The organism is Spirillospora sp. NPDC047279 (assembly GCF_040643285.1).
GTDB lineage: Bacteria > Actinomycetota > Actinomycetes > Streptosporangiales > Streptosporangiaceae > Spirillospora.
In genome coordinates this window covers 56,232-111,841 of sequence record NZ_JBEYUA010000006.1, presented here as the reverse complement: position 1 = coordinate 111,841, position 55,610 = coordinate 56,232, and the positions used below count along the sequence as shown (strand labels likewise).

Sequence of the window (55,610 nt, the reverse complement as noted above, 5' to 3'; positions counted from 1 at the left end):
GAGCCGGGCGCCACCCAGGAGGGGGCCAAGGCCTACACCGACGCGGTCAAGTCCAAGATCAAGGATCCCACCACCCTGATGGGCCTCAACGACGGTGAGGCGGTCATGGGGTACCTGAGCGCGCGGGCGTTCGGCGAGGCGATGAAGGCCTGCGGCCACCCCTGCTCCGGCGAGAAGCTCAAGGGGCAGCTGGAGAAGCTGCAGACCTCGATCCCGGGCATCGTCGACGCCTTCGGCTACACCGCCGGGGACCACTACCCGTTCAAGAACTGGTACCTCTACAACGTGGTCGGCTCCAAGGCCACGCTGACGCAGACCCTGGACGCCGGCTCCTCCTGAGCCGACGCCGCCTGAGGCCGCTTCGCCTGAGGCTGCGCCGCCTGAGGCCGCGCCGCCTGAGGCCGCGTTCCCCGGAGAACCCATCGGCCCGCGCATCCGCTCGACGCGGACGCGCGGGCCGATCCATGCCCGGAAGGGCTCAGCGGTAGTCGCCGCCCGCGAGGTAGCGCTCGAGCCTGGGAGCGCTCGCGGCCCGTGACACCAATTCGACTCTGATGTCAACATCAGGCAAAAGGTGGTAGCAGCCGCCGGCCCGCCGGCCGGCGCCGTCGAGGAGGGCCGCCTGCCACGCGCACCCGCGCTCCTCCAGGGCCGCCGACTCTCCCGGCACGTCGTCGCTCCACATGCCCAGGTGGTGGAGACCGGTCTTCTCCCACACGCTGTCGTCGACCCGTACCAGCAGCTCGATATAGGGCGGACCCTCGATGGACAGGACGAACGACTGGTCGAACGTCCGCGTTCCGGCGGGCGTGGCGAACTCGACCGGGAAGTGCTGAACGCGGCCCCACGTCACGCCCGCCGCCGCGCCGAACTGCTCCATCGCCGGCTCCAGGGCCGGGACGACGATGCCCACGTGGTAGATCCTCGGCGCGTTCATGGAGTTCTCCCCAAGTATTGACCTCGACGTCGAAACATACTTTGATGATAACGGCCAGCCCCGGGGGCGTGAAGCCGCCGGCCCGATTCCGATCACTGAAGGCATACGGTGACCCGAAGCTCTGCTCTCGAAGGCTGGGGCGTCCGGACGGTTCCCGCCGGTCTGGCCCAGCGCTACCGCGACGAAGGCTGGTGGACCGGAGCGTCCCTCGGCTCGATGGTGGCCGAAGGACTGGGCCACGCCCCGCACCTGCCCTTCCAGGTGCGTTCCAGAACGCGCCCCTACACCGGGACCCTCGCCGACGTGGACCGGGCTGCGCGCTCGCTCGCGTGGGCCCTGCGCGTCCGGGACATCGGCCCCGGCTCGGTCGTCGTGCTCCAGCTGCCCAACTGGGTCGAGGCCGCCATCACCTTCTGGGCCGCCACCTACGTCGGTGCCATCGTCGTCCCGGTGGTGCACTTCTACGGGCCCAAGGAGGTCGGCTACATCCTGGACGACACCCGGCCCGCGGTGATCGTCACGCCCGACGCCTTCGGCCGCACCGACCATCTGCGGCAGTACGAGCACCTCCTGGCGGCGCGGGACGACGACCCGCTGTGGCTGGTGGTGAGCGACCGCCCGGAGCGCGAGCTGCCGCGGGCCGCCACGTCCTTCCACCGGATGTTGTCGGCCGACCCCCTGCCGGAGCCGGAGGCCGTCGACCCGGACCAGCCGGCGGTCGTGGGCTTCACCTCCGGGACGACGCTCAACCCCAAGGGGGTCGTGCACAGCCACCGGACGATCGGCTGGGAGGCGCGCCAGGCCAACGGCTTCTACGGCAGGGGAGGGCCGCCGCAGATCGTCGGCACCCCGGTCGGCCACTTCATGGGGATGATCAACGCGTTCCTGGTGCCGCTGCTGCGATCCGAGCCGGTGCACCTGATCGACGTGTGGGACCCGGCCGAGGTGCTGCGGACGATGGGCGAGCAGGGGCTCGGCATCGCCGGCGGCCCGCCCTACTTCCTGACCAGCCTGCTCGACCACCCCGACTTCACCCCCGAGCACCTGGCCCTGATCCCGTACATGGGACTGGGCGGCGCGATGGTGCCGGAGGCGTTCACCGAACGGGCCACCAAGGAGGGCATCGCGGTCTACCGGTCGTACGGCAGCACCGAGCACCCCTCCATCACCGCCAGCCTGCTGGACGACGCGGCGGACAAGCGGCTGCGCACCGACGGCCGCCCTCTGCCGGGAGCCGAGATCCGCCTGGACGAGGCCGGGGAGATCCTCACCCGCGGCGCCGACTGCTTCATCGGCTACACCGACCCCGCGCTGACCGCCCGCGCGTTCGACGCCGACGGCTGGTACCGCACCGGCGACATGGGCGCGCTGGACGCCGACGGCTACCTCACCATCACCGACCGGGTGGCCGACGTCATCATCCGCGGCGGCGAGAACATCAGCGCCCAGGAGATCGAGGCGCTGCTGATCCGGATGGAGCGGGTCGCCGAGGTCAGCGTGGTGGCCGAGCCGGACACGCGCCTGGGCGAGCACGCCACCGCGGTCATCCGGCCGCACGATCCGGCGAGCCCGGTCTCGCTCGACGACGTGCGCTCCCATCTCGCCGACGCCGGCCTCGCCCGGCAGAAGTGGCCCGAGTCGGTGTACCTGGTCGCGGACTTCCCGCGGACGGCCACCGGCAAGATCCAGAAGTTCCGCCTGCGCGAGCAGGTGCGCGACGGCTCGCTGAACGGCACACGGTGACGTGCCCGCAGAAAGAGGAGAAGGCATGGAACCGTCGGGATACCTCGACCGGCCGGACTACCGCGTGGACGTGCTCCGTCAGCGCAACCTCGTCCGCGTGACGCACGAGGGCGTCGTGCTCGCCGAGACGAGGGCCGCGCTCCTGGTCGCCGAGCAGGACCACGGGCTCGTCCTCTACGTCCCCCGGGCGGACGTGCGGTCCGAGCGGCTCGCCCCCTCCGACCACACGTCGCGCTGCCCCTTCAAGGGGCGGGCGAGGTACTGGCGGCCGCGGGACGGCGCCGAGCCCGTCGCCTGGGAGTACCCGGAGCCGTACCCCGAGGTCGCGATCCTCCGCGACCACGTCGCCTTCTACCAGGACCGGACCGTCGTCCAGATCGGCACCGCCGACCCGGTCACCTCAGCACCCGCCCCCCGCCCCTGAAACAGGGAGATCCCATGCGCCGAGTCCTCAGCATCGCCGCCCTGGCCGCCGTCACGGTGGCCGCCGTCACCTCCTGCTCCGAGTCCGGCTCGGACGACGAGTACGGCGCGGACCTCAAGGGCGAGCCCATCAACCTGTCGGTGATCGCCTCTGGGCCCGGCCCCATCTACCAGCCGGAGTTGCTGAAGGCCGCCAAGGCCGCGGTCAACGCGGTCAACGACGCCGGCGGTGTGAAGCCCGGCGGCGGGGGAGAGGCCCGGCCGCTCAAGCTGGTCGACTGCGAGGCCTCCACCGTCACCGACCCCAACGCCGCCACCAAGTGCGCGCGCGAGGCCATCGACAAGAAGGTGGTCGCCGGCATCGGCAAGTACGTGTCGTCGGACGCGGTCGTCCAGGCCTTCCAGGGCGCGAAGATCCCGCTCGTCGGCACGATGGTGCAGACCGGGCAGGACTTCACCAACGCCGCGTCCTTCCCGATCGTGGGCGGCTCGCCGATGCTCTCCGCCGCCACCGGCGCCGCGCTGCAGCAGGCCGGGGCCAAGACGGTGGCCGTCGTCACCGGTGACAGCCCGTCCGGGCGGCTGGTGCCCCAGTACGTGAAGGCCCTGCTCGCCTCGCCGGGCGACCTCAAGGGCGCCTACTACCTGCCGTTCGACGCCTCGGCCGACCTGACCTCGCACTTCAGCCAGATCGCCGGGGCACGTCCGGACGGGGTCGCGCTGCTGGCGTCGACCGACGTCACCACCAAGACGATCGTGGGGCTGCGGCAGGCCGGCTACCAGGGCAAGATCGCCGTCGTGGCGACGGCGGTGTCCGAGGCGTCCCTGGCCAAGATGGGCGACGCGGGCGAGGGCACCGTCGTCATCAGCGACTACGACGCGGTGACCAGCACCGGCAACCCGAAGATCAAGCAGTTCCTGGACGAGATGGCCAAGTACGCCGACGGCGACGTCGAGGGCACCGAGTTCGCGCTGAACGCCTGGGCGTCGGTCCACCTGGTCGCCCAGCGGCTCACCGGGAGCGCGGAGATCAGTGGCGCCGCGCTGACGAAGTCGCTGGAGGGCAGCAAGGTCTCCCTCGGCATCGCGCCCGACTTCACCTACGGCACGCCGAACTTCCTCAAGCTCCCGCGGATCCCGCGGGCCACCGTGCAGTTCCAGACGGTCAAGGACGGCAAGGTCATGGCGCCGGCCGGCGGCACGTTCACCGACCTCAACACCCTCGCGAAGCAGTAACCGGACCGGCCGGGAGCACTGCCCATGAACGACCTGTTCACCTTCCTCATCCTCGGCCTGTCGGTGGGGGCGGTCTACGCCCTCACCGCGCAGGGCCTGGTACTGATCTACCGCGGCAGCGGCGTGGTGAACTTCGCGCAGGGCGCCTACAGCATGATCGGCGCCTTCCTCTTCTACCGTGTCGCCGCAGACCTGGACCTGCCGCAGCCGGTCGCCTGGCTGCTCGCCCTGGGCGTGCCCGCGGTGCTGGGGGCCGCCACGCACCTGCTGCTGATGAAGTACCTGCGCCGGGCGTCGGCGCTGGTGCGGCTGGTCGCGACCCTGGGAGTGTTCGCCCTCCTGGTCGGGATCGGCTACCAGCTGTGGGGACGCGGGCAGGACCTCGTGGTCTCCCCGCTCCCGCACGACACGCACCATCTGTTCGGCGCGGACGCGGGGATCGGCGAGGACCGGTTCTGGGTCATCGCCATCGCGGCGGTGCTCACCCTGGGCCTGGTCGCGCTGTTCCGCTGGACGCCGTTCGGGCGCACGACCGAGGCGATCGCGGAGAACCCGGTCGCCGCGGCGGCGCTCGGCAAGTCGCCCGACAGGGTCGCCACGGCGAACTGGGTGCTCGGCGCCCTGCTGGCCTCGCTGGCCGGCATCCTGGTCGCGCCGATCCTGTTCCTCAGCGTCGAGGCGCTCGCCCTGATCGTGCTGCGCTCGCTGGCGGCGGCCCTGGTCGGCCGGTTCGTCTCGTTCTGGCGCACGCTGGCGGCGGCACTGGTCATCGGCGTGGTCGAGACCCTGCTGGGACGCTACATCGTGGACGAGGGCCCGCTGGCGCCCTTCGTCTCCGACGACCGGCTGCTGCTGGGCACCTTCACCGCCCAGTCGGTGTCGCACTCGGCGGCGTTCCTCATGATCGTCGTCGTGCTGTTCGTCGCGGGCCGCAACCTGCCGGTCCGGGGGGAACTGCTGGACCGGTTGCCGGTGCTGGGCTCGGGCCGGATCTCCTGGCCGGGCCTGCTGGTCGCGCTGGCGGTGACCATCGTGGTGATCTCCGTCGTGCCCGCCGCGTGGGCGGCCTCGATCCAGGTCAGCCTGGCGGCCGCGATGATCTGCCTGTCGCTGGTGGTGGTCACCGGGCTCACCGGGCAGATCTCGCTGGCGCAGATGGGGCTGGCGGGCACCGGCGCGTGGATCGCCGGCAAGCTGATGCAGGCGCAGTCATGGCCGTTCGTGCCGGCCCTGATCGCCGCCGTGGTCATCACGACCGTGGTCGGGGTGCTCGTCGCGGTGCCCGCGCTGCGCACCCGGGGCGTCAACCTGGCGCTGCTGACCTTCGGCCTGTCGGTCGTGCTGTCCCAGCTGATCCTTCAGAACCCGGCGCTCACCGGGGGGCTGGAAGGCATCGACATCGGCGGGCTGAACGTCTTCGGCTGGCCCATGGACGGCTTCGAGCATCCACGGCGGCTCGCCTTCGTCACGCTCGCGGTGCTCGTCGCGGTGTGCGTCGCCGTGGCGAACGTCCGGCGCGGCGGGAGCGGCCTGCGGCTGATCGCGCTGCGCAGCAACGAGCGGGCGGCCGCCGCGCTCGGGATCAACAGCGCGGCGATCAAGGTGTACGCGTTCGGGCTCGGCGCCGCGCTGGCCGCCCTCGGCGGCGTCTTCCTGGCGTTCCGGCAGCAGAACCTGGTGCTGACCGAGTTCTCGCCGTTCTCGTCGGTGCAGCTGGTCGTCTACACCGTCATCGGCGGGATCGGCTACGTGATCGGCGCGCTGGGCGGCGGCTCGTTCGCGCCCGGCGGCCTGGGCGGCCAGATCCTGCACTCCTTCGGGCTCGGCACCAACGTGCTGGAGATCGTCTCCGGTGCGATGTTGCTGCTGATCATCCTCGCCAACCCCAGCGGGATGGCCTTCGAGCAGGTCAGGGCCGTCACGATGGTCCGCGAACGCTGGGGGAGCGGACGGCGCGGCACGACCCCGCCCGCCCCCGCCGCCGAGGCCGCTCCCGAATCCGCTCCCGAGGCCGTCCGCGCCCCGGTCCCCGCGCCCCTTCCCGGGGACGGTGGCAACGGGTCGCGGCCGAAACGTCCGCCGAACGGCCGCGCCCTGGAGGTCACCGGGCTGAGCGTGCGCTTCGGACGGGTCCGCGCCGTCGACGAGGTGAACCTGCGCGTGGAGCCGGGCGAGGTGGTGGCGCTGATCGGGCCCAACGGCGCAGGGAAGACGACCGTCATCGACGCCCTGACCGGCTTCGTGAAGCCGGAACGCGGCGGCCGGATCCGGCTCGGCGACCAGGCCCTGGAGGACTGGGGTGCCGCGCGCCGGGCCCGTGCCGGGCTGGTCCGTTCGTTCCAGTCCCTGGAGCTCTTCGAGGACCTGACGGTGCTCGAGAACCTCCTGGTCACCTCGGCCGCCCCGCCGCTGCGGTACGTCACCGACCTGGTCCGCCCGCGCATGCCCGGCCTGACCGCCGCCGGTGAGGCCGCCGTCCAGGAGTTCGGGCTCGCGGGCGACCTGGAGCGGCTCCCCGACGAGCTGCCGCACGGGCGGCGCCGCCTGCTGGCCATCGCGCGGGCCGTGGCGTCCGATCCGGCCGTGCTGCTCCTGGACGAGCCCGCGGCGGGCCTGGGCGAGGAGGAGACCGCCGAATTGGCCCGCCTGGTCCGGCGGCTCGCCGGCACCCTGGGCATCGCCGTCCTGGTCGTCGAGCACGACATGGCGTTCGTGCAGACCTGCGCGGACCGCATCGCCGTCCTCAACTTCGGACGGCTGATCGCCGAAGGCGAGCCGGGCGCGATCCTGCGGGATCCCGCGGTGGTCGAGGCCTATCTCGGCTCCGGCCACGAGACGAGCGGCTCGGGGGTGCCGGGCGAGCTCGCGCGGCCGGAGCCGGGGAGGGCGTGAGACCCATGCTGCTGACAGTCGAAGGAGTGTCCGCCGGTTACTCCGGCGTCGACGTCATCCGCGATCTCGACCTGCACATCGACAAGGGCGAGGTCGTGGCCCTGCTGGGCCCCAACGGGGCCGGCAAGACCACCACGCTGCTCGCCCTCGCCGGGGTGCTGGCGCCGACGTCCGGGCGGATCCTCTTCCGGGACGCGCCGCTGCGCGGCGCCCTGCACCAGCGGGCGCGGCAGGGCATCTCCTACATCAGCGAGCAGGGGGCGGTCTTCAGCCGGCTGAGCACGCTGGCCAACCTGAAGCTCGGGTCCGGCAGCGTCGCGGACGCGCTCGCGCTCTTCCCGGAGCTGGAACCGCTCCTCAAGCGCCCCGGCGGCCTGCTCTCGGGGGGCGAGCAGCGGATGCTCGCCCTGGCCCGCAGCCTGGCGGCCAAGCCCGACCTGCTGCTGGTCGACGAGCTGTCGCTGGGGCTCGCCCCGCTCATCGTGACGCGGCTGCTCGAACGGCTCCGCGCGGCGGCCGACGCGGGCACGGCGGTGCTCATCGTCGAGCAGCACGCCACGCAGGTGTTGTCGGTCAGCGACCGCGGATACGTGCTGGGACGGGGTCGGCTGTCGATGTCGGGCACCGGAGACGAACTGCTCGCGTCGTCCGGCGTGCTGCGGTCGGCCTACCTGGGGACCGGCGCCGGCGAACCGGCCGGCTGAGACCAGGCACCGGCGGCCACCCCCCGAGGGCGGCCGCCGGTGTTCGCGGTGGGCGCCGCGTCGTGCGTGCTAGCGGGGGAGTCCGAGCCCCCGGCGGGCGATGATGCTCCGCTGGATCTCGCTCGTCCCGCCGTAGATCGTCGTGCCGAGGGAGAACCGCATCGCGTGCTCGACCCGCCCGCCCTCGGGCGCGGCGGGCGACAGGCGGCTGCGCAGGGCGTCCGGGCCGAGGAGGTCGAACAGGTCCTCCGCCGCGCGGGTGAGCGCCTCGGAGCTGAAGAGCTTGGACATCGGTCCCTCCGCCGGCGGGGCGACGCCCTGGCGCGCCATCGCCGCGGCTCGCCGCTGGAGCAGCAGGGAGACCTCGGCCTCGGTGGCGCACCGGCCGAGACGTTCCCGCACGTCCGGGTCGTCGATGCGCGGGCGGACCGCGCCTCCCGGCGCCGGGCGTCCGGGCGCCGAGCGCGCCCAGCCCTCCGCGGCTTCCAGCAGGCGCACCATCGAGGCGCCGAAGCCGGTCGAGTGCTCCTCCTGGAGCGCCTCGCCCAGCACGCGCCAGCCGCCGCCCACCTCGCCGATCCGCCAGTCGTCATGGACGCGCGCGTCGCGGTAGTAGGTGATGTTCGTCCGTTCGCCGGAGACGGTGCGCACCTCCTGGACCTCGATGCCGGGCTGGCCGAGGGGCATCAGGAACGTGGTCAGGCCCTCGTGCTTGGACGAGGTATCGGTACGCGCCAGCAGGAGGACATGGTCGCCGACGTGCGCGTTGGTCGTGAACATCTTCGAGCCGTTGACCACCCAGTGGTCGCCGTCGCGCACGGCGCGGGTCCGCGCGGCGGCCAGATCGGAACCGCACTCGGGCTCGGTGAACCCCAGCACGATGACGATCTCCCCGCGCACCGCCGGCGGGATGATCTCGGCACGCTGCCGGTCGTTCCCGCACCGCAGGACGGTCCGCGCCACCATGTGCGTCGTGCTGACCCCGTAGTACGGGGCCTCCGCCCTGCTCAGCTCCTCCTCCAGGACGCAGAAGCCGAGCGCGTCGCACGGCCGCCCGCCCCACTCCTCGGGCCAGCCCAGCGCGAGCAGCCCCGCCTCGTGCATGGCGCGGACGAAGCCGGCGTCGTGGGCGACACCGGTGCGATGGCACCGTTCGACCAGTTCGTCGGTCAGGTGCTGGTCGAGGAACGCCCTGACCTCCGCGCGCAGCGACTCGGCCTGTTTCCCTAGACGGAAGTCCACTGCCCCTCCAACGGTGCGGTGCCGTAGCGCCGGTCGGCCGCCCTGCGGTAGGCGGCGCGCGGCTCCAGGCAGACGGCGGCCCACGCGCGGGCGCGCCGGTAGTAGAGCTGGACGTCGTACTCGTCGGTGAAGCCGTAGCCCCCGTGGAAGTGCAGGCTCCGGTACGTGGCGTCGCGCGCCGTCTCGGTCGCGAACGCGAAGGCCATGGCCGCCAGCTCGGCGCGACGTTCCGGCTCCTCGTCGCACGCCCAGGCGGCCTCGTAGACGAGCAGGCGGGCGCCGTCCACGGCGGTGGCCGAGTCGGCGAGCGAATGGGCGACGGCCTGGAAGGAACCGATCGGAACGCCGAACGCCCGGCGTTCCTTGACGTAGGCGACGCCGATCTCGACCGCGCGGGCCGCGATGCCGACCTGGGCGGCGGCCGTGAGCAGGAGGAACTCGTCCAGGGCCGTCTCGAACGCGGCCTCGGCGTCCGGGCCCGCGGCGAGGATCTCGCCGTCCGGGGCCGGCGCCAGGTCGGCGAGGGGGAGCGAGCCGAGGTTCTCGATCGGGTCGCGGTCGCCGGCGGACCGGAGGAGCAGCAGCCGATCCCCGTCCATCACCAGCGCGTCATCGGCCACCGCACCGGCCGGGACCAGCGTGGCCACACCGTCGCGGACCCGGTGGAAAGCGACGGTCACGGTCCGTTCACCCGCCAGCGCCGCGGCGAGCGCCGACCGGGCGCGCGGCGTGCCGAGCCGGGCGAGCAGCCGCGCGGCGACCTGCGCCTCGACGATCGGCACGGGAGCGACGAAACGTCCCTGCACCTCGGCGACCAGTGCCAGATCGAGGGGCGTGCCGCCCCAGCCGCCGGCCGCCTCGGCGACGGCCATGGTCACGATCCCGGCGGACCGCACCGCGTCCCACAGGCCGGGGTCGAATCCGAGAGGCTCGGCCGCCCGGACCCTGGACGGAGGGGAGGCGTCGCCGAACAGGGCGGTGAAGGAGCCGACGAGCTGGCGTTGCTCGTCGTTCAGGCCGACATCCAAGCTGCACCCATCCTCGTCGTGTCATGCGGGGACGACGCCGCGCCGCGTGGCGCGCACGCCGTTCAGTTCCGCGTCCCACGCGTCGGCCGGGACGCCCGCCGCGCGCAGCGGCCCTTTCGTGATCTTGTTGGACGCCGACCTCGGCAGTTCGGGGACGAAGGCGATGAAGCGGGGGACGGCGAAGTAGGGCAGGCGTTCCGCCAGGTACCGGAACAGGTCCTCGGGATGGGGCGGCCCCTCGGGGTGGGGGACCGCCAGCAGCAGGACCTCCTCCTCGCTGTGCTCGCTGGGCACCCCGACCGCCGCGGTCTCGGTGACCTGCCCGTGGGTGTTCGCCGCGGCCTCGACCTCCAGCGAGGAGATGTTCTCGCCGCGGCGGCGGATGTTGTCACGGATGCGGTCGACGAGGAAGAACTCGCCGTCCGGCGTCCTGCGGACGGCGTCCCCGGTGTGGAAGTAGGAGTTCCGCCACGCCGCCGCCGTGGCCTCCGGCCGTCCGACGTAGCCCTGGAACATCGTCCACGGCTCGTGCGGGCGGATGACCAGCTCGCCGATCCGCCCGTCCGGCACCGGCCGGTCGTGCTCGTCCACGACCAGCGCGTCGAACCCGGGGCGCACCCATCCCAGCCCGCCGGCGCCCGACACGCCCTGCGGGGCGGCGAGCGGCGTGCCGGCCTCGGTGCTGCCGTACCCGGCGCAGTAGGCGACCCCGAACCGCGAGCAGAACGCGTCGACGTCCGCCGGCACCGGCGCCAGGCACACCTTGCGCAGGCCGCTCGCCCGCTCCTGCGGACCGGGCGGCCGAGCCTCCAGGAAACGTGCCATGGCGCCGGTCAGCACGGCGAACGTCGAGCCGCTCCGGGCGATGTCCTCCCAGAACCCCGACGCCGAGAACCGCGGCGAGACGTACGCGCGCGCACCCACGATCAGCGCGTTGTAGACGCCCCACAGCTGACCGCCCACATGGAACAACGGCATCGCGACGTAGCTGGTGTCGTCCGGCTCGACCGCTCCGATGTACACCGGGCTCGCGTAGCCGTAGGCCTGGGCGTGCGGGACGAGCACGCCCTTGCTGGCCCCGGTCGTCCCGGAGGTGTAGAAGACCGCCGCGATGTCCCAGGGGCGGGCGTCCGCGACCACGGGCTCGCCCTCGGGGACCTCGAACCGGCCGAGGCCCGACGCCGCCGGGTGGCGCGTGATGACGCGGCCGCGCAGCCGCCCGCCGTCGGCGGCGGCGAGGCGGTCGAGGTAGTGGGGTTCGGTGATCGCCGCGACGACCCCGCTGTCGTGCACGACGTGGTCGAGGAAACCGCCGTCGAACGCGGTGTTGACCGGGACCTCGACCGCGCCCGCGCAGGTGACGGCCAGCCACGCGAGGACGGCGTCCACGTGGTTGTCGAGCATCAGCAGGACACGGTCGCCTGGATCGATGCCGTAGGCGCGCAGGCCTCCGGCGAGACCCGCCGCCTCGGACAGCAGCGGGCCGTAGGCCAGTTCGACCCCGGGCCCCGCGAGCGCGGGCCGGTCGGGGTGCCGCTCGGCCTGCTCCCGGAGCACATGCACGACGGTGCGCTCGGCCAAGGGCGGAAGCGAACCTTCGAAGCGCGGTTTCACGACGCCTCCCCGTCATCGGAGGGCGTGCCGCCGGTCTGGAAGCGCAGCGTTCCACGTACCGCGACACGGCCCTTCTCGTTGGTGACCCGCGCGCGCACCGAACCGTCCCGGGCTGCGTCGAACTCGATGAGAAGCCGGTCCCGGTCGGACACCGGGCTCAGATACGACATCTCGGCCTCGACGAGAGCGCGGATTCCGGCGCCGTGGTGGAGACTGGCCGCGGCCCGCCTGGCGACGATGCCCAAGGTGACCTCGCCGGGAAGGGCGGGCGCGGACAACCCGAGTTCGCGTGCGCTGACCGGGTCGATGTGCATGGCGTCCTGGACGCGGCCGTCGGCGGTCAGTCCCAGGAGGGTGCGGAAGACCGCGGCCTGGTAGGGGCGGACGTTCTCGCTCACCGTGACCGTCCGGCCGCCGCCGCGCCCGCCGCTCTCCGTGCCGGTGGCCGCCGCCGGTGGTCGTCGCTCCGCTCCCTTCTCCCCGGCGATCCCCCCGGCGATCCGGAAGTGCACGTCGAGCGATGAGCGCGCGATCGGCTCGCCGGCCACGCGCGTCTCGACGTCGAGCGTGAGCACGAGCCGTCCGGGGGACCGCTCCTTGACGCCGAGGGTGGCCGACGCCCGCGCGTCATCGCACTCGGGGAGGAGCGGCCGGAGGAGGCGAACGCGGGTCGCGCGGGCGAAGGAGGGGAGGCCCGCCGGGAACGTTCCGGCGGCGAGATCGGTGAGGGCGTCATGCGCGAAGCGCGTCGCGAACGTGGGCAGCGCCGCGAAGCCGGGCGCCGCCTCCCACACGAGCGCGCGGTCGTTGCGGGCGTCGGCCCCGGTGGCGAGGGCATAGGTGATCGTGTCCCTGAGCGACCACCGCACCCGGTACACGCGCCGGCCCCAGCCGTCGACGAAGCGCAGGATCTCCGCAACACGGTCCGGCACGGCGCCTCCTCTCGTTCGCCGAGCAAACCCAATTTCGACGTCGTTGTCAATATAATCATCACGATGTGAAGCACGGGCGCCGCCACCGGAGGGGGGCGGGTCCGTGGAGACCGAGTCGGCTGGGAGTGGGAACGATGGGGACTGGCGAGCACCGGACGGCCGCGGACACACCGGCCAGGCCGTGGGATCAGGACGAACTGCTCCGGCTGATGGACGTCCAGCCGGACGGGCCGGGCCGGTACACGGCCCCCGCCCACGGAACCGCCGATCGGGCGGTGGTGGAGGCGGGGCAGCTTCTCGCGGACGCCGTCGTGGCGGCGTCCAAGGAGATCCCCGACCAGCGGGTCGCGTCGGCGTCGATGGTCTTCTCGCGGGCCGCCCGCCACGACGCGGGGATCACCATTGACCTGGACGTGCCGCACCGGGGCCGCACCTACTCCACCGTCCAGGCCCGGGTGACGCAGGACGGCAAGGTCCGCTGCGCGGGACTGATCCTCATGGGCGCCGACGCCGACGGCCTGATCGGCCACACCGCGCCGATGCCCGACGTTCCCGCGCCGGAGGAGGTGCCTCCCTTCGAGCAGCCCGGCATGCGGGTGGGGGGCCGGGAGCTTCGTGTCGTCGGCGACGCCTACGACTGGGATCCGGCGCACGTCGGCCCGCCGGAGATGTTCGTGTGGATCCGCTTCGCCGAGGCGCCACCGGCCGCCCGCCTGCACGCCGCGCTGATGACGCAGTCGGTCACGCACTGGACGATCGCGGCCGCGCTGCGCCCGCACGCCGGCTACAGCGAGGCGATGGCGCACAAGACGATCTCCACGGGCATCTCCAAGGCCACGATCGCCTTCCACGACGAGGTCGACGTCACCGAGTGGCTGCTCTACGCCACCCAGGTCGTCTACACCGGGCGCGGGTCCGCCCAGAGCGAGGGGCGCGTCTACAGCCGGTCGGGACGGCTGGTCGCGTCCACCGGCGTGCACGGCATGATCCGGCCCCTCGTCCACCGGCCCGGGGCCGCGGACATGCTTCTCTGACCTACATTGATTTTGACATCGACATCGATATACGCTGCCGGGCGAGCCGCCCGGCGCCGGGCGGGCGGCGGCCGCGGGCCCGAGGCCGCCCGCGGCCGGGGCGAACACTCCGATCCGAAAGGGTGACTCTCATGCCGTCACGCGAGCTGCCGTTTCCGCTGTTCGACGCGGACAACCACCTGTACGAGACCGCGGACGCCTTCACCCGGCACCTGCCGAAGGAATACCAGGGCGCCATCGAGTACGTGCAGGTGCGGGGCCGGACGAAGATCGCGATCCAGGGGCAGATCAGCGACTACATCCCCAATCCGACGTTCGACCGGGTGGCCCGCCCCGGCGCGCAGGAGGACTACTTCAAGAACGGGAACCCCGAGGGCAAGTCGTACCGGGAGATCGTCGGGAAGGCGATCGAGTCGGTCCCCGCGTTCCGGGAGCCCGGCCCGAGGCTGGAACTCATGAACGAGCAGGGCATCGCGCGCGCCCTGATGTTCCCGACGCTGGCCAGCCTTCTCGAAGAGCGCATGCGGGACGACCCGGAACTCGCCCACGCCGCGGTCCACGCGCTCAACCAGTGGCTGGACGAGGTCTGGTCGTTCAACTACCGGGACCGCATCTTCACCGCGCCGGTGATCACGCTCCCGATCGTCGAGGAGGCGGTCAGGGAACTGGAGTGGTGCCTCGAACGCGGCGCCCGCGTCGTCCTGGTCCGCCCGGCGCCCGCGTTCGGCCCGCGCGGGCCCCGGTCGTTCGCGCTGCCGGAGTTCGACCCGTTCTGGAGGCTGGTCGAGGAGAGCGGCACGCTGGTGGCCTTCCACTCCTCCGACAGCGGCTACCAGCGCCACACCGCGGACTGGGAGGGCAAGCAGCGCGAGTACCTGCCGTTCACGCTGCAGCCGTTCCGCGAGATCGGGCAGTGGCGGGCCATCGAGGACACGGTGGCGTCGCTGATCTGCCACGGCTGCCTGTCCCGCTTCCCCGACCTGAAGATCGCGACCATCGAGACGGGGTCGTCCTGGGTGGGACCGCTGCTGGAGAAGCTGGCGGTCACCTACAAGAAGATGCCGCACGGCTTCCAGGAGGACCCGGTGGAGCAGATGCGCCGGCTCATCCACGTGAGCCCGTTCATCGAGGACGACATGGCCGCGCTGGCCGACCTGCTCGGGATCGACCGGGTGCTGTTCGGCTCGGACTTCCCGCACCCCGAGGGCAAGGCCGACCCGATCACCTACGTCGACGACCTCGCCGGCCTCACCGGCGAGGACAAGGCCAAGATCATGGGCGGTAACCTCGGCCGCCTGATCCCCGGGTGACCCGGCCGCACGCAGGGCCCGCCGCCGCGCGGCGACGGGCCTCCGCGGGGCTCTACCTGCCGCAGGTCCGGATGGACTTCGCCACCATCGAACGGCGCGTCCGGGTCGCCGAGGAGGCCGGGTTCCACAGCGCCTGGTTCATCGACCATCTCGCGCCTCCCGCCGACCGCGGTCTCGACATCCTCGACGCGTGGACGGTCGCCACGGCGGTGGCCATGCGCACCGAACGCCTGCGCGTCGGGCATCTCGTGCTCGCCGCCGAGTTCCGCCATCCGGCGCTGCTGGCCAAGATGGCCGCCAGCCTCGACGTGCTCTCCGGCGGGCGGCTGGAGCTCGGCCTGGGCTGGGGGTCGGTCGCCAGGGAGCTCACCGACTACGGGCTCACCGATCCCGGCCCCCGGAAACGCGCCGGGCGGCTCGCCGAGACCATCGACGTGCTGCGCCGGCTCTGGACCGGCGAGCCGGTCGACTTCGACGGCGACCACTGGACGCTCAGGGACGCGATCTGCCGTCCCCGGCCCGTCGCCGGCCGGGTGCCGATCCACATCGGCGGCGCGGGTCCCCGGCTGACGATGCCCCTGGTCGCCGAGCTGGCCGACTGGTGGAACTGCCCCTCGGGCGCCGCGGACCGGCTCGCCGAGCTTCGCCCGCGGGCCGGGGCGGCGCGGATCTCGGTCCAGCACCCGATCGGCCTGGCCGCCTCCTCGTCCGTGCGCGACGAGGTCGTCGCGACCGCCCACCGCCGGTTCGGAGCGTGGGGCGGCGTCATCGCCGGCACCCCCGACGAGGTCGCCGAGGCGCTGTCGCGCGAACGCGAGGCAGGGGCCGAGCTGTTCGTGTGCCAGTTCCACGACTTCGGCACGCCCGAGACGATCCGGCTCTTCGCCGAGCAGGTCCTCCCGGCGATCGCATGACCTCACGACGAAGGGACGCGGGATGGTGACCGATCGCGGCGAACCGCCGGCATCGTTGATCGAAGAGCTCGGCTTCGCCACCAGAAGGGCCGGTGAAGGCCTGCACGGCACGGCCGAGGTCCTCCCCGCGATGCACGTGCCCGGCGCTCCGCACCTGCGCACGTCCATCCTGGCCACCTGGGCCGACATCCTGACCGGTCTGCTGGCCACCCAGGTCATGGCGCCCCGGGTGCCGGTCACGCTGGAACTCGACGTGCAGCTGTACCGTCCGGCTCCCGCGGACGGAACCGTGGAGGGGATCGCCGAGGTCGTCAAGGTCGGCCGCTCGGTCTTCGTCGCGGGCGTCGCGTTCACCTCGGCCGGGGGCCGCCCGCTGGCGATCGCGAACGCGTCCTTCATGACGGCGCCCGACCCCGGCCTCACGCTCCCGCCCGCCCTCGGCGTCGAACTCCCGGCGCGGAAGGAAAGGCTGGCCGAGCCCTTCGCCGAGCGGGCTGGCTGCCGGCGCCGCCGCTGCGGTGTGGCCGTCCTGCCCCGGTCCGAGAACGGGCTGAACGCCTCGGGCACCGTCAACGGCGGGCTCATCGCCCTCGTCGCCGAGGAGGCCGTGCTGTCACTCGCCCCTGGAGACAGCCTGTGCTCGCTCGGCCTGCGCTACCTCCAGCCGGCACGGGTGGGGCCCGTCGTCGCCACCGCCCGCCTGCGCGACGGTCTCGCCCAGGTGGAGCTCCGCGACTCCGGCACCGACCGCCTCACCGGCATCGCCACCGCGAGGACCTTCTCCGGAGCTCACCGCACATAGCGCGGCGGCCGCCCGCGGGACGGCCGCGCTGGAGCCCTTCACTGTGTCCTGAGCTTGTCCTTCATTCCCTCGAGCCGCATGAGCACCGGGAAGCCGCCGTCGCTGAGGGCGTTGCCGTGGCCGGTCTGGTGGACGTCGAACACCGACTGGACGGCCGCGTAGAAGCCCTGCACGTCCAGGGTCTGGTTGACGGCGCGCTTGGCCTGCCGCAGCGCGAACGGGTGCATCCGCGAGATCTGCTCGGCCAGCTCCATCGTGGCGGTGTCCAGGTTCTCCAGGGGCACGACGTGGTTGACCATGCCGACCTTCTCCGCCTCGTCGGCGGTGACGGGCCGGCCGGTGAACAGGATCTCCTTGGCCTTGCGCGGGCCGAGCTCCCAGGTGTGCCCGTGGTACTCGACCCCGCCGATGCCCATGTGCACGACGGGGTCGGAGAACTGCGCGTTCTCGGCCGCCACGATCAGGTCGCAGGGCCAGCAGAGCATGAGCCCGCCGGCGATGCACTTGCCCTGGACGGCGGCGATCGACGGCTTGGGCACGTTCCGCCAGCGCAGCGAGTAGTCCAGGTACTTGCGGGTCTCGATGCCGTAGATGAACTCCAGGGTGAGCTTCTCCGGAGCCGGTCCGCCGGCCTTGAGGTCGTGCCCGGCGGAGAAGTGCCTGCCGTTGGCCTTCAGCACGATGACCCGCACCTCGTCGTCGGCGGCGGCACGGCTCCAGGCGGCGTCGAGGTCGTCCAGCAGGTCCATGGTCTGGGCGTTGGCGGCCTCCGGGCGGTTCAGCGTGATGACCGCGACCCGCTCCTTGACCTCGTACAGAATCTGGTCCATCGGGTTCTCCTTGTCTGCGGGCGCAGGAGCCGTGCGGGCCGGACCGGCGATGACCCAATTATGACGTCGAAATCAAATATCGGCCATCGCTCGAACCCCTGTCAAGGCAGGGCGCCGCCGACAGGACGGAACCGACGCCGGCCCTTCCGCTGAGGGTCAGCAGGATCCTCCATTGCGTGCACAATCGGGGGCATGGCCAATGAGGGGAAATCTCCCGCAGCGGATGTTTCGGCCCGTGAAGCTGAGGTCCTGGCCGCGCTCGGCGAGCATCTCACCAACGCCGAGATCGGTGCTCGCCTCTTCATCTCCATCCGCACCGTCGAGAGCCACGTCTCGTCGTTGCTGCGCAAGCTACAGGTGGAGGACCGCCGCGCCCTGGCCGCGATCTCGGCGATCCTGGACGCCGGTCCGGTCGCGGCGTTGCCTTCGCCGTTGACGCCGTTCGTGGGCCGGGTGGCCGAGCGGGCGGCGCTCGGCCGGGCTCTGGACGAACATCGCCTGGTCACGGCCGTCGGGCCGGGCGGGGTCGGCAAGACCCGCCTGGCCTTGTGCGTCGCCGCCGAGGTGGGCGACCGGTTCGCCCACGGCGTCTGGTACGTCAACCTGGTGCCGGTGACCGACCCGGCGATGATCGCACCGGCGATCGCGGACGCGCTCGGCCTGGGAGAGGGGCAGGGCCGCTCGGCGACCGACAACGTCCTCGGCTGGCTGGCCGCCCGGGAAACGCTGCTCGTCCTGGACAACTGCGAGCACCTGCTGGACGGCGTGGTCGTCCTGCTGGAACGGCTCCTCGCCGGCAGCCCCCGGCTGACGGTGCTCGCCACCAGCCGGTCCAGGCTGCTGGTGCCGTTCGAAGGGGTGTTCCCGGTGCCCGGGCTGTCGATCGAAGCCGACGACGGCGGCCCCGGCGACGCGGTCGAGCTGTTCCTCGGACGGGTCACGGCCGGCGGTAGCCGGCTCAGGCCCGGCGACGAGAAGCGCGTCGCCGCCGTCTGCCGAGGCCTGGACGGCATGGCGCTCGCGATCGAACTGGCCGCCGCCCGCTACGCGTCGCTCGGCCTCGGCGGGGTCGAGGCCGGGTTGGCCGACCGGCTGCGGTTGCTGACCGGCGGGCCACGGATCGATGACCGGCACCGGTCTCTGCGTTCGACGCTCGACTGGAGTCACGAGCTGCTGCCCGAATCCGACCGGGCGGTGCTGCGGCGGATCTCGGTGTTCGCCGGCCCGTTCACCGCCCGCGCCGCCGCGACGGTGCTGGGTGACCGGCCGCCGGTCCAGGCCCGCGCCGTCGCGACCATGCTGGCAGGTCTCGCCGACCAGAGCCTGCTGGTGGCGATCCCCGATCGGAGCGGGACGGGCTACCGTGCCCTGGAGACCATCCGCCAGTACGGCATGGACCGGCTCGAAGACGCCGGCGAGTCGGCCGAGGCGCACTGGCGCCACTTCGCTTGGTGCTTGGCGGAGAGCACCGAGCTCCAGGCCGCCTCAGGCGAACCCACCGGTGCCTGGCGGGCCGCGTTCGACCGGGTCGCCGACGAACTGCGGGCCGCCCTGGCCTGGGCCGCCGGCGCCGTCGAACACCGCCACGACGCCTACCGGCTGGCGATGGGACTCGCCGGTCTGACCTTCGCCCGGGGCATGCCCGGCGAGTCGCAGCGGCGTTACCAGCAGGCGGCCGAGCTGGCTCCGCACGACGCGGCCGCCGCCGGCGCCCTGCGCTCCGCGGCGGGCGCCGCGGAATCACGGCAGTTCGGCAGCGAGGCGCTGCGGCTGCGCAGGGCCGCGGCCGGAGCGGCGCTGCGGGCGGGCGACCGGGCCGCGGCGGCGGCCGACCTCGCCAGGAACGCCGAGCTGATCACCCGTGGCCCGGGGCTCATGGCCACCGGGCAGGTGGACGGGCAGGTGGAGGCGTTGATCGCCGAGGGGTGGAAGCTGGCCGGCGACGACATGGCCGCGCGGGCACGGCTGCTCACCGCCGAGGCGTTCAACGGCGCGACCGCCGACCCGGCCACCGCCGAACTCGTCGAGCGTGCGCTCGCACTGGCCCGCCGCATCGGCGACCCGCTGATCGAGAGCGCCGCGCTCGACCAGCTCACCGCGATACAGCTGGTTCGCGGCGAGGTCGGCGCCGCGGCGGCCAGTGCCTCGCGGCGCACCGAACTGCTGGCCCCGATGCCGGTGACGGCCCTGACCGGGCTCGAGTTCTTCGACGGGTTCACCATGGCCTCCGACTGCGCCGTCGCCGCCGGCGACCTGCGGGCCGCGAGAAGGCACGCCGAGGGACTGCGGGACCTGTCCTTCCACCGGGAGGAGGGCCACCTGGCGACCGTGCGGCTGCTCGTCGTCACGGCGCTCGCGGGTGACTGGAACGAGACGATCATGCTGGCGGAGCGGTTCCGCGAGGGCTGGGAGCGGGCCGGGCGACCCCGTGCGGGCAACCTCGGCCGCGGTGCGTACGCGGTCGCCGCGGTCCACGGGCTGCGCGGGGACGACGAGGCCCGTGCGGCGTGGCTGGACATCGTCGACGCCGTGCGCACGCCGGGCCGCTCTCTGGCGGAGCTCGGGTACTGCGAGTTCTTCGACGCCCTGCTCCTGTTGCACCGCGGTTCGCCCGAGCACGCGATGGAGATGCTGGCCAGGGCACCCGAGCAGATGAAGGAGTGGTACAACAGCGCATGGCGGCCCTGGTACGGCGCGTTGTGGGCTGAAGCGGCCGTTCTGTCCGGTCATGAGGACGCCCCCGGACGTCTCCGGCGCGCACGCGTTGTGGCGGCGAGCAACCCGATCGCCACCGCGATCGTCGATCGCGCGGCGGCCATGATCGCACCAGGCGGCGACCGCGACGGACTGAACGTCGCGGCCGCTGTCCTCGCGGACGCCGGGTGCCGTTATCAGCGGGCCCGCACGCTCGTGTTCCTCGGAGGCGAGCAGCGGGCTCAGGGTGAGTCCGAGCTGGCGAGGATGGGCGCGACGGTTATGGCCTGGCCTCCAGGATGATGTTGAACGGAGTCTCGGCCGCCCGCCGTACGTGGCCGAACCCGGCATCGCGCAGCACCTCGGTCAGCCGGCGTTCACCAGCCTGCGCGCCCAGCCCCAGCCCGACCTCCTGTGCCAGCGAGCCCGGCGTGCAGATCACGGTGGACAGGCCGTAGTAGGCCCGTCCGACCGGGTTCAGGTTCTGCTCCAGCGCGTCGCCCGCGTACGGCTCGACCAGCAACAGCGTGCCGTCCGAAGCCAGCGACTCCCGGATGCGGCGAGCCGCCCCGACCGGGTCGCCCATGTCGTGCAGCGCGTCGAACAGGCACACCAGGTCGTAGCCCTGGCCGGGGAAGTCCTTCCCCGACGCGACGTCGAACCGCACCCGCTGGTGGAGACCGGCCTCCCGCGCGGTCCTGCGGGCGGCCTCGATGGAGACGTCGTGGAGGTCGAAGCCCGCGAACGTCGACCGTTCGAACGCCCGAGCCATGATGATCGTCGACGCGCCGAGGCCGCAGCCCACGTCGGCCACGCTGGCGCCCGACCGCAGTTTCTCGGCCACGCCGTCGAGCGACGGCAGCCAGTCCTCGACGAGATGGGCGGCGTAGCTGGGACGGAAGAGCCGCACGATGCCGGAGAACAGCCGGTGGTCGTGGTCGGCCCAGCCGACGCCCGCGCCGGTACGGAACGCCTCGGCGAACACGTCGTGATCGGCGTAGCAGGAGGCGATGGCCTCGAAGGCGCCGCCGAGGAAGACCGGGCTGTCCTCGTTCGCGACGACCATGGCCTGCTCCGCCGGCAGCTCGTAGGCGCCGTCCGCGGGGTCGTAGACGACGTAACCGCCGGCTGCCTGGTTGCCAAGCCATTCACGGACATAGCGCTCGGTGGTGCCGGTGCGTCGCGCCAGCTCGACTGAGGTGATCGGGCCGGCGCCGGCCATCGCCTTGTAGAGGCCCAGCCGGTCGCCGAGGTGGAGCAGCAGCCCGGAGATGGCGGCTGCCATGTCGACGACCGCCTGTCCGACGAAGGCGTGGAGTCTGGCCTCGTCGATCGGCGAGGCGCCGGTCGCCGGAGTACCGGTTGTGGTGGTCATGAGCTTCTCCGCTCTTCGGTGCGGGTCCCGATGGACCCAGGGGAAGAGCGTGCGCACCGGTGCGGGCCGGAGGCATCCGTGGCCACCACGGATTCACCGGTCCGTGGCGGGCCCGGATGCCGGGCGGTCCGCAGGCGATCCACGGTGGACCCAGTGGCGAACGTCCGCCGTTCGACTGAACGGCACACGCGGTTCGCCCGCTAGGAAAGGCATGCCATGAACCATCACAAGCCGCGGCTGCGGGCGGCGTTCCTCGCCTCCGGCGTCGCCCTCGGGGCCGCGTTCCTCGGCGGGGCGCCCGCCCACGCGGCGACGACCGTCGCGTTCAGCGGGGGCGTCCTGAGCATCGCCGGGGACACGGCGGCCAACAGCCTCACCGTGGGCAGGACCCCGGCCGGCGTCATCACTCTCAACGGGGCCCCGGTCCAGGTGCCGGGCGATGACCCGACGACGGCCAACGTGCAGCGCGTCCACATCGACGGCGGCGACGGCGGCGACACCCTGAGACTGGACGAGACGGGAGGCCCCATGCCGCCAGGCGAGTTCATCGGCGGCGAGGGCGACGACGCCCTGACCGGCGGCTCGAGAGCGGACATCCTGTCCGGCGGCGCGGGGTTGGACGCGCTCTTCGGCAAGGGCGGTGACGACACCATGACCGGCGGCATCGGCAACGACAAGGCCACCGGCGGCCCCGGCATCGACACCGTGGCACTCGGGGCCGGCGGCGACGAGTTCACCTGGAACGCCGGAGACGGCAACGACCGTGTCACCCCCGACGCCGACAGGGACACCCTGCTGTTCAACACCGGACCGGAAGAGCTCGTGAACATCGTCCCCCGAGGACCACGGGCCTTCGTCGTCATCCCGCCGGACCCCTTCAGCCCTCCGGGAACATCCCTGAAGGTCGACATGGACATCAGCGGGTTCGAGCTGGTGAAGCTGAACATCCCCGACTTCGTTCAGCAGCCGGACGGATCGATTCACCGGGAGGTGAGGATCAATGACGCGCCCGGTGCCGGTCTCGCCGTGGTGAAGGTGAACTTCGCCCCGCACGCCGGTCCCGTGGCGCCGTTCAACGAACTGCTCTTCCGCGGCACCCTGGGCGCGGACCGGATCAGGCTGGCCGGATCACCGGCCACGGGCGTCGAGGTGTTCGGCGTGTCCCAGACGGTCCTGGCCAACCAGGTGGCGGCGTTCACCGTCTTCGGCGGGGACGGCGACGACGTGATCGACGCCAACGGCCTGTCCGCCGGTACGACCACCCTCCGGGAGTTCGGCGGCGGCAATCCGTTCGACTCCGGCCACCTCAACGACGGCAACGACACTCTGGTCGGCACCCCCGGTGACGACAGTCTGGTCGGCGGCACCGGTCTCAACACCTACGACGGCCGAGGTGGCAACGACACCATCGGCGATTAGCAGGCGGAACACCGACACCGCCATCCGGTCGGTTGTGGGGCCGTCCGCCGGGGGCCGGCCCCACAACCGCGGCAGTTCAGGACACCTTCGGGGGCGTGGAGGTCGCGTTCGCGCATGACCAGGTAGTTCTCGCCCTGGATCTCGACCTCGTACGGGACTGTACGGTTTTCCGGTGTAACTCCTGATCAAGGAGTGACGCCTGATGGCCACGACTGAACCGAAGGCGGACGCCACGGTGGCCAAGCCCGACAAGCGCGCGGCGGTCACCAGCACCAGCAGGGTGGAGGTCAGGATGACTCCGCGCAGGTTGGTGCGGATCTCGCGCGGCGAGGTGGTGATGCTCTCCCAGTACAGCCTCGGAAGGAACAGGAACAGCACCACCTGCGGCGGCAGGGTCACCTGCCGCACCGCCGGGATGAACCCGAGCAGGAACCCGCCGGCGAGCAGGACGACCGGGCCGGCGATCCGCAGCCTGCCCGCGATCAGGTGGCAGACCAGGATCGCCACCCCGAGCAGCACGACGAGTTCGAGCCCTTCCAACGGCGGTCCTTGGCCGGCGGGAGATGGAGATGGTGACGGCTTGGCCGTTGGTGGTCGGAACGTCGCCGGCGCGTTCGGCCCGGTCGGGTGCGGGTGCCCTGGTACCAGCCGTCGCGTCCCTTGACGGGCCGGACGTACAGGTCGTCGCCGTTGCGGACGACCCACATGGTGACGGGGTCGCGCAGGCTGCCGTCGGCGCGCATCGACCGCAGGTCGGGTTCGTCGGTGCGGTCGATGACAGACAGCTCGCCGGTGCTCCAACCGGCCATGGTCGTGCCTTCGCCGGAACTACCCGCGATGGGGCAAAGGCCGGGTCACAGGCCGATCATCTTCATCTGGGCTTCGTTGTGGTGGTCGCCGGCGGCGTCGGCGAGGGCGTCCAGGCGCGCGATCTGGTCGGCGGCCAGTGTGAGGGAGTCTGCGGCGGTGTTCTCCTCCAGCCGGGTCACCCGCTTGGTGCCGGGGATGGGGACGATGTCGTCGCCGCGGGTGAGCAGCCAGGCGAGCGCGACCTGGGCGGGGGTGGCGCCGGCGTCGGAGGCCACGGCCTTCACCTGGTCGGCGAGGCGCAGGTTGTGGTCGAAGTTGGTGCCGGTGAAGCGCGGGTTGGTGGCGCGGAAGTCGGTGGCCTCGAAGTGGGTGTCGGCGGTGATGGCGCCGGTGAGCCAGCCGCGGCCGAGCGGCGAGTAGGCGACCAGCCCGATGCCGAGCTCCCGCAGGACGGGCAGGGTCTGCGGTTCGGGGTCACGGGTCCACAGCGAGTACTCGGTCTGGAGCGCGGTGATCGGGTGGACGGCGTGCGCCCGGCGGATGGTGTCCGGTCCGGCTTCCGACAGCCCGATGTGGGTGATCTTCCCGGCGGTGACGAGGTCCGCCAGGACGCCGATGGTCTCCTCGATCGGGGTCTGCGGGTCCACGCGGTGCTGGTAGTACAGGTCGATGTGGTCGACGCCCAGACGGCGCAACGACCCTTCGACCGCTTCGCGGATGCTGGCGGGGCTGCTGTCCAGGCCGTTGCGGCCGGTGTGGGAGATCATCCCGAACTTGGTGGCGACCACGGCCCGGTCCCGGTGGCCCTTGAGGGCGCGGCCGAGGAGTTCTTCGTTGGTGTAGGGACCGTAGACCTCGGCGGTGTCGATCATGGTGACGCCGAGGTCGAGGGCGCGGTGCAGGGTGCGGATCGATTCGGCGTCGTCGCTGCCCGCGCCGGTGTAGGCGAAGGACATGCCCATCATGCCCAGGCCGATCCGGCCGACGTCCAGGTGGCCGAGCTTCACATGCTTCATGATCGTCTCCGTTGTCGTGTCGTGTCGTGTCGGGTGGCGGATGCCGGTCCCGGGGTGGAGCGGTCGAGGGCCTGGGAGCCCAGGACCATCCGCAGCGGGGCGGGCGTGATCGCGTACAGCGCTTTCACCGCGTCGGCGCCGACGAACTCCTGATCGGTCGTGGCCAGCGTGGAGACGTGGCCGGGGAACAGCGCCTCGTGGTTGCGGCGTGCGGCGTCACTGATCGCCATGGGATACCCCCTTCTGGCAGAGCGGAACGAGCAGGTGGAGGGGTCACTGATCAAAAGGAGGCCGCCGGGCCGGTGACCTCAGGGGCCGACGGCTCAGGGACGGATGAGGACCTTCAGGGCCTCGCGGCGGTCCATGGCCCGGTAGCCGTCGGGCACCTGGTCCAGGCCGATGGTGCGGTCGAAGACCTTGCCCGGCTGGACGGTGCCGTCCAGGACGGCGGGCATGAGCTCCTCGATGTAGGCGCGCACCGGGGCGGGCCCGCCGGTCAGGGTGATGTTCGGGCCGAACAGGCTGCCGAACCCGACCGGCGCCTCCTCGTACTGCGGCACGCCGACCCGGGAGATCACCCCGCCGGGACGGACCACACCGGTCGCCTGGGTGTAGGCGGGCATGTGGCCGACCGCCTCCAGTACCTTGTGCGCGCCGTGGCCGCCGGTCAGATCCCGGACCGCTGCGATGCCTTCGTCTCCGCGGTCGGCGACCACGTCGGTGGCGCCGAACTCCCGGCCCAGGTCGGTGCGGTCCTTGTGCCGCCCCATCAGGATGATCTGCTGGGCGCCCAGCTGCCGGGCCGACAGGACCGCCAGCAACCCCACGGCCCCGTCGCCGATCACCACGACCTTGTCGCCGGGGCCGACGTTCGCCCGCTTGGCGGCGTGGTAGCCGGTGCCGTACACATCCGACAGGGTCAGCAGGTGCGGCAGGAACTCCGAATCCTCCCCGACGGGCGCCTTGACCAGGGTCCCGTCGGCCAGCGGCACCCGGACGGCCTCGGCCTGGCCACCGCCGATCCCGCCCGCGGCCCAGAACCCGCCGTGCAGGCAGGAGGTCTGCAACCCCTCCCGGCAGAACTCACACGTCCCGTCCGACCAGGCGAACGGCGCGATCACCAGATCACCCCGCTCGACCGTCGACACCTCGCCGCCGATCTCCTCCACGATCCCGATGAACTCATGCCCCATCGGAGACGCCTCGCCGACGGGCATCGAATGGTAGGGATGCAGGTCCGACCCGCAGATACAGGCCGCCACGACCCGCACCAGGGCGTCGGCCGGCCGCTGGATCACCGGGTCCGGGACCGTGTCGATCCGCACGTCCCCCGCCCCGTACATGAACGCTGCTCGCATCTTGGCACCTCTCGTAACGTCACTGGTCAAAGCCCTACCCCGGCCCCGTAAAACGCGGACTCCCGGCAGGCTCACCTCCAGCAAACGTCCTTTGACCCGGGCGTGGCAGTGCCTGTCGTTCCAGGTAATGCCAGTACCTGCTTCACCGGCGCGGCGTCGCCTACCGTGAGATTCATGGACGACCGCACCGAGATCCAGGAGTTCCTCGCCTCCCGCCGCGCCCGCATCACCCCCGAACAGGCAGGGCTGCCCGCCTACGGCGGCAACCGCCGCGTCAAAGGCCTGCGCCGCGAAGAGGTCGCCATGCTCGCCGGGGTCTCGGTCGACTACTACGTGCGCTTGGAGCGAGGGAACCTGTCGGGCGCATCCGACGGCGTCCTGGACGGCGTCGCCCGCGCTCTCCACCTTGACGACGCCGAACGCGAACACCTGTTCGATCTCGCCCGGCGGGACGCCGGCCCCGCCCCGACCGCGCGCCGCCGCAGCCCGAACAAGCCGGTCCGGGCCGTCCTGCGGCACATGCTGGATGCGATCAGCGACGCGCCCGCGTGGATCCGCAACGACCGCCACGACGTGCTGGCGACCAACCGGCTCGCCGCGGCGCTGTACGCGCCCGTCCTGGCACAGCAGGCCGATCCGCGCCGCCCGGCCAACACCGCCCGCTTCATCTACCTCGACCCCGCGGCCAAAGAGTTCTTCACCGACTGGGACAAGGCCGCCGACGACATCGCCGCGATGCTTCGCGCCGAAGCCGGCCGCAACCCCTACGACAAGAACCTGACCGATCTCATCGGCGAGCTGTCCACCCGAAGCGAGGTCTTCCGTCAACGGTGGGCCGACCACAACGTCCGTCACCATCGCGCCGGCGTCAAGAAACTCCACCACCCCGCCGTCGGCGATCTGGAGCTCAACTTCGAGGCGATGACCCTGGCCTCCGACCCGGGCCTCACCCTCCTGATCTACACCGCCCCGCCCGGCACCCCCAGCGCCGACGGCCTGCGCCTGCTGGCCGCCTGGGCCGCCACCGATGATCAGCTGTCCGGCACCGCACAGCGCGAGGCCCGGCGACCCGACGCCTGACCCCTGACGGGGAGATCAGGAACGACAGGTGCTGGACCGCGCCATCGCCATCTCGCCGAGCGCGCCCTGCTGAAATCGCCTGCCGGGCACGCCAGACAACCCCATCAACCGGCCTCCGAAAATCTCTGCTGAGCGAGGTAGATATTCTTGGCGAAGTGGGGTACCGTTCCTGTCATCGAAGAAGAACAAGTCCATGAGACGCGGCAGATGACGAACTGCTCGCACAGATGGATGACGCGGGCCGGGCGGGCCGGGGTCAACGCAGTGAAAGGGACCCCGGCCGCCGGTCGCGCGCCGGGCGGCCACCGGGCCGCCGACAGCACGAAGGCAAGTCGCAACAACGCAGGAAACGCAGGTAGGGAATACACGGAAGGAGGGCCTCGGCACCATCGGGATCGCCCGTCGCAGGCTCCAGTCACGCCGCGCGGGTACCGCAGCCCCACAGATTGGACGGTGGTCTACGGTCACGCATCCGCGATCCCCGCGCTCCCGCCGCAGGCGGACGGCGCGGAAGACAACCGGCCGCAGCGCCGGATAGATGGTGTTGTACCTCATGGCCCCGGCGCCGTATCTGGCGCCGGGGCCCGTCGTTTTCCCCGAGCACATCCGGCGCTTACGCCCACGACAGTACGGAAGGTTTTGTGAGAGCACCTCAGCCGGCTCGGCCCGGCACCCATCCGGCGCACCGCGAGCCGCATCCCGCCCAGCCCGATCCGGCCCAGGACGACCCCGACAGCAGGCTGGACGACAAGCTCGACGACGAGGACTACCCCGCCTACAGCATGGGCCGGGCCGCCGAAATCCTCGGCGTCACCCCAGGATTCCTGCGCGGCCTGGACGCCGCCAAGCTGTTCGTCCCGCAACGCTCGGCCGGCGGCCACCGCCGCTACTCCCGCTACCAGCTGCGCCTGGCCCAACGCGCCCGCGACCTGGTCGACCAGGGCACCGCCCTGGAGGCGGCCTGCCGCATCATCATCCTGGAAGACCAGCTCGCCGAAGCCATGCGCATCAACACCCGGCTCCAACAGCACATCGACCAGGCACCCGAACGGGACTGATCAGCCATGGCCGCCGGCACCAACGGGCGCGAGCGGGAACCCTAAGGTTCGTCCGTCACCTGGTCGGCGTCTCCAGCGGATGCGGGGTCAGGTGATGGCGGTGGCCAGGGGCCCCGTTGCTTCGGCGGTTTCCCTTGCCCTGCGCCAGGCGGGGTCGGCGGCGAAACGTCTCCACTGCTCGCGCTTTTCGTGCTCGTCCCGCCACGCGAGAAGGTGGTAGAGCTCGTCGGGTCGGCCTTCCGCTGTCCAGAAGCCGACCAGGCGCAACCCACAGCATTGGGCTGCAAGTGCGGCGCGGTCGGGCGGGTTACCAGCGGATGATCTTGAAGGGTTTCGTCAGAGGTAGAGGCCGGTGCCGTGTTCGGGGCGTTCGTTGGCGATGGCGTGGAGGTCGCGTTCGCGCATGACCAGGTAGTTCTCGCCCTGGATCTCTACCTCGTACTGGTCGCCCGGGTGCAGCAGGACGCGGTCGCCGACCTTGACGGTGCGGGCGTGCGTGCCGACGCCGCAGACCTCGCCCCAGACGAGGCGGTTGGACTGCTCCACGGTGGCGGGGATGACGATGCCGCCGGTGCTGCGGCGTTCGCCGGCGTCTTTCTCCACCTTGATCATGACGCGGTCGTGGAGCATCTGGACTTCGAACTTCGGCGCGGGCACGCTGCGAGTTTATCGGTGCCCGAGGGCTGCCCACGAGTCGGCGATGATCTCGTGCAGGGCCGAACGTCCGGGGTGCCAGGCCAGGTCGCGGCGGATGGCGGTGCTGTCGGCCATCAGGAGGGGCGGCTCGGGCTGGGGCGGGGCGTGCTCGACGGGGATCGGGCGGCCGGTGACCTCCCGGACGGCGGTGATCACGTCCTGGACGGAGGTGCCGGTGCCGCTGCCCACGTTGTAGGTGAGGGCGGTGCCGGGGGCGGCCGCGTCGAGGGCGAGGACGTAGGCGGCGGCGAGGTCGTCCAGGTGGAGGTATTCGCGGATCGCCGTGCCGTCGCCGTTGACGCGCAGGTGCGGGGCCTCGCCGGCGGCCACGGAGAGGGCCTTGGGGATGAGGCGGGTCAGATCGGGGTCGGGGCGGCCGTCGACGGATCCGGCGACGTTGAACGTGCGCAGGACGACCGCGCCGATGGCGCCGGTGCGGGCGTGGTGGCGGATCAGGTCTTCGGCGGCGAGCTTCGAGGCGCCGTACGGGCTGGTGGGGGAGGGCGGGGCGGACTCGGTGATGGGCTGGGTCTCGGGGGTGCCGTAGACGGCGGCGGTGGAGCCGTAGATCACCGTGGGGGTGCCGGGGAGCGCGCGCAGGAGGTTGATCGTGCCCTGGACGTTGGCGGCGTAGAAGTCGAGCGGGTGGTCGAAGGATTCGCGGACGCGGGTGCGGGCGGCCAGGTGGCAGACGGCCTCGCAGGGGTCGAGCGTGAACGGGGTGAGGAGGTCGGCGAGGTGCGGCCTGACACCACGGGGGAGGGGGCTCTCGCGGCGGACGAGGGCGGTGACCTCGTGGCCGGCGGCGGCCAGGCGGCGGCAGACGGCGTAGCCGACGTAGCCGGCCGCGCCGGTGACCAGGACGCGCATCAGGGCAGGTCGGTGACGCGGGCGAAGACGCCCGGGTAGCCGGCCTTGCCGCAGCCGTAGCCCCAGGAGACGACGCCGGTGACGCGGCCGTTCGTGACCAGGGGGCCGCCGCTGTCGAACTGGCAGGTGTCGGCGGTGGCCGAGCCCGCGCAGATCATGTCGGAGGCGTCGAACGAGGAGCCGTAGGCGGTGGTGCAGGCGGCGTTGCCGGGCAGGGGCATCGACACCGTGCGGAGCTTGGTGTTGAGGATGTTGTTCTCGGAGGTGAAACCCCAGCCGAGGGCCTGCCCGGCCGAGCCGGTGGGCGTGCCGAGGGCGGCGGTGGGGCGGGCCACGGGGCGGGCGAGGGTGAGGACGGCCAGGTCGTGGTGGGAGACGGTCTCGTCCTTGAAGCTCGTCTCGCTGTATTCCGGGTGGATCTCGACGGACTTCACCGCGACGGTCTCGCCGGTGCGTTCGACCAGGTCGGAGCGGCCGAACGTGACGTTCAGCAGGCCGGGCACGGACCGGAACATCGTCACGCAGTGACCGGCGGTCAGCACCTTGTCCGGCTTGATCAGCGAGCCGCCGCAGAACTGCCCGGTGGGACGCACGAAGAACAGCGGTGATCCGACGGCCGCCAGCCACGGGTACGAGGTGGCCTGCACCGGGGTGCCGCCGACGATCGCCGAGGCGGGCGCGGGGGCCAGGGCGCCCGCGGCGACGGCGAGGGCGGCGGCGAGGGCGGCGGCGCGGCGGAGGAGGGGCATAAGCGGGAATCTAGAGGATCAAGGGGGCGGCGGTCAGGTGATCGCGCGCATGTCGGCCTGGTCCGGCCCCTGGGCCGCGCGCCGTGCCGCCCTGGCCGCGACCGTGGCCTCGGTGGTGTCGGGCTGCTCGTACCTCGGGAACGTCACCAGGGCGAGCAGCGCGAGCGTGAACCCGGCGGTGCGCAGGGTGAACGGGAGCGTCTCCTCCGGCCACTGCTCGCCGAAGAGCACCGAACTGCTCAGCACCAGGTAGGTGCGCCCGATCACGGTCAGCACGGTCGCGACGATCGCCAGGCGGCACCGCTGGAGGGCGACCTGGAGGCCGCCGAGCGCGATCGCGGCCATGCCGAGGGTGAGCAGGGGATAGGGGGACTTGAGGACGGCGGTGACGCTGCCGGTGTCCTCGTACACGATCGAGATGCCGCGGATGCCGGCCTCGGCGAGCCCCGCGCAGGCGCCGGCGCCGATGCCGTACGCGACGCCGGCGAGCTTGCGGGCGTGCCGTCCGCCCCGGCGGCGGTCGCCGAGCAGCCACACGACGGCGGAGACGACGAGCGCAGGCGCCATCACCGCCAGCATCTTCCACGGCGAGACGAGCGTGCCGACCAGGGTGTCGTCGGCGGTGAGGTCGCGTTCGGATCCGGCGGACAGCCCGATCATGACCGTGGCGAGCACGAACATCGCCACGCTGACCCATTCGCGGACGCTGAGCCGCTCGTCCAGGAACCACACCGAGTACAGCACCAGGAAGACCAGGCTGATGGCGAAGATGGGCTGCGCGACCGCCAGCGGCATCGCCGTGAACGCCACCACCTCGTACGCCAGGCCGACGAACAGGATCAGACCACCGGCGAACCAGATCGGGCTGGTCAGCATCTGCCACGCGACGAAGAACGGCCGGCTCCCGCGCAGCGGCGGCATGCGCTGCGCGGAGATCCGGAAGACCAGGAAGGCGACGTAGTAGGCGATGGTCGCGAGGAGAGCGAGGGCGGCGTAAGCCAGATCGTGACCCATCGGGGAGACCTCTCAGCGGACGACGATCAGACAGACTGCCGTGTTGAACGCCCTGTGACAAGACCGTAACGCGGAGAGGGGTGGTCCGGAATGCGAAATGCGGCCGCGTCAGTCGTACTTGCGGCCGGTACGCGAGGACATCCGCCCGGCGAGCCCCCGCGGAACGAAGCGGGTGAGGCCGACGATGGCCTTGTACTGCGCGCCCGGCACGCTGACCTGGACACCGCGCCGCAGGTCGCGCAGGCCCGCGTCGACGACCTTGTCCTGCTCGAGCCACATGAAGCCGGGGATGCCGCTGGTGTCCATGCCGGCGCGCTCGTGGAACTCGGTGTGCACGAAGCCCGGGCACAGCGCCATCACGCGCACCCTGCCGCCGGACCGCCCGGCGATGTCGGACGCCACGCCCTGACTGAAGCTCACGACCCAGGCCTTGGACGCGCCGTACGTGCCGCGCGTGGCGAACGCCGAGACCGACGACACGTTGACCACCGCGCCCCGGCCGCGTTCGAGCATGCCGGGCAGGACGGCGTGGGTGAGCCGGAGCACCGCCTCGCAGTGCACCTTGAGCATGGTCAGCTCGTCCGACACCGGCACGTTGAGGAAGGTGCCCTTGTTGCCGAAGCCCGCGTTGTTGATCAGCAGGTCGACGCCGGTGCGCAGCCGTTCCTCGGCCGTCCGGAGGCCCTCCTCGGTGGAGAGGTCGGCGACGACGATCTCGGTGGACACCTTGTAGCGGTCGTGCAGGTCGCGCGCGGTCCCGGCCAGCCGGTCGCCGTCGCGGGCGAGCAGGACGAGGTCGAACCCGTCGGCGGCGAGGCGGCGGGCGAACGCGGCACCGATCCCCGCGGTGGCGCCGGTGATGAGAGCAGTCGGCATGATCTGACCCTATGCCTTGACGACCCCTGTGCCTTGACGACCCCTATGTCGTGACGACCCCTATGCCCTGACCCGGCGGGCGGCGCGGCGGGCATGGAAGTCGCGCGGGTCGGGCCGGCGGGTGGCGCGGCGGTAGGCGAAGGTGAATCCCGGCCAGTTGTTGACGACCTTGCCGTCGGCGTTCATGTACCAGCTGTCGCAGCCGGCCTCCCAGACGGTCGAGCGCAGCCGCTCCTGCATCTCCCGGCCGAACGCGTCGAGGACGTCGGGGCGCACGTCGATCCAGTCGAGCCCGGCGCCGCGCAGCGCCTCGACGCAGCCCAGCACGTACCTGATCTGCGATTCGAGCATGTAGATGATGCTGTTGTGGCCCAGGTTGGTGTACGGGCCGTACAGCAGGAAGAGGTTGGGGAAGCCGCTGACCGTGATGCCGAGGTGCGCCTCCGCGCCGTCGCGCCACGCGTCGTCGAGGTCCCGCCCGTCCCGGCCGGTGATCTTCATCGGCGCCAGGAAGTCGGTGGACAGGAAACCGGTGGCGTAGACGATGACGTCCACCTCGTGCTCGGTGCCGTCGCGGGTCGTCACGCCGGCCGGGGTGACGCGCGCGATCGGGTCGGTGACGAGATCCACGCCGGGCCTGGTGAGCGCCGGGTAGTAGTCGTTGGAGATGAGGATGCGCTTGCAGCCCATCGGGTAGCCGGGCACGAGCGCGGCGCGCAGCCCGGGATCGGGCACCTGCTCGTCCAGGCTCTTGCGGAACCGGCGCTCCATGACCTTCATCAGCCCCGGGTACTTGATGAAGCCGAGCGCGCGTGACTCGTACAGCGCGTAGATCTTGGCCCGGCTCAGCTCGTAGACGCCGGGGACGGCGGCGAGCAGCGCCTTCTCCCAGCCGCGGTACGGGCGGTCGGGTTTGTCGATGACGTACGGCGCGGACCGCTGGAACAGGCGCACCGCCGCGGCGTCCTTCGCGATCTCCGGCACGATCTGGACGGCGCTCGCGCCCGTACCGATGACCGCGACCCGCTTGCCGGTGAGGTCGAGGCCGTGGTCCCAGCGCGCGGAGTGGAAGCTCGGGCCGGTGAACGTCTCGATGCCGTCGATCTCGGGCAGGGTGGGCCGGTTGAGCTGCCCGCACGCGGAGACCAGCACGCGGGCCGACAACTCGGCGCCGTCGCCGGTGGAGATCCGCCAGACGGCCTTCCCGCCGCCGGCGTCGAAGCGGGCCTCGGTCACCTCCGTGCCGAACCGGATGTGGCGGAGCACGTCGTACTTGCGCGCGCAGTGCCAGAGGTAGTCGAGGATCTCGGGCTGCGGCGGGAAACGGCGCGTCCAGTCGGTCTTGCGCTCGAACGAGAACGAGTAGAGGTGGGACGGCACGTCGCACGCGGCGCCCGGATAGGTGTTGTCGCGCCAGGTGCCGCCCAGCTCGCCGGCCTTCTCCAGGATGACGACGTCGTCGATGCCCGCCTGCTTGAGCCGGATCGCCATCCCGATGCCGCCGAAGCCGCTGCCGATGATCACGACGCTGTGATGCATGACCGTCCCGAATGTCGAATCTGCTTCTTTCGGCGGAGCGCTTCGAGCGTAGGTGACCGGCAGGTCATGTGGCCAGATATGAACAACTTTCCCGTTGTGGGATCTCTGTCCGACCCCTCTGCCATCATCCCGGCATGCGATACGACCGCCTGGTGGCCGCGGCCTTCGCGGCGGACGGCCACGAACTGAGCGACGACGCGCTCGGCCTGGACGGCGCGCTGGCCCGTGTCCGGCTGGAGGCGCTCCAGCGGGGCCGCTGGATCCTCGACCTGGTCGACCGGCTCGAGCCGTTCCGCGGGCGCGGCGACGAACGCGCCGCCGTCGAGGCCGAGATCGACCGGGCGATGAAGGACGCCGGCGACGACGGGCTCCGCGCCGCCGGGATCTGCGTCGTCCTGTCGTGCCGGTACGCCGAGCTGCGCAGGCTGGCGATGGTGACCCGGCGCCGGCTGTCCTGGACCCCGGACGAGGCGGCTCTGGTGTGGCGCATCGTGCTGGCCGACCACAACACGTGGACGGTGCGCTATCGGGTGCAGCTCGCGCTCGCCTCCCTCACCAAGCTCGACGACACGGCGCTCGAACGTGTGCTGCCCGACATGAAGGCCGTCGAAGCGTTCCTCAAGGACGCGCCTCAGATCCACGGCTCCGAGGCCGTCCGCTTCGGGCGGCGGCTGAGGGAGGCGATCGAACGGTGCGAGGGCCCGCGGTCGGCCGCCGACGTGCCCGGCGGCCTGGGCAGGCTCGTTCCGGAGGACGAGCCGTGGGCGGGCCCGCTCCGCGACCTGCTGACCACCTCGTGGACGCCGGAGGCGCCCGCGTTCGTCCGCCATCTCGGCGACCTGACCGGGCCGCGGCCGGCGCGGCGCTGGCGGACCCGCTGCCTCGAGCTCGCGGCCGACGCGCCCGTGCTGCGCGAGGCCGTCTCGGCGTGCCTGCGGCTGCTGGCCGGCGGCGACGCGGTCACCAGCGACGAGCACGGGCCCTACGCCCGCTGGATGGACGGCGGCTGGACCTACCGCTACCTCGTCCGGCAGGAGCACGGCGACCTGGCGCGCGGCGCGATCTGGGCGGCGACCCTGCTCGGCGAGCCCGGCGGCGTGGTCGCCGAGCTGGAGCCGCTCGCGCTCCGGACCGGCGGCCCCGGCGGCGACGTCATCGTCGACCTCAAGCTCGCCGGGGCCGCGATCAACGCCCTGGGCGACGTCGCCGACCCGTCCGCGCTGGACGCGTTGTGGCGCCTCCAGCACGCGATCAAGCACCGCGCCCTCGCCAAGCAGATCGGCGCCGCGGTCGAGGCCGCCGCCGGGCGGCAGGGCATCACGCCCGAGCAGCTGATCGAACGCGGCGTCCCGCGCCACGACCTCGACGCCGACGGCACCACGACCCGCGGGCTCGGCGACCACGAGGCACGCGTCGCGGTCGCCGACGCGGTGACCGTGCGGCTGACGTTCGCCGGCCCCGACGGCCGCCCGCTCAAGAGTGCGCCCGCCGCGCTGCGCGAGCCGTACGCCGACGAGATCAGGGAGCTGAAGGCCCTCACCAAGCAGGTGCGCGGCACGTTGTCGGCCGAGCGCGCGCGGGTCGAGCGCCTGATGTCGGCCGACCGGGCCTGGCCGTTCGACGAGTGGTCCCGCCACTACCGCGACCACCCGGTGACCGGTGTGCTTGTCCGCGGCCTGATCTGGGAGTTCGAGGGCGCGGACGGGCGCTGGACCGCCGCCGCCCCGGGCGGGCGCACCCTGGTCACCGTCGACGGCACCGCCCTGGCCGATCCGGCGCCCGGCTCGCGCGTCCGGCTGTGGCAGCCCGTCCGGGCCGGCGTCGCGGAGATCCAGGCCTGGCGCGGGTACGTCGCCGAGCACGAGATCCGCCAGCCGTTCAAGCAGGCCTTCCGCGAGATCTACCTGCTGACCCCCGCCGAGGAGGAGACCCGCGTCTACTCCAACCGCTTCGCCGCGCACATCGTCCACTACAGGCGGCTCTACGCGCTGTTCAAGGAACGCGGCTGGCAGTCCAACTACCTGGGGCGGCACGAGGCGGGCTACCACGGCGAGGCCAAGGGCGAGTTCGGCGACGGCCGGTGGCGGGCGTGCTTCTTCCACGAGCCCGCCGAGGACGACTTCCAGGACGCGCCCCGCTACGCCGCCACCGACCAGGTCCGGTTCGAACGCCGCGAGGGGCGGCGCTGGCTGGAGACCGCCGTGGCCGACGTGCCGGCGGCGGTGTTCAGCGAGGCGATGCGCGACGTCGACCTCTTCGTGGGCGTGACCTCGATCGCCGCCGATCCCGACTGGACCGACCACGGCGAGGACCGCTACCTCGCCTACTGGCAGAGGACGTCGTTCGGCGTGCTCAGCGCGAGCGCCGAGACCCGCCGGGACGCGCTGCGGCGTGTCGTGCCGCTTCTCAAATTCGGCGCCCGCTGCACGGTCGACGACCGCTACCTCGTCGTGCGCGGCACGCTGCGCACATACAAGATCCATCTCGGCAGCGCCAACATCCTCATGGAGCCGGACGACCGCTACCTGTGCATCGTGCCCGCCCGGCGCGCCGCCGCCGGGGGCAAGGTCTTCCTGCCGTTCGAGGACGAGCGGCTCGCGCTGATCCTGAGCAAGGCGGCCCTGCTCGCCGCCGACAACAAGATCACCGACCGGACCATCCTGGACCAGATCCGAACGAGGTGACCCGATGACCAGCGTGACCTTCCGCGACGAGACCGCCGCGGGCGGGCGGACACTCCACGAGTTCACCGTCCCCGGCCTGCCCGCCGCGATGACCGTGCGCGACCTCATCCGGCTCCGCGTCCGCGAGGAGGTCGCCCGCCACAACGCCGCGCCGTCCCGCTTCAACGGCCTGGTCCGGCCGGTCGGCGCGGAGACCGAGCTCAACGGCGCCCGGCCACCGCGCCGCGTCGACTGGGAGCGCCAGGCCGACGTGGCCGAACGCGCGTTCACCTCCAACGGCTTCTTCATGTTCGTGGGCGACGTCCAGGCCGGGGACCTGGACGAGGTGGTCGACCTGACCGGCGACCCCGGCCTGACCTTCATCCGCCTGGTGCCCCTGGCCGGCGGCTGACCGTTCCGTCCCGCTGTGGCACGATCGCCGTATGCCGATCGACCAGCACCTCCTGGTGGTCTTCGCCCTCACCACCGTCATCGCCATGATCACGCCCGGCCCGGACATGCTCTTCGTGCTCGGCTGCGGGATCAAGGGCGGCCCCCGCGCCGGGCTCCTCGCCACCGCCGGCGTCGCCACCAGCGAGGCCGTCCACGTCGCGGTCGCCGCCGTGGGCCTGGCCGCCCTGTTCGCGGCCGTCCCCGTCGCGTTCACCGTGGTCCGGGTCCTCGGCGCCGTCTACCTGATCTACCTCGGCGTGCGGATGATCCGCAACCGCAAGGGCCTCCCGGACGACGACCCGGCCGAACCCGCGGGCATGCCCGGCCGCCGCGCCTTCGTCAGCGGCCTGCTGACCAACCTGCTCAACCCCAAGATGGTCACCTTCACGATCGCCTTCCTCCCGCAGTTCATCGACCCGTCGCTGGGCCAGGTCTGGCTGCAGTTCGTGATCCTCGGCGCCATCCTGATCGCCCTCGAGTTCGTCGTGGACGGCGCCGTGGGCGTGACCGCCGGCCGCATAGGCGCCTGGCTGCGCCGCCGCCGCACCGCCCGCCGCCGCATCGACGTCACCACCGGCGGCATCTTCATAGGCCTGGGCGTCAAACTCGCCACAGAACGCTAGCCCCCACGCCCCCGCACCGTCTCGCGCCCGCTGGACGCGATCTATCCGATCCTCAGCCTGCGCCTACCCGCGCTCCCGCAGGTTCACCGGCGCCTGCCGTGCCCACGTGAACATGTGCCGTGCTCGCGCGTCGTTCGTGGCGTGACGCGGCCCGGCTCAGGTCGATCCTGGGCCGGGCCGGCGGGTCGGGAATGAATGGTCAGCGGGACGGGCGGGGCGGGAGGCCCGGGGTGAACGGGGCGAAGGCCGGGCTCACGACCCTCGGCTTCTCACCCAGGAAGTCGGTCGGGACCTGGTAGGCGTCGGGGAAGCCGGCGGCGGCCTTGTTGAGGCGCCGCGGGCTGAGGCTCGGCCACTTCCCGGTGTCGAGGCGCTCGATCAGGGCGCGCACCGTGACGATCTCCTCGGCGGCCGTGAACGCGCAGTGGCTGCCCCGGTCGACGTACGTCTGGCGCAGCTTGGCGGGTTCGCCGTGCAGCTTGACCTGCGACGCCAGCCACCGCTCGCCGTACGCGGGGGCGCCGCCGTCGCCGGTGTTGTGCACGGTGATCGTCGGTGCGGGCGTGGTGGCCGCGACGACGCCGTAACGCTTGAGGTAGCGGACCCCGGCCGGGTCGGCGGAGATCCGCGGCGCCGCGGCCAGCGCCGCGAGGTCCTTGCCGAGGTCGCGCTTCAGATCGAGGCCGGCCTCGCGATAGGCCCGTACGACCAGGTCACGCTGGCTGGAACGGGCGAACAGCCGGCCGTAGTCGACCCCGGTGTTCCACGACGGGTTGCCGCCGGCGCGCCGGATGATGTCCGCGCGGCCGATCGGCCCGTTGCCCCAGGTGTAGGCGCCCTGCACCCAGGTCGCCTGGGCGCGGATCTGGTCGGCGACCTCGGTCGGCTTCGGGTCGTACGTGGAGTACCAGCCCGGGATGTTGCCGAACGAGCCGATCAGCGCCAGCCGGGCGCGGCCCGCCGGGGTCTTCAGCGCCTCGTCGATCGCGGCGGCCAGGACGCCGGCGCTGGCCGACGGGTCCGCGGGCCGGACGATGTCGATGTCCTGGCCGGGCGCGAGCAGCGTCCTGGTCGCGAAGTTGAGGTCCAGGGCGGTGTTCATGTAGCCGAGGAAGTCGTACGCCGCGCACATCGCGACCACGCCGGAGAACCGGCCCGGGTTGCGCTCGGCCAGCGAGGTCGCGACCACGCCGCCCATCGACTGCCCGGTGCCGACCGTGCGGCGCGGCTTGCCGATCTCGCCTTCGAACCAGTCGAGCAGTGCGATCTGGTCCGTCAGCGCGGGCTCGACCGTGTAGCCGAACTTGCCCTTGTAGTCCGACGCCGCGACCGCGTAGCCGTGGTCGATCAGCCACTCGGCGGTCTGCGGGTGGTTCGCGAGGCCGGGGCTGTCGGCCGGCGGCGGGAAGCCCTCCGGGTAGTAGCCGTGGCTGTAGAGGACGAGCGTGCGGTTCCAGCGGGCCGGCACCACGACCTTGTAGTCGGCGCCGTCGATCGCGCCGCGATAGGTGCGCCGCCCGTCGGGACCCACCTCCTCCGTCGCGCCCGTTGGTTTCTTCACGCCGACGGTCTTGCCGGTGCCGCTCGGCGTCGCGGCGGCCGGGGCCTGGGTCCCGGCGGCGAGGCCCAGCAGCAGCACGCCGACCATGGCGCCGCGCGCCCAGCCCCGGCGCGGCCGCGTGATTCGGGGGGTGTCCATACGTTTCTCCTCCTCGTGAGATCAGCGTTCGCACTACCGACTGGAGGGCGCGGCGAAACTCATCGGCGCACGAGCAGAAAGATCCCAAGAACCGGCGACCACGCAGCTCACGCCGGCCGCACACCCTCGTGCCCGTCGGCGCGGCGTGGGCGGGACGTGGGCGGGACGTGGGCGGGGCGTGCGGGTGTGCGAGGGCGGCGGGGTCAGAGGAGGTTGAGGTCCCGGGCTTTCAGGGCGGCCTGGAAGCGGGAGTCGGCGTTCAGGAGGGTGAGGATCTCGGCCACCCGGCGGCGGTAGGTGCGCAGGGAGTGGCCTATGCGGCGGCTGGCGGTCTCGTCCTTGAGGCCTTCCGCCAGGAGGCGCAGGATCGCGCGGCTCTCCTCGTTCAGCATCGGCGGGCGGGTGCGGCGGAACGCCTCCAGGTCGGCCGCAGACTCCCAGGTCGCCCAGAACAGTGAGGAGACACCGCGGATCACGCCGGGCGAGCGGACGACGGTGTAGGCGCGGACGCCCTGCTCGGGCGGGCCCGCCAGGACGGCGATCCGGTCGTCGATGATGATCGTCTCTTGGGGGAGCGGCGTGGTGCAGATGCGGACGTGCACGCCGCGGCGGGCGAGCTCGACGAGACGCCGTTCGGACTCCTCGTCGGCCAGGGCCCGCGGGTTGTAGAGCTTGTGGACGGCCAGGTCAGGAGCCGACCGGCGGCGCTGGGCGATGATCTGCTCGCGGGCGCCCGGCATCGCCCACGTGTGCAGGTCGGCCGCCGCGCACACGAAGCGTTCGCGCGCGCCCGCGAACAGGTGCCCGGCCCGGCGGGAGAGTTCCTCCTCGCCGCGCAAGGTGACGTTGGTGTCCAGGTCAAGGCTCATCACGGCCAGTCTGCGGGGCGTGAACCCCGCTGGTCAACGTGGCAGTTTGCTGCCACGGGACCGGAACACGCGGAGCGAGATCGGAGGCTGGGGTCATGGACACCAACGAATTCTGGACGCTGGGCGGGGACCTGAAGCTCAACCGGATGGGCTTCGGCGCGATGCGGCTGCCCGCGCGCGACCGCGGCGGCCCCGCGACCGACCCGGACGTCGCGCTGGCGGTCCTGCGCCGCGCGGTCGAGCTGGGCGTCGACCACATCGACACGGCGGCCTTCTACTTCTTCGGCGACCTGGCCGCGAACGCGCTGATCAGCGCCGCCCTCCAGCCGTACAGGGACGACCTGGTGATCGCCACCAAGGTCGGCCCCCGGCGCGGGCCCGGCGACCCGATGCCGACGGGCCAGATGGACCCGGGCGAGCTGCGCGCCGAGGTGGAGCGCAACCTCCGGGAGCTGGGGCTGGACCGCCTCGACCTGGTCTACCTGCGGATCGGCGGGCTCGGCACCGACCCGTCGGAGTCGCTCGGCGAACGGTTCGCGGTGCTGGCCGGGCTCCGCGAGGAGGGGCTGATCAGGCACCTCGGGGTCAGCAACGTCACTCTGGGGCAGCTGGCGGAGGCGCGCACGATCGCGCCCGTGGCCGCCGTGCAGAACCGGTTCGACGTGACGATGCCGCAGGACGCCGAGCTGGTGCGGCTCTGCGAACGTGAGCGGATCGCGTACGTGCCGTTCTTCCCGCTGGGCGGCTTCGGAGTGCCGTCCGACGAACGCCTGGACGCGGTCGCGCGGCGCCATGGCGCGACCGTCGCCCAGATCCTTCTGGCGGGCCTGCTGGCCCTGTCGCCGGTCATGCTGGCGATCCCGGGCACCTCGTCGCCGGCCCACCTGGAGGAGAACGTGGCGGCCGGCGGCCTCAAGCTGAGCTCCGAGGACCTGGCCGTCCTCCGCGAGATCAGCCGATAGCGGTCAGTCGCGGTCGTGGTGGCAGACGGCCTCGAGCCGGAAGCCGAACGGGTCGAGCCAGAAGACGGCGTAGTAGGGCGGCGGGTACCGCGGGAACTCCTGTGGTTCGTGCAGGACCTCGCCGCCCAGACCGAGCACCAGCCGGTGGACGTCGTGCACCGCCGACCGCGTCTTCACCATGAACGCCAGATGTTGCAGCCCGGTGCGTTCGGCCGAGAAGTCGCCGGGCGCGTGGGAGGGGTAGAAGAAGAGGTAGGTGCCGGGCTTGCCGCCCGCCGGGCGGTAGGCGAACTCGTCGTCCGCCGAGAGGAACTCCTCGAAGCCGACCGCCGGCATGATCACGTCGTAGTAGGCCTTCGCCGCGGTCAGGTCCGGGACGTTCAGACCGAGGTGTCCGATCACCCGTTCAGCCTGCCATCGGGACGCCCTCCGGCGGTGCGCCGGGAGGGGCGGAGCCGATGTCGAGGAGGCCGAGCGGTGTCTCGTCGGGCGGCGGTTCGAGCTCCAGGGCGGCGGCGCCGGGCGCGGGCCTGGGACGGCGCGGGACCGGCGTGCCCGACGAGCCGCCGCGGCCCCGGTAGACGACCAGCCCGTTCACCGGATCGGGAACGGCGTCGAGCGCGGCGCGCGTGCCGGGCAGGGCGCGCCAGGTCGTCCAGTGGTCCTCGTCGGTGAACGCGATCTCGAACACCACGCCCCAGGAGTGCGCGTGCCAGTGCCAGTCGACGGCGCCGTTGGTCAGGGCCGACTCGACGAGGAGCTCCTGATGCGCGTCCCGCCACCGGGCGGCGGAGACCTCGGCGTCGAAGACCTCGATGGACCACCATTCCGGACCCATGGCGACCTCCCGTCCGTACCCGACGATAGGCGCCGGTCATGGTGGTCGCCAGACCCCATTAACCTGGGGCGATGTCGACGACGCGGTTGCTGGTCCTCGGTGCGGTACGGGGGTCGGGACGGGCGCACGGTTACGAGATCCGCCGCGAACTGCTGTCCTGGGGCTCGAACGAGTGGGCCAACGTCAACCCCGGGTCGATCTACCACGCGTTGCGCCAGCTCACCAAGGAGGACCTGCTGCGCGCGTACGAGGTGCCGGAGAACGACGCGGGCCCGCCGCGCACCGACTACGAGATCACCGAGGCCGGGGACGAGGAGTTCCTGCGGCTGCTGCGGCTGGCGATCGCCGAGGTCGACCAGCGGCGGCCCGAGCTGATCTCGGCCGCGCTGGGGTTCCTCACCGAGCTGCCCAGGGCCGAGGCGATCGAGCTGTTCGAGCGGCGGCTGGAGGACCTGGCGGCGTGGCGCGGGGCGGTCGCCCCGCACATCGCCGGCGACGACCACCTCAACGAGCTGCTGGGCTGGTGGGTGCACCAGGCCGACTCCGGCACCGCCTGGACGCGGGGCCTGATCGAACGGCTCCGCGCCGGCGCCTACACCATGGCCGACGACGCCTGACCCGTTCAGGCCAGGCAGACCAGCGCGCGGGAGAGGTCCGGATCGAGCGGGTAGCCGACCGGGAGCCGCCGCGTGGTGGCGTCGACGAAGTCGACCGCCGACAACTCCGCCGTCGTGTCGTGCGCCGTCACCCGATAGCCCCCGGGGATCCGCTCGACCCGTACCGTCGAGCCCTGCTCGTCCAGCACGAACACGCCGATCCGCGACCGCCACGCCGTCCGCGCCGGCTCCTCCTCCGGCTCGACCGGCACGCCCACGTCGTCGGCGTGCGTCGCGTACTCCGAGCAGTAGTGGAACGTCTGCAGGCCGACCGGGTACGGCCCGGCCATCGTCGGCAGCGTCGCGTCCACGCCCAGCTCGCGCATGCGGCGCCGCGTCTCGCCGTTGCCGGCGCGCCACTCGTCCAGGACGGCGGCCACCGGCCGGTCGCGGCGCACGTCCACGCACCAGTCGTTGAACGAGCCGACGTCCTTGACGCCCTCCCGGTCCAGGAGCCCGAACAGCCCGTCCAGGTCGTCGTCGAGGCACGCGCGGTTGTAGAGCTCCTCGCCGGCCAGGTGCGCGAGCACGTCGCGCGCCGACCAGCCCTCGCAGCGGGACGGCCGCGCCCACTGCTCGTCGTCGAGCCCGCTGAAGTACGCGTCGAGCCGGGAGAACTCGACGTCGAAGATGTCGAACGGATTCAGGTCGCGAAGGTCTTCGGGGGACATGGCGGTATCTGTACCCCGGGTTTGCGCGCATATGAGCGCGCGGGCGCGGGCTTGTGAACCCGCACCGCCGGGGGGACGCTTGTCGGAGGGTGTCGCTGGATCCTTCATCGGCAAGGGGCTCGGATGAGGATGACGTTCTTGACGCGACCGCCGACGGCCGGAAGGCGACCGCCGACGGCCGGACCGGTCCGTAGGGGCACGATCTGGGCGGGCGGCCTGGTGCTGGCGGGCGCGGCTCTCACGGGGTGCGCGCGTGACGCCGACCGGCTCGACATGGACACGCCGGGACGCACCCTGCCGGTGCCGGCCACCGCGGCGGCGACGGAGGTCTCGCTGGGCACCACGGCCAGGGGCCCGGCGCTGGTGGACGGCGCGGGCCATTCGCTCTACCTCTTCGAGAAGGACGGCGCGAACGCCTCCACGTGCGAGGGCGACTGCCTGGACATGTGGCCCGCCGTCACGACCCTCGAACCGCCGAAGGCCGGGCTCGGCGTGCGGGCCGAGCTTCTCGGCTCCTTCACGCGGGAGGACGGCGGCAAGCAGGTGAGCTACGCCGGCCACCCGCTCTACCGGTTCGTCAAGGACGTCTCGCCCGGCGACGCCATCGGCCACGACCTCGCCGACCACGGCGCCGAGTGGTACCTGGTCGCCTCGTCCGGCGAAAGGATCCCCAGCTGACCGAGCGTGACGGGATCAGGTGTCGACGAACGATTGGGGGACGATGACGCGCAGGGCGTTGCCCAGGAGGCGGACGGTGACCGGGGTGAGCCCGCGGATCTCGCCGTCGACGTCGACGCGCAGCGGCGGGTCGGTCTCGATGTGGACCTCGTCGGTGGTGAGGAACGCGTCCTCGTCGAGCGAGCGCCACTGCCCGGTCAGGACGTGCCGCGCGGTCGCCGACGCGAGCCGGAGCCGCCGCTCGTCGCCCAGCCGGTAGACGGCCAGCAGCCGGTCGTCGGGGCTGGCGTCGCGGGCGATGCGCTGGCCGCTGTGGTGGGCGCCGTTCGCCACGTTCAGCTGGTGGGTGCGCAGCTCCCGCGTCTCGCCGCCGATGCGGATCGTGGCCTTGAACGCCTCGTGCCGGGGCAGCAGCCGTGCCGCCGTCAGCGCGTACGCCGACCGCCCGATCACCCGCTTGAGCCCGTGCGGGACGTTCCGCGCGACCTCCACCGACAGGCCGAGGCTCACCATGTTGGCGAAGATGTGCCGGCCCTCGGGAGCGTCTCCACCCGCCTGGCCGTTGCCGGACGCGGCGTTGCCGGTCGTGGCGGTGCCGGAGAACCAGCCGACGTCGACGTCGGCGACCTTGCCCTCGCGCAGGGCGCGGACCGCGCCCGCCAGGTCCTGGGGGAGCTCCAGGCTGCGGGAGAAGTTGTTGGTGGTGCCGAGCGGCAGGACGCCCAGCGCGATGTCGCGGTGCGTGAGGTGGCCCACCGCCTCGGCCACGGTGCCGTCGCCGCCGCCGACCACCACCAGGTCGGGCTCGAGGTCCAGCACCTCCCGGAAGATCGCGGGAAGCCGGTCGGGGTCGGTGACGGGGAAGACGTGGTCGAACGTCAGTCCGGCCTGGGACAACAAGCGGCGCGCGGCCCCGAACTTCTTGCGGCCACGGCGCGACCGCGCGTTGACCACCAGGACGGCCCGTCCCTGCGGCCCGCGGATCGCGGCTTCGAGCTCCGGCTTGCTGCGCATGTCGCGGTCGTTCTCCCCTCCATCCCGGTCACCTTACCGGCCACGGTCCGGCCCGAGTCCGGGCCATGCATTTTATAAACCCATTACCGGGTGTTGGAACATCTCTTGATGCGGGGATATTCCAGGGAAAGGCGTGCGGAATGGTGGGGCGTAGAAATGTGGCGGTACGGATGGCTCGGAGTAAGTTTTATTTCGATGCTTTCGGCCTCCATCGCCCCCGGCGGCCCGGCGAAGGCGTCGGCGCCCGCCGCCGACGACGGTGCCGCCGTCATCGGTGAACGTTTTCGCGGCCGCCGTATGCTGGACCTCACGATCCGTTCGCCGGTCCTCGCCGTTCCGGCCCACGTCAGGCTGCTTCTGCCGCCCGGCTGGTCGCCGGACGCGGACCGTACCTGGCCGGTGTTGTGGCTCCTCGCCGGGGCGGGCGGCACCCCGGCGCTGCACACCGCGTGGACCGACAATACCGATGTCGAGGAGTTGACGGCGGGCCGGGACGTCATCGTCGTCATGCCGGACGCGGGCCGCTGCGGGAATTACACCGACTGGTGGAATCACGGCAAAGGCGGGGCGCCGAAGTGGGAGACGTTCCACCTCACCGAACTCCGGCAGATCCTGGAACGCGGATACCGCGCCGGAACGGATCGCGCCATCGCCGGCAACGGCATGGGCGGCATGGGCGCGATGGCCTATGCGGCGCGCCACCGGGGCCTGTTCCGGGCGGTCGCCTCGTTCAGCGGGCCGCTCAACACGCTCCACCAGGACCCCGGCGGGCTGGACGTCGCCGACCTGGTGGAACTCGGTGTCGCGATCGGCTGCCCCGCCGCGGACTGGACGGACGTCTGGGGGCGGCCGGACGTCCAGCGGGTGGTGTGGCGCCGGCACAACCCGTACGACCTGGCCGACCGCCTCGCCGGGGTCCGCGTCCACGTCTCCTCCGGGGACGGCCGTCCCGGCCCCTACGACCCGGCTCCGGGGACCGGACCGGACGTCGTCGAGTCGCTGGCCCACGCGCTGGCGCTGGAGTTCGCCGGCAAGCTGCGCAAGCTGGGCATCCCGGTGTCGACGCACGTCTACACCGGCACCCACCGCTGGCCGTACTGGCAGCGCGAACTCCACGCGGCCCTGCCGATCCTCCTCGCCGAGATCACCTGACCCTGACGATCCGCTTCTGGAACGGGGCCCCGGGGTGGTCAGTGATCGCAGCGGGGGTCGGCGGCATGGTCGTGCGGCGGCTCGTCGGTCACCGAGACGTGGCGCGGGCCGTGCGGGTCCTCGCAGTGGAACTCGTCGTCGAGATGATCCACTTCGAGTGTGGTGTGCGTGATGCCGTACGCCGACCGCAGCAGTTCCTGGAGATCGCGCCGGACGGCGTGGCAGTCGCCCTTCGGCTCGACGAGCACGTGCGCCGACAGCGCCGGGTAGCCGGAGCTGACCTCCCAGACGTGCAGGTCGTGCACCTCCTCCACGCAGGGTCGCTCGGCCAGCCGGGCGCCGAGCTCGGTCGGGTCGATCCCGGTCGGGGCGGCCTCCATGAGCACCCGGCCCGCGTCGCGGAGCAGCCCGTATCCGGCCTTGAGCATGAGCGCCGCCACGAACAGCGATGCGATCACGTCCGCCCGGTTGAAGCCGGTCGTCCAGATCACCAGGCCCGCGATCGTGGTGGCGATGAACGCGTACAGGTCGTTCAGGATGTGCTGGAACGCGCCCTCGACGTTGAGGCTGCCGCGGTTGGCCTTGCTGATCAGCCAGGTGGCCACCACGTTGATCGCGACGCCGGAGAGCGAGGTCCAGAAGACCAGCTGCCCGTTGACGTCCGGCGGGTGCAGCAGCCGTTCGACGCTCTCGTACACGAAGTAGGCGGCGAGCAGCAGCAGCGTCAGCCCGTTCAGCTGCGCCGAAAGGATCTCCGCGCGGCGCAGGCCGTAGGTGTAGCCGCCCTTGGGCGGCCGGGCGGCGATGCGCATCGCGATCAGCGCGAAGATGATCGCGAACGCGTCGGTCATCATGTGCGCCGCGTCCGAGATCAGCGCCAGCGACGAGGCGATCACGCCGATGGTCGCCTCGACGCTCATGTAGCCGATGATCAGTACGAGCGCGCCGGTCAGGTAACGGCGGTCGGCGTTGGCGCTCACGCCGTGACCATGCCCGTGCCCGTGTCCTTCGCCCTGGTGGCCGTGACCGTGACCGGGGGCTCCCGGCTTCCCCGGCGTGCCGTCCAGGTCCGTGCTCATCTGCCTTCCTCCAGGTGTCCGACGTGCGCGAGGGCGAGCTCGAGCAGCATTCTGACGTGCGAGTCGTCCAGCCGGTAGAACGCCATGCGGCCCGCCCGGCGCACCCGCACCACCCGGTCGGCGCGCAGCAGCCGCAGCGCGTGCGACACCGCCGACTCGGTGTGGCCGCAGGACGCGGCGATGTCGCAGACGCACATCTCGCCGCCCTCGAGCAGCGCCATGATGATCCGCAGGCGTCCCGGGTCGGAGAGCAGCCCGAAGATGCGCGCCATCTCACCGACCGCGTCGGCGTCCGGCATGGCGGCGGTGACCATGGCCACCTTCTCGGCGTCGACGACCCGCACCACGCAGTCGTCGGCGGCCGCCGTCGCCGGAGTGACATCTGAAGCACTGCTCATATGAGCAACTGTACATCAGGTGATGATCACGACGAAACGGGAGGCTCCGGCTCGTCCGTCGGGGCGGAGATCTGCCCGGTCGGCTCGGGTTCGGGCTCCTGCTCCGGGTACTCCGCGCTCGGCGTGACCGGAATGCCCGGCTCGGTCGTGGGGGAAACCTCCGTGCCCGGCTCGCCCGTGGGCTGCCCGGGGTAGGTGGAATCATCCGGGCCGGTCGATCCGTCCGGACCCGTCGACCCGTCGGGCCCCGTCGACCCGTCCGGGCCGGTCGACCCGTCCGGCGACGTGCTCGGATCGCCGGGGACCTCGGTCTCCGGCGCCGCCATCGGCGGCCCGTCGGAGGCTCCCAGTGTGGCCCGCGGCCGGTTGAAGCCGACCGTACCCTCGGGCTCCACCAGAACGAAGACCGGCACCGCGCCCTTCGCGGGCTCGCGCGGCTTGATCTTCGTCACTTTCCCCTTGCTGAACCGTGGCCACGACTGGCCCGTGTACTTCGCGTTTCCGGTGGAGATCTTTTTGTCCGGCTGGGTGAGCGGATTGCCGCAATTGCACTTCACCACGGGAAAGCCGTATCCGTTCACCAGAACGCCCATTCCCGCCTGAAGCACGGCCGGAGAGCTCGTCGGCCGGCCGTCCCGGAAGCCGTGGTTGGTCACCAGCGTGTCCGTCCGCAGCAACACCGGCGTCAGCCGCCCCACGAACCCGGGGATCTCGCCTGGCGCGATGCCGTGCACGCCCGCCCACGCCTTCGCCTTGTCAGGGTGCGTACGCAGGAACTCCACCAGCTTGGCCGGGTCGCACGTCGCCTCCCGGCGCGTCCCGCCGTACAGCCCGGGAGCGTCCCCCTCCGTCGTGCCACCCGCCTGGGTGCGCGTGGTCAGCTGCACCCGGTCGGTGCCCGACATCGGACTGTACGGATCCGCCCCCGGCGTGCCGACCGTCAGCCGCGTGATCGTCGCCCCCGCCTCTCCGCACCCCATCACCATTGCGCCGATCATCACGAGGACCAGACATATCCGGGAATTGATCGTCAGCATTGGCCATCTCTCGTTCGTGGAGTACCGGACCTATACTCTTTGATGCCACGGCGGCACGTTTTGTGCGCGGCTGAATTGTGACGAGGTGCGATGGCGGCTCCGCTACCCCTGACCCCGGCGGATCCCAGGAGCCTGGGCGCCTACGAGATCATCGGCCGCCTCGGCGACGGCGGCCAGGGCGTCGTCTACCTCGCCCGCCGCGACACCGGCCGCGTCGCGATCAAACTCCTGCACACCCGCCTGCTCGGCGACGAGAACGCCCGCGCCCGCTTCGTCCGCGAACTGGCCCTCCTCCAGCGCGTCGCCGGCTTCTGCACCGCCCAGATGCTCGACGCCGACGTGGCCGGCGACCAGCCGTACATCGTCAGCGAGTACGTGCCCGGCCCGTCCCTGCGCGCCCTCGTCCACACCTCGGGCCCGCGCACCGGCGCCGATCTCGACCGCCTCGCCATCGGCTCGGTCACCGCCCTCACCGCCATCCACCGCGCCGGCATCGTCCACCGCGACTTCAAGCCGCAGAACGTCCTGATGGGCCCCGACGGCCCCCGCGTCATCGACTTCGGCATCGCCCGCGCCCTCGACGCCGGCGCCACCGTGACCAGCCAGGTCGTCGGAACCCCCGTCTACATGGCCCCCGAGCAGTTCACCACCGCCAAGATCGGCCCCACCGCCGACCTGCACGCCTGGGCCGCCACCCTCCTCTACGCCGCCACCGGCATCGATCCCTTCGCCGGCGGCCCGCTCCCCGCGGTCATGTACCGCATCATGAACGAGACCCCCGACCTCACCGTCCTCCCACCCCAGATCGCCGAGATAGCCGCCGCCTGCCTGTCCAAGGAACCCCACTCCCGCCCCAGCGCGGAGGAAACCCTCCTCTGGCTCCTGGGCGAACGGGCCCCCGGCCACGCGCTCCCACCCACTCCCGCCCAGGAGGACGCGAGCCCCCGGCCGCCGGCGGACCCGCCCGAGCAGACCGAAGAGGACCGCCCAGACCGCCGCACGCCGGGCCCCTCCGGTCCCGCAGCCACCCTCCGCCCGCCAAGCAGGAACGCTCAACCGCGCACACCCGGACCGCCGAGCCTCCACGAACACCCAGCCGCGAACCGCCGGCCGGACGCCGACGGCGAGCAAGCCGACCACATCCCCAGCGACCTCCCCGACCAACCGGCCACCCCCGACCAGCCACCCGCCGCTGGCCACCCGAGCCCATACGGCCAGCCGAGCCCATACGGCCAGCCGAGCTCGTACGACCAGCCGAGCTCGTACGACCAGCCGAGCCCGTACGACCAGCGAGGTCTTAACGAGCAGCCGGGCCCCCACGAACGGCAGAGTCCCCACGGGCAGCCGGGCCAGTCGGGGCAGGAAGGTCCTCCACACCGACAGCCGGGCGTGTACGGACAGCCGGGTGCGGAGGGCCAGCCGGACGTTCAGCATGGGCAAGCCGGTCACGCAGGCAGCGGCACCCGAGACGAGCCAGGCGCCCAAGACCAGCCACGTGCGGCTGGACAGCCGGGCCCGCACGCCCAGCCCAGCCCCTACGAGCAGCAGGGCCCGTACGACCAGCCGGGCCCGTACCAGCCGCCGGGATCGTACGGACAGCTTGGCCCGTACGAGCAGCCGAGCCCGTACCAACAGCCCGGTCCGTCCGAGCAGCCGGGTCCCTACGGGCAGCCAGGCTCATACGCGCAGCCGGGCCCATACGAGCAGCCAAGTCCATACGCACAGCCGGGCTCGTCCGACCAGCAAGGCCCGTACGACCAGCAAGGCCCGTACGACCAGCAGGGCCCGTATGAACGGGCGGGGCCGTACGAACAGCCAGGCCGGTCAAGTCAGGCGGGAGTTGAGGGTCGGGCGGACGTTGACCATGGGCAGGGTGGTCCCGCGGGCAGTGGCACCCGTGATGAGCCGGGTGGGCATGCTCAGGCGGGTGCGAGTGGTCAGCGGGGCCCATATGGGCAGCCGGGGGGCGAAGCCTGGGCGGACGGCCGGGGAGCGTCAGGCGGGCACGGGTTCTCGGCCGCTGCTGGTCAGCCGGGTGCGCAGGATCAGCAACGTGCGCACGACCGGCCGCGTACCGGTGGGCAGCCGGGCGTGGGGGGACGGGCCGACGTTCATCATGCGCCGGGTGGTCCTGCGGCTCAGGGTTGGGCGGGGGGTCCTCAGCAGGCGGGTGAAATCGCTCCGGGCCAGGCTGGTCGGCGCGAGCCGGTGGGAGGTCACGGCGCGCCCGGAGGGTACGTCCCGCCGGGATATGGGCGGCCAGGTGAAGGGGAGTGGCCCGGCGTTCAAGGGCAGCCAGGCCCACACGATCAGGTGGGAGCTGGACGTCAGCCGGCCACGGGCGTGCCTGGCGGGTCCGGGCAGGTAGGGCCTGGTGGGTCGGCCGGCGTCGCCAGCCGGCAGGGCTATCGGGAGTTGCGGCGGTCGGCCGCGGTGGTCACCGGGCTGGTGCTGGCCGCGTTGCTGTCGGTACTTGACATCGCGGTGCTGGCGCTCCTGGTCGCGCAGCCGGGCCTGAGCCGTGGGCCGCGCGGTGAGTTGCTGCCCGCGGCGTCGTCGTACGCGTTGTTGGCGATGGTGACGTTGGTGGCCGTCGCGGTGGCATGGCGGGGGAGCAGGGGCGCGGCGTGGACCGTGCTGGTGGTGCGCATCCTGCGCGTCGCGGCGTGGGGCGTGTGGAGCTTCTTCGTAGCCGTGGACGGCATCTTCGCCGCATACGCCCTCGTGTCGCTGCTGGCGGTAGCCCTCCTGGCGCGCGGCCTCCTGGCCGCAGACCGCACCCCCTGAGCACGAAGACCACACCCCTGAGCATGAACACCGCACCCCCTGAGCATGAAGACCATGCCCGAGTCGCCTCACCCGGCACACACTCGCCGGACACATCGAGGCCGCTGGGCCCCCGCGCCCCGCCCGTCCACCGCCGAGCTCACCGCGAACGCCGCACCTGCTGTACGCGCCGAGTCCGCGGCCCCGCCACGCCCACCGTGCGCGCTGGCCCCCGGCGAAGGCTGAGGGGCGTGGAAGGGGATCAGGGGGGTGGGGGAGTTTCGGCTTGGCGTTCGGACCATTCTTTCAGGTCGCGGCGTTCTACGGCGGCGGCCATCAGATCGGGGAAGGCGTCGGGGGTGCAGGCGAACGCGGGGACGCCCAGGGCGGCCAGGGCGGCGGCGTTCTCGTGGTCGTAGGAGGGGGCGCCCTCGTCGGAGAGGGCCAGGAGCACGACGACCTGGACGCCGGCGGCGGTCAGGGCGGCGACGCGCTGCAACATCTCGGCGCGGACGCCTCCCTCGTACAGGTCGCTGATCAGCACGAAGATGCTGTCGTTGGGGCGGGTGATCAGGCCCTGGCAGTAGGCGAGGGCGCGGTTGATGTCGGTGCCGCCGCCGAGCTGGGTGCCGAAGAGCAGTTCGACCGGGTCGTGCAGCTGCTCGGTGAGGTCGACGACGGCAGTGTCGAAGACGACGAGAGAGGTGCGGAGGGAACGCATCGACGCGAGCACGGCGCCGAAGACGCTCGCGTAGACGACGGACGCCGCCATCGAGCCGCTCTGGTCGATGCACAGGACGACATCGCGCTTGACGGCCTGCTGGCGGCGGCCGTACCCGACCAGGCGTTCGGGGACGAGGGTGCGGTGGTCAGGCAGGTAGTGGCGCAGGTTGGTGCGGATCGTCCGTTCCCAGTCGACGTCGGCCAGGCGGCGCGGGCGCAGGACGCGCGCCGACCGGTCGAGCGCGCCGCCGATGGCCGAACGGGTGCGCTGCGCCAGGCGTCTCTCCAGCTCCTGGACCACGGTGCGGACGACGGTGCGGGCCGACTCGCGGGCGCGGTCGGGCATCACCTGGTTGAGCGACAGCAGGGTGCCGACCAGGTGAACGTCGGGCTCCACGGCGTCGAGCATCTCCGGTTCGAGGAGGAGCCGGGTGAGGTTGAGGCGTTCGATCGCGTCCTTCTGCATCACCTGGACGACCGTCGAGGGGAAGTAGGAGCGGATGTCGCCGAGCCAGCGCGCCACCGACGGGGCCGAGTCGCCGAGCCCGGCGCTGCGGCGGCCCGCCCGGCCGCGCGCCTCGTCGCGGCCGCCGCCGTAGAGCTTCTCCAGCGCGGCGTCCATGCGCGCCTCGTCGCCCTCCAGTGCCACGCCGGTGCCGTCGGCGCCGCCCTCGCCGCCGAGCACCATCCGCCAGCGCTTGAGCCGTTCCTCGGTCACGCGTGGTCCTCCCAGCCGAGAATCGTCAGGGCCGTCGCCACGGCGGGCGCCGCGCGTTCGGTGTCGATGTCCTCGTCGTTGTCGTCCTGACCGTGACGCGACGGCCGTGGCACGCCGAGCCTGCGCACACGGTCGCCGATCGCGCGGCGTTCGGCGGTCGCGTACGCGCCGAACGTGCGGCGCAGCAGCGGCAGCACGTCGGTGAACGAGTCGCCCGTCAGCCCGGTGACCCAGCCGTCCACCAGGCGCAGCAGCTCCTCGTCGTGCACCAGGATCAGCCCGCCGCCCGACAGGAAACCCTCGATCCAGGCGGCGGCGCGGTCCGGCGGGGTGCCGACCGACACCGCGCGCGCCATGCGGTCGGGGACGTCGTGCAGCAGCCCGGCGTCCTGCAGCAGCCGGGTGAGGCGTCCTTCGAGCAGGCCGTGCAGGTCGCGCCGGTCGACCAGGGCGCGCAGTGTACGGCGCCACCGGTCGAGATGAACGTCGCTCGCCAGCAGCGCGAGGCCGCCGTGCACGGCGTCGACGTGGCCGAGCAGTTCGCGCGCCGCGCCGTCGTCCAGCCCGGCGACGGCCGGGGGCAGGCCCACGCAGATGCGGACGACCAGCGTGTCGACCACCGACTGGAGCGGCCCGGTGCCGGTGCCGCGCACGTCGCCGTAACGCAGCGCCCGCACCAGCGAGGGCAGCGCCGACATCAGGTGCGCGACGTCGGTGTCGACGGCGGCCCGGTCCGCCAGCGTCCGCATCACGGTGGGCAGCGCGCCGCCGAGGTCGGCGAGCAGGCAGCGTTCGGCGACGGATGTGAGCTCGGCGAGGCCGTCCGACTGCGCCGCCATCGCCTTGGCGCGCGCGGTCGCCGCACCGTGCACGGTCGTGCCCCACGCGCTCGCCTCGATCAGCTCGACGTCGAACTCGGGCCGCCACATCAGCGTCCACGTCTCGCGGAACGTGCCCTTGGACGTACGTCCGACGCCCTCCGCCGGTACGCCCCAGTCGACGTTCAGCAGGCGCAGCCGGTGCAGCAGGCGGCTGCGTTCGAGATCGGTCGGCTTGCGCAGGTCGAGGTCCTGCTCCTTGTCGAGCGCCGCCGGCTTGAGCCGCAGGCGCCGCTGCTCGGCCTGCAGATCGCGCTGCAACGGCACCATCGGCGTGCGCTCCGGCACGGCGCCGAGCCGTTCGCCGACGACCATCCGGCGCTGGATCAGCTCGACCGGCAGGTCCGCGCCCTCGCAGAGCACCGCGCGCGTCGCCTCGGTCACCTCGTCCAGGCCCGCCAGCGGCCGGCCGCGCAGCGCGGCGAGCGTCTCGGCCAGCCGCACCGCCTCGATCACGTGCGCGGACGAGACGTGCAGGTCCTCCTCGCGCAGCACGCGCGCCGCATCGATCAGCCACCGCTCGATCGGCCGGTCGGACGCCGAGAACAGATGGTGGTACCAGCCCGGCGAACGCACTCCCGCGCCGTATCCCGAACGGTTGGCCAGCCGCCCGTGCGTCCACGGCACCCAGGTCATCGCGATCTTGGCCTTGGGCAGCCCGCGCAACGTCTGGTCGTCCTTGGACGAGGGCACCTTCTCCAGCAGTGCCGGGACGTGCCACGCACCGCACACCACCGCGACCCGCTCGTACCCCTCCTTGAGCGTGCGCCGCAACGTCCGCCGCATGTGCGCCTCGCGCTGAGCCTCCCTCCGCAGGTAGCCGGAGGGCAGCCCGGCCGCCGCCTCCTCCGGCAGCGCCGCCACCTGCTCGCGCAGCTCCGTCATCGCCTCCGCGATCGCCGGGAACGGCGACGGCCCCCCGTCACGATGCTCGACGACGTCGTCCCACCACCGTTCGGCGTCGTCGTACCCGGCCACCCGGGCCAACCACCCCAGCGGATCGAGCCGGATCCGCTGCTCCTCGGTCAGCTCGGCCGAGCCTCCCTCCGCGTCCCCCTCCTCCGGCGCCACGGCCCCATCCCCAGGCGCCACCTCACCGGACACGTCCCCATCAGCAGATCCCTGGCCCGCCGAGCCGACGCTCCCACTCCCATCCCCACCCGCAGTCGCACCAGTCGCACCGGGAGCGGCCGTCTCGGGCTTGTCGCCCGTGTTGGTGCCGGTCATGTCACCCGTGCCTGCGCGGGGTGCGGCTGCGCCCGGCGTGCCGCCCACGGCTGCGTCCGGCGTACGGCCTGTCGCGTCGCCCGGGCCGCTGCCTGTGGTTGCACCGGGTGTGGTGGCGGTGTCGTCCGGGCTGCTGCCTGTGGCTGTGCCGGGTGTGGCGGCGGTCTTGTCTGGGCCGCTGCCTGTGGTTGTGCCGGGTGTGGTGGCGGTGTCACCCGGGCTGCTGCCTGTGGCTGTGCCGGGTGTGGCGGCGGTCTTGTCTGGGCCGCTGCCTGTGGTTGTGCTGGGCGTGGTGGCGGTGTCACCCGGGC

At 72.2% G+C, this 55,610-nt stretch carries 51 protein-coding genes and 2 pseudogenes (1 of these 53 only partly in view); 23 read left to right on the top strand and 30 right to left on the bottom strand.

Annotated features, from left to right (window positions below; all coding sequences use genetic code 11):
• On the top strand, positions 1-339 hold the 3' portion of the coding sequence (locus ABZ810_RS16780; RefSeq protein ID WP_358403809.1) for an ABC transporter substrate-binding protein. Its footprint begins 846 nt before the window's first position; the window shows 339 of its 1,185 coding nt (coding positions 847-1,185); its start codon lies off the left edge, out of view; it ends in the stop codon at positions 337-339.
• A gap of 139 nt (positions 340-478) precedes the next feature.
• Here the strand turns inward: ABZ810_RS16780 and ABZ810_RS16775 are convergent, their stop codons facing one another.
• Positions 479-937 carry a VOC family protein gene (locus tag ABZ810_RS16775; protein WP_358403807.1) on the bottom strand — a complete coding sequence of 153 codons (459 nt, stop codon included), beginning with the start codon at positions 935-937 and terminating at the stop codon, positions 479-481.
• Between the two features lie 108 nt (positions 938-1,045).
• Here ABZ810_RS16775 and ABZ810_RS16770 point away from each other — a divergent pair, with 108 nt between their 5' ends.
• The 5 genes from ABZ810_RS16770 to ABZ810_RS16750 are packed head-to-tail and all read left to right on the top strand — an operon-like array spanning position 1,046 to position 7,935.
• Positions 1,046-2,680 (top strand): AMP-binding protein, encoded by a 1,635-nt coding sequence (locus ABZ810_RS16770; RefSeq protein ID WP_358403806.1) that lies wholly within the window; start codon positions 1,046-1,048, stop codon positions 2,678-2,680.
• Positions 2,681-2,705: 25 nt separating this feature from the next.
• On the top strand, positions 2,706-3,104 hold the full coding sequence (locus tag ABZ810_RS16765; RefSeq protein ID WP_358403804.1) for a DUF427 domain-containing protein: 399 nt from the start codon (positions 2,706-2,708) through the stop codon (positions 3,102-3,104).
• A 14-nt stretch (positions 3,105-3,118) separates the two neighbouring features.
• Entirely contained in the window at positions 3,119-4,339 is a 1,221-nt protein-coding gene (locus ABZ810_RS16760) for an ABC transporter substrate-binding protein (protein ID WP_358403802.1), read from the top strand.
• A 24-nt stretch (positions 4,340-4,363) separates the two neighbouring features.
• On the top strand, positions 4,364-7,231 hold the full coding sequence (locus tag ABZ810_RS16755) for a branched-chain amino acid ABC transporter permease/ATP-binding protein (RefSeq protein WP_358403801.1): 2,868 nt from the start codon (positions 4,364-4,366) through the stop codon (positions 7,229-7,231).
• Between the two features lie 5 nt (positions 7,232-7,236).
• Positions 7,237-7,935, top strand: a complete 699-nt coding sequence (locus tag ABZ810_RS16750) for an ATP-binding cassette domain-containing protein (protein ID WP_358403799.1) — start codon at positions 7,237-7,239, stop codon at positions 7,933-7,935.
• Between the two features lie 69 nt (positions 7,936-8,004).
• On the opposite strand, the gene ABZ810_RS16745 is transcribed toward ABZ810_RS16750, so the two are convergent.
• The 4 genes from ABZ810_RS16745 to ABZ810_RS16730 are packed head-to-tail and all read right to left on the bottom strand — an operon-like array spanning position 8,005 to position 12,751.
• A complete protein-coding gene (locus ABZ810_RS16745; RefSeq protein WP_358403798.1) occupies positions 8,005-9,177 on the bottom strand; it encodes an acyl-CoA dehydrogenase family protein in 1,173 nt (390 codons plus the stop codon).
• Positions 9,162-10,205 carry an acyl-CoA dehydrogenase family protein gene (locus tag ABZ810_RS16740; protein WP_358403796.1) on the bottom strand — a complete coding sequence of 348 codons (1,044 nt, stop codon included), beginning with the start codon at positions 10,203-10,205 and terminating at the stop codon, positions 9,162-9,164. Before ABZ810_RS16740 ends, ABZ810_RS16745 begins: the two co-directional genes overlap by 16 nt.
• 21 nt (positions 10,206-10,226) lie before the next feature.
• Positions 10,227-11,786 (bottom strand): AMP-binding protein, encoded by a 1,560-nt coding sequence (locus ABZ810_RS16735; protein ID WP_358403795.1) that lies wholly within the window; start codon positions 11,784-11,786, stop codon positions 10,227-10,229.
• A 29-nt stretch (positions 11,787-11,815) separates the two neighbouring features.
• Positions 11,816-12,751 (bottom strand): hypothetical protein, encoded by a 936-nt coding sequence (locus tag ABZ810_RS16730; protein WP_358403793.1) that lies wholly within the window; start codon positions 12,749-12,751, stop codon positions 11,816-11,818.
• Between the two features lie 134 nt (positions 12,752-12,885).
• Here ABZ810_RS16730 and ABZ810_RS16725 point away from each other — a divergent pair, with 134 nt between their 5' ends.
• From ABZ810_RS16725 to ABZ810_RS16710, 4 genes are all read left to right on the top strand, one after another.
• Positions 12,886-13,785, top strand: coding sequence for an acyl-CoA thioesterase domain-containing protein (locus ABZ810_RS16725; protein WP_358403792.1), 900 nt, complete (start codon positions 12,886-12,888; stop codon positions 13,783-13,785).
• Between the two features lie 131 nt (positions 13,786-13,916).
• On the top strand, positions 13,917-15,095 hold the full coding sequence (locus ABZ810_RS16720; protein WP_358403790.1) for an amidohydrolase family protein: 1,179 nt from the start codon (positions 13,917-13,919) through the stop codon (positions 15,093-15,095).
• A complete protein-coding gene (locus ABZ810_RS16715; RefSeq protein ID WP_358403789.1) occupies positions 15,092-16,009 on the top strand; it encodes an LLM class flavin-dependent oxidoreductase in 918 nt (305 codons plus the stop codon). The genes ABZ810_RS16720 and ABZ810_RS16715 overlap by 4 nt, the downstream gene beginning before the upstream one ends.
• Positions 16,010-16,031: 22 nt before the next feature.
• Positions 16,032-16,811 carry a PaaI family thioesterase gene (locus ABZ810_RS16710; RefSeq protein WP_358403787.1) on the top strand — a complete coding sequence of 260 codons (780 nt, stop codon included), beginning with the start codon at positions 16,032-16,034 and terminating at the stop codon, positions 16,809-16,811.
• A gap of 38 nt (positions 16,812-16,849) precedes the next feature.
• Here ABZ810_RS16710 and ABZ810_RS16705 read toward each other — a convergent pair whose 3' ends face one another.
• A complete protein-coding gene (locus ABZ810_RS16705; protein ID WP_358403786.1) occupies positions 16,850-17,641 on the bottom strand; it encodes an enoyl-CoA hydratase in 792 nt (263 codons plus the stop codon).
• A 192-nt stretch (positions 17,642-17,833) separates the two neighbouring features.
• Here ABZ810_RS16705 and ABZ810_RS16700 point away from each other — a divergent pair, with 192 nt between their 5' ends.
• A complete protein-coding gene (locus ABZ810_RS16700; RefSeq protein ID WP_358403784.1) occupies positions 17,834-20,638 on the top strand; it encodes a LuxR C-terminal-related transcriptional regulator in 2,805 nt (934 codons plus the stop codon).
• On the opposite strand, the gene ABZ810_RS16695 is transcribed toward ABZ810_RS16700, so the two are convergent.
• A complete protein-coding gene (locus ABZ810_RS16695) occupies positions 20,616-21,710 on the bottom strand; it encodes a methyltransferase domain-containing protein (protein WP_358403783.1) in 1,095 nt (364 codons plus the stop codon). The two genes, ABZ810_RS16700 and ABZ810_RS16695, sit on opposite strands and share 23 nt — an antisense overlap.
• A gap of 216 nt (positions 21,711-21,926) precedes the next feature.
• On the opposite strand from ABZ810_RS16695, the gene ABZ810_RS16690 reads away from it, so the two are divergent.
• Positions 21,927-23,129 carry a hypothetical protein gene (locus ABZ810_RS16690; RefSeq protein ID WP_358403782.1) on the top strand — a complete coding sequence of 401 codons (1,203 nt, stop codon included), beginning with the start codon at positions 21,927-21,929 and terminating at the stop codon, positions 23,127-23,129.
• Positions 23,130-23,611: 482 nt separating this feature from the next.
• Here ABZ810_RS16690 and ABZ810_RS16685 read toward each other — a convergent pair whose 3' ends face one another.
• The 4 genes from ABZ810_RS16685 to ABZ810_RS16670 all read right to left on the bottom strand — a co-directional run bounded on the left by ABZ810_RS16685 (position 23,612) and on the right by ABZ810_RS16670 (position 26,313).
• Positions 23,612-23,938, bottom strand: coding sequence for a DUF2255 family protein (locus tag ABZ810_RS16685; protein WP_358403780.1), 327 nt, complete (start codon positions 23,936-23,938; stop codon positions 23,612-23,614).
• Positions 23,939-23,983: 45 nt separating this feature from the next.
• Positions 23,984-24,955, bottom strand: a complete 972-nt coding sequence (locus ABZ810_RS16680) for an aldo/keto reductase (protein WP_358403779.1) — start codon at positions 24,953-24,955, stop codon at positions 23,984-23,986.
• A complete protein-coding gene (locus tag ABZ810_RS16675) occupies positions 24,952-25,185 on the bottom strand; it encodes a hypothetical protein (RefSeq protein ID WP_358403777.1) in 234 nt (77 codons plus the stop codon). Before ABZ810_RS16675 ends, ABZ810_RS16680 begins: the two co-directional genes overlap by 4 nt.
• Before the next feature lie 93 nt (positions 25,186-25,278).
• The gene (locus ABZ810_RS16670; protein WP_358403775.1) at positions 25,279-26,313 is read right to left on the bottom strand and encodes an alcohol dehydrogenase catalytic domain-containing protein; all 1,035 of its coding nucleotides are present in this window, start codon (positions 26,311-26,313) and stop codon (positions 25,279-25,281) included.
• A 174-nt stretch (positions 26,314-26,487) separates the two neighbouring features.
• On the opposite strand from ABZ810_RS16670, the gene ABZ810_RS16665 reads away from it, so the two are divergent.
• Both ABZ810_RS16665 and ABZ810_RS16660 read left to right on the top strand, forming a co-directional pair.
• Positions 26,488-27,393, top strand: coding sequence for a helix-turn-helix transcriptional regulator (locus ABZ810_RS16665; RefSeq protein WP_358403773.1), 906 nt, complete (start codon positions 26,488-26,490; stop codon positions 27,391-27,393).
• A gap of 740 nt (positions 27,394-28,133) precedes the next feature.
• Entirely contained in the window at positions 28,134-28,451 is a 318-nt protein-coding gene (locus ABZ810_RS16660; protein WP_358404387.1) for a MerR family transcriptional regulator, read from the top strand.
• 87 nt (positions 28,452-28,538) lie between these two features.
• Here the strand turns inward: ABZ810_RS16660 and ABZ810_RS16655 are convergent.
• The 7 genes and pseudogenes from ABZ810_RS16655 to ABZ810_RS16625 all read right to left on the bottom strand — a co-directional run.
• Positions 28,539-28,736, bottom strand: a pseudogene (locus ABZ810_RS16655) (NIPSNAP family protein); the annotation flags it as partial.
• A gap of 51 nt (positions 28,737-28,787) precedes the next feature.
• On the bottom strand, positions 28,788-29,108 hold the full coding sequence (locus tag ABZ810_RS16650; RefSeq protein WP_358403771.1) for a co-chaperone GroES: 321 nt from the start codon (positions 29,106-29,108) through the stop codon (positions 28,788-28,790).
• Between the two features lie 9 nt (positions 29,109-29,117).
• A complete protein-coding gene (locus tag ABZ810_RS16645; protein ID WP_358403769.1) occupies positions 29,118-30,017 on the bottom strand; it encodes an NAD-dependent epimerase/dehydratase family protein in 900 nt (299 codons plus the stop codon).
• Positions 30,017-30,766: a serine protease gene (locus ABZ810_RS16640; RefSeq protein WP_358403767.1), complete on the bottom strand. Its 750-nt coding sequence runs from the start codon at positions 30,764-30,766 to the stop codon at positions 30,017-30,019. Before ABZ810_RS16640 ends, ABZ810_RS16645 begins: the two co-directional genes overlap by 1 nt.
• A 33-nt stretch (positions 30,767-30,799) precedes the next feature.
• On the bottom strand, positions 30,800-31,780 hold the full coding sequence (locus tag ABZ810_RS16635; protein ID WP_358403765.1) for a DMT family transporter: 981 nt from the start codon (positions 31,778-31,780) through the stop codon (positions 30,800-30,802).
• Positions 31,781-31,888: 108 nt separating this feature from the next.
• Positions 31,889-32,656 (bottom strand): SDR family oxidoreductase, encoded by a 768-nt coding sequence (locus ABZ810_RS16630; protein WP_358403763.1) that lies wholly within the window; start codon positions 32,654-32,656, stop codon positions 31,889-31,891.
• 60 nt (positions 32,657-32,716) lie between these two features.
• Positions 32,717-34,195, bottom strand: coding sequence for an NAD(P)/FAD-dependent oxidoreductase (locus ABZ810_RS16625; RefSeq protein ID WP_358403761.1), 1,479 nt, complete (start codon positions 34,193-34,195; stop codon positions 32,717-32,719).
• Positions 34,196-34,329: 134 nt separating this feature from the next.
• Between ABZ810_RS16625 and ABZ810_RS16620 the strand changes: the two genes are divergently transcribed.
• Genes ABZ810_RS16620 through ABZ810_RS16610 form a run of 3 tightly spaced genes read left to right on the top strand, consistent with a single transcriptional unit; the run spans position 34,330 to position 37,934 of the window.
• A complete protein-coding gene (locus tag ABZ810_RS16620; RefSeq protein WP_358403759.1) occupies positions 34,330-36,879 on the top strand; it encodes a DUF4132 domain-containing protein in 2,550 nt (849 codons plus the stop codon).
• Positions 36,880-36,883: 4 nt separating this feature from the next.
• Positions 36,884-37,270: a hypothetical protein gene (locus ABZ810_RS16615; RefSeq protein WP_358403757.1), complete on the top strand. Its 387-nt coding sequence runs from the start codon at positions 36,884-36,886 to the stop codon at positions 37,268-37,270.
• Positions 37,271-37,301: 31 nt separating this feature from the next.
• The gene (locus ABZ810_RS16610; protein ID WP_358403756.1) at positions 37,302-37,934 is read left to right on the top strand and encodes a LysE family translocator; all 633 of its coding nucleotides are present in this window, start codon (positions 37,302-37,304) and stop codon (positions 37,932-37,934) included.
• A 199-nt stretch (positions 37,935-38,133) separates the two neighbouring features.
• Here ABZ810_RS16610 and ABZ810_RS16605 read toward each other — a convergent pair whose 3' ends face one another.
• Together ABZ810_RS16605 and ABZ810_RS16600 are read right to left on the bottom strand one after the other, a co-directional pair.
• Positions 38,134-39,633, bottom strand: coding sequence for a DUF6351 family protein (locus ABZ810_RS16605; protein ID WP_358403755.1), 1,500 nt, complete (start codon positions 39,631-39,633; stop codon positions 38,134-38,136).
• 203 nt (positions 39,634-39,836) lie between these two features.
• Positions 39,837-40,502, bottom strand: a complete 666-nt coding sequence (locus ABZ810_RS16600; RefSeq protein WP_358403754.1) for a DNA-binding response regulator — start codon at positions 40,500-40,502, stop codon at positions 39,837-39,839.
• Between the two features lie 95 nt (positions 40,503-40,597).
• On the opposite strand from ABZ810_RS16600, the gene ABZ810_RS16595 reads away from it, so the two are divergent.
• The gene (locus ABZ810_RS16595) at positions 40,598-41,464 is read left to right on the top strand and encodes an aldo/keto reductase (protein ID WP_358403753.1); all 867 of its coding nucleotides are present in this window, start codon (positions 40,598-40,600) and stop codon (positions 41,462-41,464) included.
• A 3-nt stretch (positions 41,465-41,467) separates the two neighbouring features.
• Here the strand turns inward: ABZ810_RS16595 and ABZ810_RS16590 are convergent, their stop codons facing one another.
• Together ABZ810_RS16590 and ABZ810_RS16585 are read right to left on the bottom strand one after the other, a co-directional pair.
• Positions 41,468-41,866, bottom strand: a complete 399-nt coding sequence (locus tag ABZ810_RS16590; RefSeq protein ID WP_358403752.1) for a VOC family protein — start codon at positions 41,864-41,866, stop codon at positions 41,468-41,470.
• 4 nt (positions 41,867-41,870) lie between these two features.
• Positions 41,871-42,302 (bottom strand): hypothetical protein, encoded by a 432-nt coding sequence (locus ABZ810_RS16585; protein WP_358403750.1) that lies wholly within the window; start codon positions 42,300-42,302, stop codon positions 41,871-41,873.
• Between the two features lie 71 nt (positions 42,303-42,373).
• On the opposite strand from ABZ810_RS16585, the gene ABZ810_RS16580 reads away from it, so the two are divergent.
• The gene (locus tag ABZ810_RS16580) at positions 42,374-42,919 is read left to right on the top strand and encodes a PadR family transcriptional regulator (protein ID WP_358403749.1); all 546 of its coding nucleotides are present in this window, start codon (positions 42,374-42,376) and stop codon (positions 42,917-42,919) included.
• Between the two features lie 5 nt (positions 42,920-42,924).
• On the opposite strand, the gene ABZ810_RS16575 is transcribed toward ABZ810_RS16580, so the two are convergent.
• Positions 42,925-43,629 (bottom strand): maleylpyruvate isomerase family mycothiol-dependent enzyme, encoded by a 705-nt coding sequence (locus tag ABZ810_RS16575; protein WP_358403747.1) that lies wholly within the window; start codon positions 43,627-43,629, stop codon positions 42,925-42,927.
• Between the two features lie 138 nt (positions 43,630-43,767).
• Here ABZ810_RS16575 and ABZ810_RS16570 point away from each other — a divergent pair, with 138 nt between their 5' ends.
• Positions 43,768-44,307: a hypothetical protein gene (locus ABZ810_RS16570; protein ID WP_358403746.1), complete on the top strand. Its 540-nt coding sequence runs from the start codon at positions 43,768-43,770 to the stop codon at positions 44,305-44,307.
• A gap of 15 nt (positions 44,308-44,322) precedes the next feature.
• Here ABZ810_RS16570 and ABZ810_RS16565 read toward each other — a convergent pair whose 3' ends face one another.
• Positions 44,323-45,321, bottom strand: coding sequence for a YegS/Rv2252/BmrU family lipid kinase (locus tag ABZ810_RS16565; protein WP_358403744.1), 999 nt, complete (start codon positions 45,319-45,321; stop codon positions 44,323-44,325).
• 195 nt (positions 45,322-45,516) lie between these two features.
• Here ABZ810_RS16565 and ABZ810_RS16560 point away from each other — a divergent pair, with 195 nt between their 5' ends.
• On the top strand, positions 45,517-46,473 hold the full coding sequence (locus ABZ810_RS16560; RefSeq protein ID WP_358403742.1) for an alpha/beta hydrolase family protein: 957 nt from the start codon (positions 45,517-45,519) through the stop codon (positions 46,471-46,473).
• Between the two features lie 38 nt (positions 46,474-46,511).
• Here ABZ810_RS16560 and ABZ810_RS16555 read toward each other — a convergent pair whose 3' ends face one another.
• From ABZ810_RS16555 to ABZ810_RS16545, 3 genes are read right to left on the bottom strand one after another with little or no spacing between them, the layout of a single operon-like run.
• A complete protein-coding gene (locus ABZ810_RS16555) occupies positions 46,512-47,552 on the bottom strand; it encodes a cation diffusion facilitator family transporter (RefSeq protein WP_358403741.1) in 1,041 nt (346 codons plus the stop codon).
• Positions 47,549-47,950 (bottom strand): metalloregulator ArsR/SmtB family transcription factor, encoded by a 402-nt coding sequence (locus tag ABZ810_RS16550; RefSeq protein ID WP_358403739.1) that lies wholly within the window; start codon positions 47,948-47,950, stop codon positions 47,549-47,551. The genes ABZ810_RS16555 and ABZ810_RS16550 overlap by 4 nt, the downstream gene beginning before the upstream one ends.
• Positions 47,951-47,976: 26 nt before the next feature.
• Positions 47,977-48,987 (bottom strand): DUF6777 domain-containing protein, encoded by a 1,011-nt coding sequence (locus tag ABZ810_RS16545; protein ID WP_358403738.1) that lies wholly within the window; start codon positions 48,985-48,987, stop codon positions 47,977-47,979.
• 90 nt (positions 48,988-49,077) lie between these two features.
• On the opposite strand from ABZ810_RS16545, the pseudogene ABZ810_RS16540 reads away from it, so the two are divergent.
• Positions 49,078-49,800 (top strand): annotated as a pseudogene (locus tag ABZ810_RS16540) (serine/threonine-protein kinase); the annotation flags it as partial.
• A 1,182-nt stretch (positions 49,801-50,982) separates the two neighbouring features.
• Here ABZ810_RS16540 and ABZ810_RS16535 read toward each other — a convergent pair.
• A complete protein-coding gene (locus tag ABZ810_RS16535) occupies positions 50,983-51,207 on the bottom strand; it encodes a hypothetical protein (RefSeq protein ID WP_358404425.1) in 225 nt (74 codons plus the stop codon).
• A 93-nt stretch (positions 51,208-51,300) separates the two neighbouring features.
• Between ABZ810_RS16535 and ABZ810_RS16530 the strand changes: the two genes are divergently transcribed.
• Positions 51,301-51,774, top strand: coding sequence for a hypothetical protein (locus tag ABZ810_RS16530; protein ID WP_358404422.1), 474 nt, complete (start codon positions 51,301-51,303; stop codon positions 51,772-51,774).
• Between the two features lie 241 nt (positions 51,775-52,015).
• Here the strand turns inward: ABZ810_RS16530 and ABZ810_RS16525 are convergent, their stop codons facing one another.
• Together ABZ810_RS16525 and ABZ810_RS16520 are read right to left on the bottom strand one after the other, a co-directional pair.
• The gene (locus ABZ810_RS16525; RefSeq protein WP_358404385.1) at positions 52,016-53,164 is read right to left on the bottom strand and encodes a VWA domain-containing protein; all 1,149 of its coding nucleotides are present in this window, start codon (positions 53,162-53,164) and stop codon (positions 52,016-52,018) included.
• 26 nt (positions 53,165-53,190) lie between these two features.
• A complete protein-coding gene (locus ABZ810_RS16520; protein ID WP_358403737.1) occupies positions 53,191-55,143 on the bottom strand; it encodes a DUF5682 family protein in 1,953 nt (650 codons plus the stop codon).
• Between the last annotated feature and the right edge of the window lie 467 nt (positions 55,144-55,610).

Excerpts from the sequence above, each read along its gene's own strand:
- ABZ810_RS16775 (WP_358403807.1), bottom strand. The coding sequence starts at position 937 with ATGAACGCGCCGAGGATCTACCACGTGGGCATCGTCGTCCCGGCCCTG.
- ABZ810_RS16765 (WP_358403804.1), top strand. The coding sequence starts at position 2,706 with ATGGAACCGTCGGGATACCTCGACCGGCCGGACTACCGCGTGGACGTG.
- ABZ810_RS16760 (WP_358403802.1), top strand. The coding sequence starts at position 3,119 with ATGCGCCGAGTCCTCAGCATCGCCGCCCTGGCCGCCGTCACGGTGGCC.
- ABZ810_RS16755 (WP_358403801.1), top strand. The coding sequence starts at position 4,364 with ATGAACGACCTGTTCACCTTCCTCATCCTCGGCCTGTCGGTGGGGGCG.
- ABZ810_RS16750 (WP_358403799.1), top strand. The coding sequence starts at position 7,237 with ATGCTGCTGACAGTCGAAGGAGTGTCCGCCGGTTACTCCGGCGTCGAC.
- ABZ810_RS16725 (WP_358403792.1), top strand. The coding sequence starts at position 12,886 with ATGGGGACTGGCGAGCACCGGACGGCCGCGGACACACCGGCCAGGCCG.
- ABZ810_RS16720 (WP_358403790.1), top strand. The coding sequence starts at position 13,917 with ATGCCGTCACGCGAGCTGCCGTTTCCGCTGTTCGACGCGGACAACCAC.
- ABZ810_RS16710 (WP_358403787.1), top strand. The coding sequence starts at position 16,032 with ATGGTGACCGATCGCGGCGAACCGCCGGCATCGTTGATCGAAGAGCTC.
- ABZ810_RS16705 (WP_358403786.1), bottom strand. The coding sequence starts at position 17,641 with ATGGACCAGATTCTGTACGAGGTCAAGGAGCGGGTCGCGGTCATCACG.
- ABZ810_RS16700 (WP_358403784.1), top strand. The coding sequence starts at position 17,834 with ATGGCCAATGAGGGGAAATCTCCCGCAGCGGATGTTTCGGCCCGTGAA.
- ABZ810_RS16695 (WP_358403783.1), bottom strand. The coding sequence starts at position 21,710 with ATGACCACCACAACCGGTACTCCGGCGACCGGCGCCTCGCCGATCGAC.
- ABZ810_RS16690 (WP_358403782.1), top strand. The coding sequence starts at position 21,927 with ATGAACCATCACAAGCCGCGGCTGCGGGCGGCGTTCCTCGCCTCCGGC.
- ABZ810_RS16685 (WP_358403780.1), bottom strand. The coding sequence starts at position 23,938 with ATGGCCGGTTGGAGCACCGGCGAGCTGTCTGTCATCGACCGCACCGAC.
- ABZ810_RS16680 (WP_358403779.1), bottom strand. The coding sequence starts at position 24,955 with ATGAAGCATGTGAAGCTCGGCCACCTGGACGTCGGCCGGATCGGCCTG.
- ABZ810_RS16675 (WP_358403777.1), bottom strand. The coding sequence starts at position 25,185 with ATGGCGATCAGTGACGCCGCACGCCGCAACCACGAGGCGCTGTTCCCC.
- ABZ810_RS16670 (WP_358403775.1), bottom strand. The coding sequence starts at position 26,313 with ATGCGAGCAGCGTTCATGTACGGGGCGGGGGACGTGCGGATCGACACG.
- ABZ810_RS16665 (WP_358403773.1), top strand. The coding sequence starts at position 26,488 with ATGGACGACCGCACCGAGATCCAGGAGTTCCTCGCCTCCCGCCGCGCC.
- ABZ810_RS16645 (WP_358403769.1), bottom strand. The coding sequence starts at position 30,017 with ATGCGCGTCCTGGTCACCGGCGCGGCCGGCTACGTCGGCTACGCCGTC.
- ABZ810_RS16640 (WP_358403767.1), bottom strand. The coding sequence starts at position 30,766 with ATGCCCCTCCTCCGCCGCGCCGCCGCCCTCGCCGCCGCCCTCGCCGTC.
- ABZ810_RS16635 (WP_358403765.1), bottom strand. The coding sequence starts at position 31,780 with ATGGGTCACGATCTGGCTTACGCCGCCCTCGCTCTCCTCGCGACCATC.
- ABZ810_RS16630 (WP_358403763.1), bottom strand. The coding sequence starts at position 32,656 with ATGCCGACTGCTCTCATCACCGGCGCCACCGCGGGGATCGGTGCCGCG.
- ABZ810_RS16625 (WP_358403761.1), bottom strand. The coding sequence starts at position 34,195 with ATGCATCACAGCGTCGTGATCATCGGCAGCGGCTTCGGCGGCATCGGG.
- ABZ810_RS16620 (WP_358403759.1), top strand. The coding sequence starts at position 34,330 with ATGCGATACGACCGCCTGGTGGCCGCGGCCTTCGCGGCGGACGGCCAC.
- ABZ810_RS16615 (WP_358403757.1), top strand. The coding sequence starts at position 36,884 with ATGACCAGCGTGACCTTCCGCGACGAGACCGCCGCGGGCGGGCGGACA.
- ABZ810_RS16610 (WP_358403756.1), top strand. The coding sequence starts at position 37,302 with ATGCCGATCGACCAGCACCTCCTGGTGGTCTTCGCCCTCACCACCGTC.
- ABZ810_RS16605 (WP_358403755.1), bottom strand. The coding sequence starts at position 39,633 with ATGGACACCCCCCGAATCACGCGGCCGCGCCGGGGCTGGGCGCGCGGC.
- ABZ810_RS16600 (WP_358403754.1), bottom strand. The coding sequence starts at position 40,502 with ATGAGCCTTGACCTGGACACCAACGTCACCTTGCGCGGCGAGGAGGAA.
- ABZ810_RS16595 (WP_358403753.1), top strand. The coding sequence starts at position 40,598 with ATGGACACCAACGAATTCTGGACGCTGGGCGGGGACCTGAAGCTCAAC.
- ABZ810_RS16585 (WP_358403750.1), bottom strand. The coding sequence starts at position 42,302 with ATGGGTCCGGAATGGTGGTCCATCGAGGTCTTCGACGCCGAGGTCTCC.
- ABZ810_RS16580 (WP_358403749.1), top strand. The coding sequence starts at position 42,374 with ATGTCGACGACGCGGTTGCTGGTCCTCGGTGCGGTACGGGGGTCGGGA.
- ABZ810_RS16575 (WP_358403747.1), bottom strand. The coding sequence starts at position 43,629 with ATGTCCCCCGAAGACCTTCGCGACCTGAATCCGTTCGACATCTTCGAC.
- ABZ810_RS16565 (WP_358403744.1), bottom strand. The coding sequence starts at position 45,321 with ATGCGCAGCAAGCCGGAGCTCGAAGCCGCGATCCGCGGGCCGCAGGGA.
- ABZ810_RS16560 (WP_358403742.1), top strand. The coding sequence starts at position 45,517 with ATGCTTTCGGCCTCCATCGCCCCCGGCGGCCCGGCGAAGGCGTCGGCG.
- ABZ810_RS16555 (WP_358403741.1), bottom strand. The coding sequence starts at position 47,552 with ATGAGCACGGACCTGGACGGCACGCCGGGGAAGCCGGGAGCCCCCGGT.
- ABZ810_RS16550 (WP_358403739.1), bottom strand. The coding sequence starts at position 47,950 with ATGAGCAGTGCTTCAGATGTCACTCCGGCGACGGCGGCCGCCGACGAC.
- ABZ810_RS16545 (WP_358403738.1), bottom strand. The coding sequence starts at position 48,987 with ATGCTGACGATCAATTCCCGGATATGTCTGGTCCTCGTGATGATCGGC.
- ABZ810_RS16525 (WP_358404385.1), bottom strand. The coding sequence starts at position 53,164 with ATGGTGCTCGGCGGCGAGGGCGGCGCCGACGGCACCGGCGTGGCACTG.